Annotated in this window: 55 protein-coding genes and 1 tRNA gene (1 of these 56 running past the window's edge); 23 read left to right on the top strand and 33 right to left on the bottom strand. The window is 53.9% G+C overall.

The features are described from left to right. Positions 1–173: 173 nt before the first annotated feature. Entirely contained in the window at positions 174–1,151 is a 978-nt protein-coding gene (gene epmA / locus B880_RS0110690) for an elongation factor P--(R)-beta-lysine ligase (protein WP_017347403.1), read from the bottom strand. A gap of 133 nt (positions 1,152–1,284) precedes the next feature. On the opposite strand from epmA, the gene B880_RS0110685 reads away from it, so the two are divergent. After that, positions 1,285–1,806 (top strand): lipocalin family protein, encoded by a 522-nt coding sequence (locus B880_RS0110685; RefSeq protein ID WP_017347402.1) that lies wholly within the window; start codon positions 1,285–1,287, stop codon positions 1,804–1,806. A 40-nt stretch (positions 1,807–1,846) separates the two neighbouring features. Here the strand turns inward: B880_RS0110685 and B880_RS0110680 are convergent, their stop codons facing one another. The 3 genes from B880_RS0110680 to efp form a co-directional block, all read right to left on the bottom strand. Beyond that, positions 1,847–1,981, bottom strand: coding sequence for an entericidin A/B family lipoprotein (locus B880_RS0110680; RefSeq protein WP_017347401.1), 135 nt, complete (start codon positions 1,979–1,981; stop codon positions 1,847–1,849). 102 nt (positions 1,982–2,083) lie between these two features. Next, positions 2,084–2,215 carry an entericidin A/B family lipoprotein gene (locus B880_RS0110675; protein WP_017347400.1) on the bottom strand — a complete coding sequence of 44 codons (132 nt, stop codon included), beginning with the start codon at positions 2,213–2,215 and terminating at the stop codon, positions 2,084–2,086. A 71-nt stretch (positions 2,216–2,286) separates the two neighbouring features. Next, positions 2,287–2,853, bottom strand: coding sequence for an elongation factor P (gene efp / locus B880_RS0110670; protein ID WP_017347399.1), 567 nt, complete (start codon positions 2,851–2,853; stop codon positions 2,287–2,289). 41 nt (positions 2,854–2,894) lie between these two features. Between efp and epmB the strand changes: the two genes are divergently transcribed. Continuing rightward, positions 2,895–3,923 carry an EF-P beta-lysylation protein EpmB gene (gene epmB, locus B880_RS0110665; protein WP_026042563.1) on the top strand — a complete coding sequence of 343 codons (1,029 nt, stop codon included), beginning with the start codon at positions 2,895–2,897 and terminating at the stop codon, positions 3,921–3,923. Between the two features lie 30 nt (positions 3,924–3,953). Here epmB and B880_RS0110660 read toward each other — a convergent pair whose 3' ends face one another. From B880_RS0110660 to B880_RS0110645, 4 genes are all read right to left on the bottom strand, one after another. Next, positions 3,954–4,301, bottom strand: coding sequence for a DUF4156 domain-containing protein (locus tag B880_RS0110660; RefSeq protein ID WP_026042562.1), 348 nt, complete (start codon positions 4,299–4,301; stop codon positions 3,954–3,956). A 199-nt stretch (positions 4,302–4,500) separates the two neighbouring features. Then, on the bottom strand, positions 4,501–6,156 hold the full coding sequence (gene groL / locus B880_RS0110655; protein ID WP_017347396.1) for a chaperonin GroEL: 1,656 nt from the start codon (positions 6,154–6,156) through the stop codon (positions 4,501–4,503). A gap of 46 nt (positions 6,157–6,202) precedes the next feature. After that, complete coding sequence (locus B880_RS0110650) at positions 6,203–6,496, bottom strand: co-chaperone GroES (protein ID WP_017347395.1); 294 nt, start codon at positions 6,494–6,496, stop codon at positions 6,203–6,205. Between the two features lie 182 nt (positions 6,497–6,678). Next, complete coding sequence (locus tag B880_RS0110645) at positions 6,679–7,146, bottom strand: FxsA family protein (RefSeq protein ID WP_017347394.1); 468 nt, start codon at positions 7,144–7,146, stop codon at positions 6,679–6,681. Between the two features lie 352 nt (positions 7,147–7,498). On the opposite strand from B880_RS0110645, the gene aspA reads away from it, so the two are divergent. Further along, positions 7,499–8,935, top strand: a complete 1,437-nt coding sequence (gene aspA / locus B880_RS0110640; protein ID WP_026042561.1) for an aspartate ammonia-lyase — start codon at positions 7,499–7,501, stop codon at positions 8,933–8,935. A gap of 107 nt (positions 8,936–9,042) precedes the next feature. On the opposite strand, the gene tnpA is transcribed toward aspA, so the two are convergent. After that, a complete protein-coding gene (gene tnpA, locus B880_RS0110635; protein WP_017347392.1) occupies positions 9,043–9,468 on the bottom strand; it encodes an IS200/IS605 family transposase in 426 nt (141 codons plus the stop codon). Between the two features lie 57 nt (positions 9,469–9,525). Between tnpA and B880_RS0110630 the strand changes: the two genes are divergently transcribed. The 10 genes from B880_RS0110630 to B880_RS0110585 all read left to right on the top strand — a co-directional run bounded on the left by B880_RS0110630 (position 9,526) and on the right by B880_RS0110585 (position 18,929). Continuing rightward, positions 9,526–10,755: an RNA-guided endonuclease TnpB family protein gene (locus tag B880_RS0110630; RefSeq protein WP_017347391.1), complete on the top strand. Its 1,230-nt coding sequence runs from the start codon at positions 9,526–9,528 to the stop codon at positions 10,753–10,755. A 65-nt stretch (positions 10,756–10,820) separates the two neighbouring features. Continuing rightward, on the top strand, positions 10,821–12,527 hold the full coding sequence (locus tag B880_RS0110625; RefSeq protein WP_017347390.1) for a protein-disulfide reductase DsbD: 1,707 nt from the start codon (positions 10,821–10,823) through the stop codon (positions 12,525–12,527). A 65-nt stretch (positions 12,528–12,592) separates the two neighbouring features. Further along, complete coding sequence (gene dicD, locus B880_RS0110620; RefSeq protein WP_017347389.1) at positions 12,593–13,171, top strand: division control transcriptional repressor DicD; 579 nt, start codon at positions 12,593–12,595, stop codon at positions 13,169–13,171. Positions 13,172–13,276: 105 nt separating this feature from the next. Next, a tRNA-Phe gene (locus B880_RS0110615) sits at positions 13,277–13,352 on the top strand. Between the two features lie 450 nt (positions 13,353–13,802). Next, a complete protein-coding gene (locus tag B880_RS0110610) occupies positions 13,803–14,144 on the top strand; it encodes a contact-dependent growth inhibition system immunity protein (protein WP_017347388.1) in 342 nt (113 codons plus the stop codon). Between the two features lies 1 nt (position 14,145). Then, positions 14,146–14,454 (top strand): contact-dependent growth inhibition system immunity protein, encoded by a 309-nt coding sequence (locus tag B880_RS0110605; protein ID WP_017347387.1) that lies wholly within the window; start codon positions 14,146–14,148, stop codon positions 14,452–14,454. Between the two features lie 442 nt (positions 14,455–14,896). Further along, a complete protein-coding gene (locus B880_RS0110600; RefSeq protein ID WP_017347386.1) occupies positions 14,897–15,238 on the top strand; it encodes a hypothetical protein in 342 nt (113 codons plus the stop codon). 12 nt (positions 15,239–15,250) lie between these two features. After that, complete coding sequence (locus B880_RS0110595; RefSeq protein WP_017347385.1) at positions 15,251–15,466, top strand: hypothetical protein; 216 nt, start codon at positions 15,251–15,253, stop codon at positions 15,464–15,466. Positions 15,467–15,546: 80 nt separating this feature from the next. Then, positions 15,547–16,824, top strand: a complete 1,278-nt coding sequence (locus B880_RS0110590; RefSeq protein ID WP_017347384.1) for an HlyD family secretion protein — start codon at positions 15,547–15,549, stop codon at positions 16,822–16,824. Next, positions 16,824–18,929 (top strand): peptidase domain-containing ABC transporter, encoded by a 2,106-nt coding sequence (locus B880_RS0110585; protein ID WP_017347383.1) that lies wholly within the window; start codon positions 16,824–16,826, stop codon positions 18,927–18,929. The genes B880_RS0110590 and B880_RS0110585 overlap by 1 nt, the downstream gene beginning before the upstream one ends. A gap of 73 nt (positions 18,930–19,002) precedes the next feature. On the opposite strand, the gene B880_RS26050 is transcribed toward B880_RS0110585, so the two are convergent. The 8 genes from B880_RS26050 to B880_RS26710 form a co-directional block, all read right to left on the bottom strand. Further along, positions 19,003–19,170: a YlcI/YnfO family protein gene (locus B880_RS26050; RefSeq protein ID WP_017347382.1), complete on the bottom strand. Its 168-nt coding sequence runs from the start codon at positions 19,168–19,170 to the stop codon at positions 19,003–19,005. A 119-nt stretch (positions 19,171–19,289) separates the two neighbouring features. Then, the gene (gene cydC, locus B880_RS0110575) at positions 19,290–20,936 is read right to left on the bottom strand and encodes a thiol reductant ABC exporter subunit CydC (protein ID WP_017347381.1); all 1,647 of its coding nucleotides are present in this window, start codon (positions 20,934–20,936) and stop codon (positions 19,290–19,292) included. Beyond that, positions 20,933–22,693, bottom strand: coding sequence for a thiol reductant ABC exporter subunit CydD (gene cydD / locus B880_RS0110570; RefSeq protein ID WP_026042558.1), 1,761 nt, complete (start codon positions 22,691–22,693; stop codon positions 20,933–20,935). The genes cydC and cydD overlap by 4 nt, the downstream gene beginning before the upstream one ends. Positions 22,694–22,699: 6 nt before the next feature. Further along, positions 22,700–23,749 (bottom strand): cytochrome d ubiquinol oxidase subunit II, encoded by a 1,050-nt coding sequence (locus tag B880_RS0110565; RefSeq protein ID WP_017347379.1) that lies wholly within the window; start codon positions 23,747–23,749, stop codon positions 22,700–22,702. 15 nt (positions 23,750–23,764) lie between these two features. Then, a complete protein-coding gene (locus B880_RS24935) occupies positions 23,765–25,207 on the bottom strand; it encodes a cytochrome ubiquinol oxidase subunit I (RefSeq protein WP_017347378.1) in 1,443 nt (480 codons plus the stop codon). A gap of 1,014 nt (positions 25,208–26,221) precedes the next feature. Next, positions 26,222–27,136, bottom strand: a complete 915-nt coding sequence (gene ppk2 / locus B880_RS0110555) for a polyphosphate kinase 2 (RefSeq protein WP_017347377.1) — start codon at positions 27,134–27,136, stop codon at positions 26,222–26,224. A gap of 27 nt (positions 27,137–27,163) precedes the next feature. Beyond that, a complete protein-coding gene (locus B880_RS0110550; protein ID WP_017347376.1) occupies positions 27,164–28,744 on the bottom strand; it encodes an inorganic phosphate transporter in 1,581 nt (526 codons plus the stop codon). A 185-nt stretch (positions 28,745–28,929) separates the two neighbouring features. Further along, positions 28,930–29,244: a hypothetical protein gene (locus B880_RS26710; RefSeq protein ID WP_157060544.1), complete on the bottom strand. Its 315-nt coding sequence runs from the start codon at positions 29,242–29,244 to the stop codon at positions 28,930–28,932. A gap of 38 nt (positions 29,245–29,282) precedes the next feature. On the opposite strand from B880_RS26710, the gene B880_RS0110545 reads away from it, so the two are divergent. Further along, complete coding sequence (locus tag B880_RS0110545; RefSeq protein WP_017347375.1) at positions 29,283–30,353, top strand: porin OmpC; 1,071 nt, start codon at positions 29,283–29,285, stop codon at positions 30,351–30,353. 38 nt (positions 30,354–30,391) lie between these two features. On the opposite strand, the gene B880_RS0110540 is transcribed toward B880_RS0110545, so the two are convergent. The 7 genes from B880_RS0110540 to hutI form a co-directional block, all read right to left on the bottom strand. Continuing rightward, the gene (locus tag B880_RS0110540; RefSeq protein WP_017347374.1) at positions 30,392–31,642 is read right to left on the bottom strand and encodes an NAD(P)/FAD-dependent oxidoreductase; all 1,251 of its coding nucleotides are present in this window, start codon (positions 31,640–31,642) and stop codon (positions 30,392–30,394) included. Then, complete coding sequence (locus B880_RS0110535; RefSeq protein ID WP_017347373.1) at positions 31,643–31,990, bottom strand: RidA family protein; 348 nt, start codon at positions 31,988–31,990, stop codon at positions 31,643–31,645. 12 nt (positions 31,991–32,002) lie between these two features. Beyond that, positions 32,003–33,502 carry an amidase gene (locus B880_RS0110530; RefSeq protein WP_017347372.1) on the bottom strand — a complete coding sequence of 500 codons (1,500 nt, stop codon included), beginning with the start codon at positions 33,500–33,502 and terminating at the stop codon, positions 32,003–32,005. A 3-nt stretch (positions 33,503–33,505) separates the two neighbouring features. Beyond that, on the bottom strand, positions 33,506–34,732 hold the full coding sequence (locus B880_RS0110525) for an MFS transporter (protein WP_017347371.1): 1,227 nt from the start codon (positions 34,730–34,732) through the stop codon (positions 33,506–33,508). A 190-nt stretch (positions 34,733–34,922) separates the two neighbouring features. After that, a complete protein-coding gene (locus B880_RS0110520) occupies positions 34,923–35,855 on the bottom strand; it encodes a LysR family transcriptional regulator (protein ID WP_026042556.1) in 933 nt (310 codons plus the stop codon). An 85-nt stretch (positions 35,856–35,940) separates the two neighbouring features. Next, positions 35,941–36,723, bottom strand: coding sequence for an N-formylglutamate deformylase (gene hutG / locus B880_RS0110515; RefSeq protein ID WP_017347369.1), 783 nt, complete (start codon positions 36,721–36,723; stop codon positions 35,941–35,943). Then, positions 36,720–37,937, bottom strand: a complete 1,218-nt coding sequence (gene hutI / locus B880_RS0110510) for an imidazolonepropionase (protein WP_017347368.1) — start codon at positions 37,935–37,937, stop codon at positions 36,720–36,722. Before hutI ends, hutG begins: the two co-directional genes overlap by 4 nt. A 72-nt stretch (positions 37,938–38,009) precedes the next feature. Here hutI and B880_RS0110505 point away from each other — a divergent pair, with 72 nt between their 5' ends. Beyond that, the gene (locus B880_RS0110505) at positions 38,010–39,368 is read left to right on the top strand and encodes a formimidoylglutamate deiminase (protein ID WP_017347367.1); all 1,359 of its coding nucleotides are present in this window, start codon (positions 38,010–38,012) and stop codon (positions 39,366–39,368) included. Then, positions 39,365–39,904 (top strand): HutD/Ves family protein, encoded by a 540-nt coding sequence (locus tag B880_RS0110500; protein ID WP_017347366.1) that lies wholly within the window; start codon positions 39,365–39,367, stop codon positions 39,902–39,904. The genes B880_RS0110505 and B880_RS0110500 overlap by 4 nt, the downstream gene beginning before the upstream one ends. Here the strand turns inward: B880_RS0110500 and hutC are convergent. After that, positions 39,895–40,650 (bottom strand): histidine utilization repressor, encoded by a 756-nt coding sequence (gene hutC, locus B880_RS0110495; protein WP_017347365.1) that lies wholly within the window; start codon positions 40,648–40,650, stop codon positions 39,895–39,897. The two genes, B880_RS0110500 and hutC, sit on opposite strands and share 10 nt — an antisense overlap. 269 nt (positions 40,651–40,919) lie before the next feature. On the opposite strand from hutC, the gene hutH reads away from it, so the two are divergent. Continuing rightward, the gene (hutH, locus tag B880_RS0110490; protein ID WP_017347364.1) at positions 40,920–42,473 is read left to right on the top strand and encodes a histidine ammonia-lyase; all 1,554 of its coding nucleotides are present in this window, start codon (positions 40,920–40,922) and stop codon (positions 42,471–42,473) included. After that, positions 42,473–44,155, top strand: coding sequence for a urocanate hydratase (gene hutU / locus B880_RS0110485; RefSeq protein WP_017347363.1), 1,683 nt, complete (start codon positions 42,473–42,475; stop codon positions 44,153–44,155). The genes hutH and hutU overlap by 1 nt, the downstream gene beginning before the upstream one ends. A gap of 98 nt (positions 44,156–44,253) precedes the next feature. On the opposite strand, the gene B880_RS0110480 is transcribed toward hutU, so the two are convergent. The 4 genes from B880_RS0110480 to B880_RS0110465 form a co-directional block, all read right to left on the bottom strand. Continuing rightward, entirely contained in the window at positions 44,254–45,666 is a 1,413-nt protein-coding gene (locus tag B880_RS0110480) for an MFS transporter (protein WP_017347362.1), read from the bottom strand. A 208-nt stretch (positions 45,667–45,874) separates the two neighbouring features. Further along, positions 45,875–47,044, bottom strand: a complete 1,170-nt coding sequence (locus B880_RS0110475; RefSeq protein WP_017347361.1) for a Gfo/Idh/MocA family protein — start codon at positions 47,042–47,044, stop codon at positions 45,875–45,877. Between the two features lie 10 nt (positions 47,045–47,054). After that, complete coding sequence (locus B880_RS26705) at positions 47,055–47,231, bottom strand: hypothetical protein (RefSeq protein WP_017347360.1); 177 nt, start codon at positions 47,229–47,231, stop codon at positions 47,055–47,057. Positions 47,232–47,382: 151 nt separating this feature from the next. Beyond that, positions 47,383–48,411 carry a LacI family DNA-binding transcriptional regulator gene (locus B880_RS0110465; protein WP_017347359.1) on the bottom strand — a complete coding sequence of 343 codons (1,029 nt, stop codon included), beginning with the start codon at positions 48,409–48,411 and terminating at the stop codon, positions 47,383–47,385. A gap of 317 nt (positions 48,412–48,728) precedes the next feature. Here B880_RS0110465 and B880_RS0110460 point away from each other — a divergent pair, with 317 nt between their 5' ends. Together B880_RS0110460 and B880_RS0110455 are read left to right on the top strand one after the other, a co-directional pair. Beyond that, a complete protein-coding gene (locus tag B880_RS0110460) occupies positions 48,729–49,793 on the top strand; it encodes a Gfo/Idh/MocA family protein (protein ID WP_017347358.1) in 1,065 nt (354 codons plus the stop codon). Positions 49,794–49,809: 16 nt separating this feature from the next. Further along, positions 49,810–50,694, top strand: coding sequence for a sugar phosphate isomerase/epimerase family protein (locus B880_RS0110455; protein WP_017347357.1), 885 nt, complete (start codon positions 49,810–49,812; stop codon positions 50,692–50,694). Between the two features lie 44 nt (positions 50,695–50,738). On the opposite strand, the gene B880_RS0110450 is transcribed toward B880_RS0110455, so the two are convergent. After that, positions 50,739–51,743 carry a Gfo/Idh/MocA family oxidoreductase gene (locus B880_RS0110450; protein WP_017347356.1) on the bottom strand — a complete coding sequence of 335 codons (1,005 nt, stop codon included), beginning with the start codon at positions 51,741–51,743 and terminating at the stop codon, positions 50,739–50,741. 256 nt (positions 51,744–51,999) lie between these two features. On the opposite strand from B880_RS0110450, the gene yghU reads away from it, so the two are divergent. Further along, on the top strand, positions 52,000–52,869 hold the full coding sequence (gene yghU / locus B880_RS0110440; RefSeq protein WP_017347354.1) for a glutathione-dependent disulfide-bond oxidoreductase: 870 nt from the start codon (positions 52,000–52,002) through the stop codon (positions 52,867–52,869). A 13-nt stretch (positions 52,870–52,882) separates the two neighbouring features. Next, on the top strand, positions 52,883–53,170 hold the full coding sequence (locus B880_RS0110435) for a DUF1330 domain-containing protein (RefSeq protein WP_017347353.1): 288 nt from the start codon (positions 52,883–52,885) through the stop codon (positions 53,168–53,170). A gap of 45 nt (positions 53,171–53,215) precedes the next feature. Here the strand turns inward: B880_RS0110435 and B880_RS0110430 are convergent, their stop codons facing one another. The 3 genes from B880_RS0110430 to B880_RS0110420 form a co-directional block, all read right to left on the bottom strand. Continuing rightward, positions 53,216–53,521, bottom strand: a complete 306-nt coding sequence (locus B880_RS0110430) for a HigA family addiction module antitoxin (RefSeq protein ID WP_017347352.1) — start codon at positions 53,519–53,521, stop codon at positions 53,216–53,218. Then, positions 53,521–53,799, bottom strand: coding sequence for a type II toxin-antitoxin system RelE/ParE family toxin (locus B880_RS0110425; RefSeq protein WP_017347351.1), 279 nt, complete (start codon positions 53,797–53,799; stop codon positions 53,521–53,523). The genes B880_RS0110430 and B880_RS0110425 overlap by 1 nt, the downstream gene beginning before the upstream one ends. A gap of 121 nt (positions 53,800–53,920) precedes the next feature. Beyond that, positions 53,921–54,835, bottom strand: coding sequence for a LysR family transcriptional regulator (locus B880_RS0110420; RefSeq protein ID WP_017347350.1), 915 nt, complete (start codon positions 54,833–54,835; stop codon positions 53,921–53,923). 85 nt (positions 54,836–54,920) lie between these two features. On the opposite strand from B880_RS0110420, the gene B880_RS0110415 reads away from it, so the two are divergent. Next, positions 54,921–55,158, top strand: the start of a protein-coding gene (locus B880_RS0110415; protein WP_017347349.1) for a tartrate dehydrogenase. It continues 833 nt past the right edge of the window; only the first 238 of its 1,071 coding nucleotides appear in the window; the start codon lies at positions 54,921–54,923; the stop codon falls past the right edge of the window.

The raw sequence follows: 55,158 nt of genomic DNA, 5'->3' as shown, positions 1-55,158 counted from the left end.
AAGCTTTACTCTACTCCCCGCCATCCCCGCCTTCATGTGAGTGAGGTGCGGGACATCGTCCGTGTGATTTGTGGCTGCACAGCTCACAAACCTACCCTGACCCTCTCCCGCGGGCGGGAGAGGGCTGGGGTGAGGGGAAGTCTGCTACAACCCAACACGCAATCACATCACTCTCAGCAGCGATCCACCGGGAAGGCAATCACTTCACTCAGTGATTCGGCTTTCAATGCCAGCATAATCAGACGATCAACCCCTAATGCCACACCTGAACAGGCCGGTAGACCGTGGCTCAGAGCATCCAGTAACAGCGTATCGATGGGATGTTCCGCCAGGCCACGCGCCACGCGACGGCGATTATCCTGCTCAAAGCGCTGACGCTGTTCACGGCTGTCAGTCAGTTCACGGAACCCATTGGCGAGTTCAATGCCCTTGTAATACACCTCAAACCGCTCAGCAACACGGTGGTCTTCGGTACTGATCTCCGCCAATGCTGCCTGACTCGCCGGGAAATGATAAACAAAAGCCGGTTTATCCTGGCCAATCTTGGGTTCCACACCCAGCATAAACAGCAGCATCAACAGCGTATCGCGATCGTCTTCGCGCGCGGCCAGCTCGCCCTCTCCCAGCTTCGCTGCCGCTTCACGCAGTTCGTCTTTGCTGGCAGAAAGGGGATCAAGATTCAGATGGCGTAAAAAAGCCTGCTGATAAGAGAGTGACTCCGCACTGTCGCACTCCAGCACTTGCTGGAGCAGATCGTCCACCTCATTCATCAAACGGTACATATCATAATGCGGACGATACCACTCCAACATGGTGAACTCCGGATTATGGTGGCGCCCCGCTTCCTCATTACGGAAACAGCGCCCCATCTGATAAATCGGCCCACTGCCGGCGGCCAGCAGGCGCTTCATGTGGTATTCAGGGCTGGTCATCAACCATAAATCCTGCCCTTCAGAGACACCAGGACCAACGAAACGGGTCTTGAACGGCACCAGATGCACATCGGTAATGGTCGCCTGACTCATTGCCGGTGTATCGACCTCAAGCACGCCACGATCGGCAAAAAAGCGCCGTACTTCAGCCAAAATAGCGGCACGCTTCAACAAATTGGCCATAGGGGCGCTCGGCTGCCAGTTCGCCGTTTCGCTCATGATTGGTGACTCCTCAGAAAATAAGGGGTGGAAGTCTACCTGCATTGCAGGTGGCAAACAATCGCGGTAGCGGCGTAAACAGCAGAGCCCTGGCGTTCTATACTTAAGGGGAGAAAAATCACAAGGAAACCCTATGTCACCGTGGAAAATGCTGATCGCCAGCCTCGGCGCTCTACTCTCCGTCTCGTGTAGCACCACGCCACCAAAAAATGTCACCGTTATTGAAGGCTTTGACAGCCAACGCTACCTCGGCCAGTGGTATGAAATTGCGCGTCTCGATCACAGTTTCGAAAGCGGTCTGGAACAGGTCACGGCCACCTACAGCCCACGTGAAGATGGCGGCATCAAAGTGGTCAACCGGGGTTACAACCCGAATAAACAGCGCTGGCAGGAGAGCGTGGGCAAAGCCTACTTCACCGGGAGCCACTCACGAGCCGCACTCAAGGTCTCGTTTTTTGGCCCCTTCTATGGCGGATACAACGTGATTGCACTCGACAAAGATTATCAACATGCGCTGATCTGCGGACCCAACCGCCACTACTTATGGATACTCTCGCGCACACCAAAGTTGGATGAAGCCGTGAAGCAGAAGCTGGTCGCCCAGGCACAAGCGGCAGGATTCCCGGTCAATGAGTTGGTTTGGGTAAAACAGTAAGGAAATAGGTACGAAGCGGGCGCTTCGTACCGGTCTTTAACTACTGAGCGCTGCGCTGAATGGCGTGACCACCGGCTGAAATATCCTCACCGACACCACGCGTGGTGTTGCAAGCAGTCAGCACAGAAGAGAGCACCAGAACGGAAAAAATCGCGATAATACTTTTTTTCAACATGGCAACATCCTTTTGGTTTGCAGAAAACAGACAACGCTTTAAGCATAGCCCGTGGCACAAAAAGTGCGCGTGACAAACATCAAAAAGAGGCAGCCTGAAGCGCTATTCCGCCGCGTGCTCAATATCTCCGCCCAGGTGAGACACATCCTCACCAAAACCATGGAAGGTGTTGCAGCCGCTGAGTGCAGAGGAGACCAGGAGGGCAAACGCCAACCACTTAAACACTTTTTTCATCTATCCGTACCTGTATGAGCTGACGCCAGACAAAAAAAAGGCGCATCCGCAGATACGCCTTCTTCCTACTCTTACTTAACGCGAGAAACGTATTCGCCAGAGCGGGTGTCAACTTTTACCACTTCGCCAATCTGTACGAACAGTGGCACTTTGATCACAGCACCAGTAGACAGAGTTGCTGGTTTGCCGCCGGTACCTGCGGTGTCACCTTTCAGGCCTGGGTCGGTTTCAGTCACTTCTGCTTCGATGAAGTTTGGTGGCTGAACAGCGATTGCTTTATCGTTCCACAGGGTAACGATACAATCTGCGTTGTCCTGCAGCCATTTGGTCACGTCATCCAGCACTTTAGATTCGATCTGATACTGCTCGAAAGACTCTGGGTGCATGAAGTAGTAGAAATCGCCGTCGTTGTAAGAGTACTGCAGCGTCATATCACGAACGTCTGCGCCTTCGGCAGAGTCGGTAGATTTGAAGGTCTTCTCAACGCGAGAACCGGTCAGCAGACGACGCATTTTAACGCGTGCAAATGCCTGGCCTTTACCCGGTTTGACGAACTCACTGGCTTCGATGGCATATGGCTCGCCTTCGAACATGATTTTAAGACCGGGACGGAAATCGTTGCTAAGATAAGTCGCCATAAAGGCCCTCTGTAAATATTGAACTGGTAATAGCCAAAAAAATGGCACACATTGTAACCCTAAATCCCCCTTCCAGAGAAGATTGGTTGCAGCAACTTGCTGATGTTGTCACCGATCCTGTTGAATTATTGCAACTTTTAGCGCTTGAAGAGTGCTCAGAATTGCACAATGGCATTGATGCCAGGCGTCTTTTCGCCTTGCGCGTGCCACGATCCTTCATTCAACGTATGCAACCAGGCGATCCGCAGGACCCCCTGCTGTTGCAGGTGATCACCAGCCAGCAGGAATTTACCGATGCGCCAGGCTACAGCACCGATCCGCTGGATGAGCAGAGCAGTGTGGTGCCAGGATTACTGCATAAGTATAGAAACCGGGCGCTGTTATTGGTGAAAGGCGGCTGTGCCGTCAACTGCCGCTACTGCTTCCGTCGCCACTTCCCCTATCAGGATAACCAGGGCAACAAACGTAACTGGCAAAGTGCACTGGACTACATTGCAGAGCATCCTGAACTGGATGAGATTATCTTCTCTGGTGGCGATCCCCTGATGGCGAAAGACCACGAGCTACAGTGGCTGATTCAGGCGCTGGAGAATATCCCGCATATTAAACGTCTGCGTATTCATAGCCGCCTGCCGGTGGTGATCCCGGCACGTATTACCACCGGGTTGTGTCAAATGCTGGCGCAAACGCGTCTTCAGGTGCTGATGGTCAGTCACATTAACCATGCACAGGAGATCAATGCTGAACTGGCCGCAGCAATGCAGCAGTTAAAACGGGCGGGCGTTACGCTACTGAACCAAAGTGTCCTGTTGCGCGGCGTGAATGATAATGCTCAGACGCTGGCAGACCTCAGCAATGCGCTGTTCGATGCGGGAATTTTGCCCTACTACCTGCATGTGCTGGACAAAGTACAAGGTGCGGCGCACTTCTTTGTCTCAGATGAAGAAGCCCGTGGGCTGGTACGCGAACTGCTTACCAAAGTGTCCGGTTATATGGTGCCCAAACTGGCACGCGAGATTGGCGGCGAGCCAAGTAAAACGCCGCTCGACCTGCAACTCAGGCAGGAATAAAAAAAGGCCGGATATCCGGCCTTTTCGCTGTCAGGGGCACTTATACACCTGACCACTCATTTTGCTGTCGAGCGGTGCAAAAGCAGACAGTAAATTCTGCGTTGGGCTGGTGGCACCGTAAATCACATTGCCGCCCATTTCTGCTGCGCGGTTACGCAAGTCGTTGGCTGCACCACGCAGAGAGCTGCCTTCGCCGCCTGAGCCACTGAGCCAGTTACTTTGAGAACCGGTCACATTACCCAACAGTTGGCACTTGCTGCCTGGCTGCTCATCGGTAAACTTCACGTTCTCACCGTTAGAACTCAATTGTGTGGAGCTGCTGCATCCTGCAAGCAGGAACGCACCCGCTACCAGTCCGGGCAAGAGGTTAATACGCATTGTCATCCCCATTTTTCTTATCATCAGAGTCGGGAAGCAGCGTAGCAGAAAAATAAAACATTTTTCTGAACATTCATTGCCCTGGTCCCGTTTTAGCGTATTAAAACGCCTTTAATTTATACCCTGTTCGCCACCAAAAGAAAAACCCCCGAGCGTTGCCGCTCAGGGGTTCTTTTCTGTGCATAAGCGCAGGGGCTGATTACATCATGCCGCCCATTCCGCCCATACCACCCATGCCGCCAGCGCCAGCACCTAAATCAGGAGCATCGCTTTTTGGCAGGTCAGTTACCATCGCTTCGGTGGTGATCATCAGACCAGCAACAGAAGACGCGTACTGCAGCGCAGAACGGGTTACTTTGGTTGGGTCCAGGATACCGAAGTCGATCATGTTGCCGTATTCTTCAGTCTGAGCGTTGTAACCGTAGTTGCCGTCGCCTGCTTTCACGTTGTTAGCAACAACAGATGGCTCTTCACCGGCGTTAGAAACGATCTGACGCAGTGGAGCTTCCATTGCGCGCAGCGCAACTTTGATACCCACGTTCTGATCTTCGTTCTGACCTTTCAGGCCAGAAGCAGCGATCTTAGCTGCAACGCGAACCAGTGCAACACCACCACCAGCAACCACGCCTTCTTCTACCGCAGCACGGGTAGCGTGCAGGGCATCTTCAACGCGTGCTTTCTTCTCTTTCATTTCAACTTCAGTGGCTGCACCCACTTTCAGAACGGCTACGCCGCCTGCCAGTTTCGCTACGCGCTCCTGCAGTTTTTCTTTGTCGTAATCAGAAGTTGCTTCTTCGATCTGCTGACGGATCTGAGTAACACGGCCAGAGATTGCACCCTGATCGCCCACACCATCGATGATGGTAGAAGTATCTTTGTTGATCACAACACGCTTAGCCTGACCCAGATCTTCCAGGGTTGCTTTTTCCAGCTCCATACCGATCTCTTCAGAGATTACGGTACCGCCGGTCAGGATTGCGATATCCTGCAGCATTGCTTTACGACGGTCGCCGAAGCCAGGTGCTTTAACAGCAGCCACTTTCACGATACCGCGCATGGTGTTAACGACCAGCGTTGCCAGTGCTTCGCCTTCAACATCTTCAGCGATGATCAGCAGAGGTTTACCGGCTTTCGCAACCGCTTCCAGTACTGGCAGCAGTTCACGGATGTTAGAGATCTTCTTGTCAGCCAACAGGATAAACGGTGCATCCAGTTCGATTGCGCCGGTTTCTGGCTTGTTGATGAAGTAAGGAGACAGGTAGCCACGGTCGAACTGCATACCTTCAACGACGTCCAGCTCGTCTTGCAGGCCGGTGCCTTCTTCAACGGTGATAACACCTTCTTTGCCTACTTTATCCATCGCTTTAGCAATCAGGGTACCGACTGACTCATCAGAGTTAGCAGAGATGGTACCAACCTGAGCAATCGCTTTGGTATCCTGGCAAGGAACAGACAGCGCTTTCAGCTCTTCAACAGCAGCGACAACTGCTTTGTCGATGCCGCGCTTCAGGTCCATTGGGTTCATGCCAGCAGCAACAGCTTTCAGGCCTTCGTTTACGATAGCCTGTGCCAGTACGGTAGCAGTAGTAGTACCGTCACCCGCAGCGTCGTTTGCTTTAGAGGCAACTTCTTTCACCATCTGAGCACCCATGTTTTCGAACTTGTCTTCCAGCTCGATTTCACGTGCTACAGAAACGCCATCTTTGGTGATGGTCGGTGCACCAAAAGATTTATCCAGAACCACGTTACGGCCTTTCGGGCCCAGGGTAACTTTTACTGCATCTGCCAGTACGTTAACGCCACGCAGCATTTTTACGCGTGCGTCATTACCGAATTTTACGTCTTTAGCTGCCATTTCAAATATCCCTTAAATTCGTTTGTTCAGTGAAGTACGCGTAAAATTACGCTTCAACAATCGCCAGAATGTCGTTTTCGGAGATGATCAGCACTTCTTCGTTGTCGATTTTTTCAACTTTCGCGCCGTAGCCTTCATTGAAGATAACCAGATCGCCAACTTTCACATCCAGTGGCTTCACTTCGCCATTTTCCAGGATGCGGCCATTGCCTACAGCCAGGACTTCAGCACGTGAAGATTTACCTGCCGCAGAGCCGGTCAGAACGATGCCGCCAGCTGATTTTGCTTCAACTTCTTTACGCTTGACGATAACGCGATCGTGCAATGGACGAATTTTCATGTGGTCGCTCTCCTTCAGGAAATCCAATCATTCGGTTTTAGGGTTGAACGCCGGGTTGCTGGGCAACCGGCCTCGTGCAGGAAGAGATAGGGGCGGAAAAAAAGCTTTCAAGGGGGGATAAACAAATTTTTTACTTTAAGGCGATAAGTGATGAATTATTCACCACTTATCGCGGCAGAAGCTTAACGATCGTCGCGATCTTTCCGCTCATCATGATGCTCAATCACATCATGATTTTTGCGCTCAAACTCGCCATCCATGGTGTAGCCCGCATCGTTGCTTGCTCCACCACGCCAGACGCGCAGGTGCGGCATCAGCTTCAACGTCAGATGTTTTTGGATCGGTGGCAGCAGCAATAGCAGGCCCAGCATATCGGTAAAGAAACCGGGCAGCAGCAGCAGGAAGCCAGCGATAATCAGTGAAACACTTTTCACCATCTCAGCCGCCGGGCTCTCGTTGCGTGCCATCTTCTCCTGCATCAGCATGAAGTTTTTCACGCCCTGATTTTTTACCAGCGAAACGCCGATGCATGAGGTAAAGATGACCAGCAGCATGGTCAGTAATACGCCAAGAACATGAGCCACTTTGATAAACAAGGTGATCTCAATCCAGGCCAAAACAAAGAAAACGATAAACGGTAGCCAGCGCACTGGTCTCTCCTGTAGTTGCGGCCATCCGGCCAAAAGCGCCAGACAGCAGAATGGGTTACTCCAGCGGAGTACAAAAACAGAGATTGGCACTCTGAAGCCCAATTTCAACCGATCGTGTCAAATTTCTTCATGGGGGTTAATTTTGTGTTCAACTTCACATATCGTTAATTCTGTGGCAGTCGAAGCGGTATGTGAGTGAACACCATGCGTACTTTTCATCTGCAACAGCATATGATCGGGCTCGCCAGTGAGCAGAGAGTCTTAACTGTTGTCACTGGCACTCCACGACAAATTAAACACATCACCTGTGATGGAAAAGCCGAAACAAAGCGGCAATAAAAAGAAGGTTATCATGGCGAACAACATTCGTATCGAAGAAGACCTGCTGGGTATGCGCGAAGTACCCGCAGAGGCTTACTACGGAGTGCATACTCTGCGTGCGATTGAGAACTTCTACATCAGTAACAGTAAAATCAGCGACATACCCGAATTCGTCCGGGGTATGGTGATGGTAAAAAAGGCAGCTGCACTCGCCAACAAAGAACTAAAAACCATTCCACGCAATATCGCGAACACCATCATTCAGGCCTGCGATGAGGTGCTGAACCACGGTAAATGCATGGATCAGTTCCCGGTAGATGTCTACCAGGGGGGCGCAGGCACCTCAGTGAACATGAACACCAACGAAGTGCTGGCAAACATCGGGCTTGAGCTGATGGGTCACCAGAAAGGGGAATATCAGTACCTTAACCCGAACGATCATGTGAACAAGTGTCAGTCCACCAACGATGCCTACCCAACCGGTTTCCGCATTGCCGTTTACGCTTCCATCCTCAAACTTATCGACGCGATTGGCCAACTGAGCGAAGGCTTTGAGCGTAAGTCGAAAGAGTTCGCCAGCATTCTGAAAATGGGCCGCACCCAGTTACAAGATGCCGTTCCTATGACGCTGGGCCAGGAGTTCCATGCGTTTAACGTCCTGCTGAATGAAGAGACCCGTAGCATTCTGCGTACCGCTGAACTGCTGCTGGAGGTGAACCTCGGCGCAACGGCTATCGGAACCCGCCTGAACACGCCGGATGGCTATCAGCAGTTGGCAGTACAGCATCTGGCAGCGGTGAGTAACCTGCCGGTGGTGCCAGCGGAAGACCTGATCGAGGCAACTTCAGACTGCGGCGCCTACGTTATGGTGCACTCATCACTGAAGCGCCTGGCAGTGAAACTCTCCAAAATCTGTAACGACCTGCGCCTGCTCTCCTCCGGCCCACGCGCGGGCTTAAATGAAATTAACCTGCCAGAGTTGCAGGCGGGTTCCTCCATTATGCCCGCCAAGGTCAACCCGGTGGTGCCAGAAGTGGTGAATCAGGTGTGCTTTAAAGTGATCGGTAACGACACGACCCTGACCATGGCGGCAGAAGCAGGCCAACTCCAGCTAAACGTGATGGAACCGGTGATCGGCCAGGCGCTGTTTGAATCGATCAGCATCCTGACCAACGCCTGCTATAACCTGCTGGAAAAATGCGTGGATGGCATCACGGCTAACAAAGCCGTGTGTGAAGCTTACGTCTTCAACTCCATCGGGATTGTCACCTATCTGAACCCGTACATTGGTCACCACAATGGTGACATCGTCGGTAAGATCTGTGCTGAAACCGGTAAGAGCGTACGTGAAGTGGTGCTGGAGCGCGGCCTGCTCACCGAAGCAGAGCTGGACGATATCTTCTCTGTGCAGAACCTGATGTACCCGGCGTATAAAGCGAAACGTTATCTGGACGAAAACGAACAGTAAGCGGTAATACGCCAAACCAGCCTGTTACCGCAGGCTGGTTTTTTTCTGTCTGAATTAACGATCGCCCCGTAAATCCTCTCCCAATGCGGGCGGGGATATAAGGGGAGCTATTCAGGGGTTCCCTGCGATCTAACATACGCTTTTAGCGTTTCGATTGTTGCGCCACCAGCACTACAGGCGAAATAGGAGCGTGACCAGAGCCCCCCGCTATTACTTTGCTTTCTTAGGTGTGTATTCAACTGCCGCACATAGCGGCTGCTGATCGACTTTAGGTTATTCACCAGTACGCTAACCGGCAGTTTAGGTGGGTACGCAACCAGTACGTGCACGTGATCTGCCTCGCCGTCCACTTCCATAATTTCCACTTCCAACCGTTCGGCGGCAGATAAAAACGATTCGCGGATTTGCGCAATCATCGGGCCGTCTAACAGCTTGCGGCGGTACTTTGTCACAAAAATAAGATGCACCACTAGCTTGCTAACGGAGTGCCTCCGGCGCAAGTAATCATTCAATAGTTCGTTATGTACACCCATTTGCTATATCGCCATATGTACCATATATTACAGCAATTCTAATCATGAGCACCCATTATGTACAGAGCCACAAAGGTACGCATATATCCAAACAAAGAACAAGCTGAATTGCTGGACAGGCAATTTGGGGCTGTTCGGTTTGTGTACAATAAAGCCCTGCATATTCGTTCTCACTGGTATAAGCGTTACGGCGTTTCTTTAGGAAACATAAAGCACATACAGCCATTGCTACCTATAGCGAAAAAATCGCGCAAATATGACTGGTTGAAAAACGCTGACTCGAACTCGCTGCAAGTTGCATTGCAGAACCTGGATTTAGCTTTCAAGAATTTCTTTGAGAAACGAGCTAAATACCCGAAATTCAAACGCAAGAATGGAACGCAATCTAGCTATCACTGTTCAAATCTGAAAGTGACCTGCGATAGCATAAAAATACCGAAGATCCCCTCAATCAAAGCCAATATTCATAGAGAACTTACAGGCAAGGTGAAAAGCATAACCATCACCAGAGCGCCGACAGGGAAATACTATGCTTCCATTCTTTGTGATGATGGCCTTGAGGCAGCAGTTAAGCCAACACTTATAACGTCAGTAACAGGCTGCGACATTGGCCTGGCGGATTATCTTATTCGTGATGACGGTAAAAAAACTGCCAACCCTCGCTATCTGGTCAATGCTTATCGTCGTCTACGCCGTGACAGTAAAAACCTGTCTCGAAAGAAGCCAGGAAGCAGCAATCGCAAGAAAGCAAGAATCAAACTAGCAGCGCAACATGAGCGCGTTGCTAATGCCCGAGCAGATTTCCAACATAAACTTTCACGTTCAATTATTGACGAAAACCAAGCGGTAATAGTGGAAACGTTGAAGTCTGCAAACATGATGAAAAATCGCCGCCTTGCCCGTCATATCGGGGATGCTGCGTGGAATGGCTTTGTCACAAAACTGGCTTACAAAGCAGAACAGGCAGGTGTTCATCTGGTCAAAATAGACCAATGGTACGCCAGTTCAAAAACATGCCATTGTTGCGGTCACAAGATGGCAGAAATGCCACTAAAAGTTCGCGAATGGCAATGCCCTTCCTGTCTCGCTGATCATGATCGCGATATAAACGCTGCGATCAATATCAAGCAAAAGGGCATAACCGATTTAATGGCGGCAGGACTTGTCGTCAAAGCCCACGGAGGCTTGCGTAAGTCTGGCTCAGAGCCAGTTGCAGCCTGGGAAGTGGGAAGCCTCGCCGTTTACGGCGGGGAGCAGTCACCCCTCTGTGTGCTATTTACACACTGAAACCTGGCGGTCCGCCTTGCCGTGCTATGATGGCGTTTTACCGAACAGTACAGTGAAATCAGGTCATGGCTGCACGCTTTATTCGCTTAGCTGGCGTCTTGCTGGCACTTCTTTTCTGCCTACAGGCGGAGGCGTCGATTTTCTCCTCCAGTAACAATCATTTTGTCACGGTGAATCAGGCCTTTGGGTTTGATTTTAACCAGCAAGACCATAAAGTGACGCTGAGCTGGCACGTTAAACCCGGCTATTACCTCTATCGTCAGCAAATCGATATTACCGCACAGCAGGCCAGCCTGGTGCCTCTGGTGTTGCCGCCAGGCCAGCCACATGAAGATGAGTTTTTCGGTAAAACCCAGATTTACCCGCAAGATGTCACCATTCCGGTGACGTTACAGCAGGCCAGTGATGGCGCAACGCTGACCGTGACCTACCAGGGCTGTGCTGCCGCAGGCTTCTGCTATCCGCCAGAAACCCGCGTCATTCCGCTGAATGCGGCTGCGCGACACAGCGCTGAGCCGAGTGCTCCAGCTCCAGCAGTCACTGCGCCACCGGCCACCACATTGCCTTTCTCACCGCTGTGGGCGCTGCTTATTGGTATCGGTGTGGCTTTCACACCCTGCGTACTGCCAATGTACCCCCTGATTTCCGGCATCATTCTGGGCGGACAGCGTAATTACACGCTGCCGCGTCTGTTTGCTCTGGCGCTGACCTATGTCATGGGGATGGCGTTGACCTACACCCTGTTAGGGATCGTCGTCGCGGCGGCGGGGCTGCGTTTTCAGGCTGCGCTGCAAAGCCCAGCGATACTGATCGCGCTGTCTGTGCTGTTTGGCATACTGGCGCTTTCGATGTTTGGCCTGTTTAGCCTGCAATTACCGGCCAGCGTGCAGACGCGTTTGACGCTGTGGAGTAACAAACAACAAGGCGGCTCACTGCCTGGCGTGTTCATGATGGGCGCACTCGCCGGGCTGATCTGCTCCCCCTGCACCACCGCACCGTTAAGTGCCATCCTGTTGTATATCGCCCAGAGCGGAAATATGTTGGCGGGCGCAGGAACGCTATGGCTGTATGCGTTTGGTATGGGACTGCCGCTGATTATCGTCACCCTGTTTGGTAATAAGCTACTGCCAAAAAATGGCCCGTGGATGCAAACGGTGAAAGAGGGGTTTGGCTTCGTGATCCTTGCGTTGCCGGTCTTTTTACTGGAGCGAATCTACGGTGATGTCTGGGGCCTACGCTTGTGGAGCCTGCTGGGCGTCGCGTTTTTTGCCTGGGCTTTCAGCGTGACGCTGCGCGGCAACCAAGGGGGCTGGCGCGTAGTACAGGTCCTGATGCTGATTGCCGCGCTGGTTGCCGCGCGTCCGCTACAGGACTGGGCCTTTGGCAGCACCGCGACACCGCAGAGCGTCGCGCATCTTCCGTTTCAGACCATTCGCAGCACCCACGATCTGGATCAGGCGTTACAGCAGTCGCAGGGTAAAATCACCATGGTCGATCTCTATGCTGACTGGTGTGTCGCGTGCAAAGAATTTGAGAAATATACCTTCAGCGACAGCAGCGTGCGCAGCACTTTGGCTTCCGTACAGCTGTTGCAGGCCAATGTAACGGCGAACAGCCCAGCGGATAACGCACTGCTCCAGCATTTACAGGTGCTGGGTTTGCCGACGATTTTGTTCTTCGATAGTACGGGGCATGAGATCCCGAACTCGCGCATTACCGGTTTCCTTGATGCCCGCGCGTTTAATGCGCATTTGCACAATTTGCCGCGGTAAACGACACTGATTGCACACAGATACTGCCGCTCCGGCGGCAGCTATTGCAGCAGAGGAGAGTTCACTTGCAACGAGAAGAGATACTCGAGCATGCATTAAATGTGCTTGAACAAAATGGCCTTGCCGCCACCACCTCACTGGAACAACTTGCCGGCGACAGCGGGCTAAGTCAGCAGCAGCTACAGCAGTTCTGGCCCGATCGTGATGCCCTGCTCTATGACGCATTGCGTTTTCACGCCCAGCAGATCGATGCCTGGCGGCGACAAATCACCCTCGATAAACATCTCAACGCCGAACAGAAGCTGCTCGCACGCTACCACGTTCTGACTGAATATGTGCGTAAAGGCCGCTTCCCCGGGTGTCTGTTTATTGCCGCCTGTAGCTTTTACCCTCAGCCTGACCAGCCAATACATCAATTAGCGGAACAACAAAAGCAGTCCTCATGGCGCTTTACGCATGAAATTCTGGTGGCACTGGAGTTGGATAACCCACCGATGGTGGCCGATCAGCTCGAACTGATCCTTGAAGGCTGCCTCAGCCGTCTGTTGGTCAAACGCAATCTGGTTGACGTCACCACCGCCCAGCGCCTGGCGGAAGATGTGTTAGGCATCGCGTTGTGCCGTAAACATGGCGCGCTGGCATAAAAAATCGCCACCTTGCACGGAAAGCAGGCAGTCAGCACGGATTTTAAGGTTTTTTGACAAAAGCCGTTGACGCGATTCGGCCTTTAAGGTTTAATGCGCCCCGTTGCCCGAATAGCTCAGTCGGTAGAGCAGGGGATTGAAAATCCCCGTGTCCCTGGTTCGATTCCGGGTTCGGGCACCAAAATTCAGAAAACCCAGCTTATGGCTGGGTTTTTGCTTTTCTGCGTCTGCAAAATGATGTGCTGCGCCATGAAGCACCGCTCGCCAACCTTCCCCTCCGTATACACTCAATGGACGCTACCGCCCTGGCATAAAGCCATCGCCGACAGTGCCGACTCTGTGTGATTAGCTATTCGTGTAAATCATCGGATAAATATCGGTGATGTGCTGCTAATCAAAAGTGATTGCGATTACTGACGCAAAGAAAAATCCCCCCCTCCTTCCATTTGAATTCCCTTAATAAATCCACCACGCCCTCGCGCTATTAGTCGTTCTACTATTTTTATTCCTCTTTTAACCCGATAAATTTTATTACGCATTTTACTTCTCAACATCAAATGAACTTAAGTCTGGCTTTCAAGACCTATGCATTTTTGCTGTTGATAAAAAACCGCACTTCTGGGGAAAGTTAATGATGGAAAATACTGACGGCATAAACATGAAACGATTAAACCTTAACGAACTGGGATGTTTCATTACCCTCTATTTTGGTCAAGATTACGACCTCATTGATGAAAGTGATGACATTGATCCGAAAATAGAGGCTTTCATACGCGACTCACACCGCGCCAATATGTATGGCCTACTTGCGGATATCACCTTATTGACTGAAGAAAGTGAAGATTTGACTCACGAGTTCATGGAACGTTATGGCGATGAGTTTGATCCTCAACTCTGGGGTACTACACCAGCTGACTTTCTCAAACAGATAAGAGATAAAGTCAGTGAAGCACTACAGGGACAGGATCGCTGAATTGAAAGCAATTAGCATTAGTGAGCTTGATGACCTTATCAAAATCTACTTCGGTCAAGATCACGATCTCATCGTTGCAGGTACTGACATTATTCCGAAGATTGATGCCTATATTGCATCCACTCACAAAGGCCAAAAACATGCGTTGATAGATGATATCGACCTGTTCCGGTCTGAGTGTGATGATCTGGAAAAAGATTTTGAGCAACGCTATGAATATGATTTTGGACCCGAACTCTGGGGCACTACCGCCACTGCATTCCTGACGCTGGTGCGGGAGAAGGTCTCCTGTGCCCTTGCTATGCCCTAATCTCTGCCAAACTGTGCCCGCTCGTCGGGCCTTGCCTTTGATGCTTCAACACCCGTTAGATTAAGCGTTCTACTAATATTCAGCCGTAAAATGACTTTCTGGGACGAAAGTTAAACCTGCCCACGGCGCAACAGCCATTTAATATCAGATCCGCATCACATTTACTTTAATCCACGCGAAAAAATACCGACATCAAGCAAAAATAAAAACCCTGGAAAATAACATTAAAATGAAAAAAACCGACAAATCTTTAAACTTCCCACCTCATTTTTCAGATGCAGATCGTAGTATTTTTTATTTAGCCACCAAAATTCAATCTCAACGGCAACATTTACCCCCTCCTGCACACCTACTGTTACCCGTTCTACTATTTTTTCTCTCTCTCGGTTTATTTATATTCTCTCCGCCCGATGGATGGGCTTAAAAACAGGAAACCAGAGAGATGAAAACATTAAATTTAGCAGAAATGGAAACGGTCTCAGGCGCAGGTAATTTTGCGGATAAATCCTCCGGCGGCACCGTGAGCAAGGATTCGCGCGGTGGACGTCGAGGCGGGAAAGGCGGCGCGCCGCAGAGCTGCAACAACAACGTCGGTGCCGGAGCGATCATTGGTGCTATCGGTGGCGCTTTAATGGGCCCGGTTGGCATGGGCGCGGTCGCTGTTGGCGCAGTCACCGGCGGCCTGGGTGCCAGCCTTTCCTGTAATAACAGCCCCTACGGTGGAAACGGTGGCAACAACCGTAATACCGGCTCAAACAACTACGGCGCTCAGTGCCGCTGGTAACAAGGAATCACCATGAAACTTTTCGGCCGTGGCTCAGCATCACGGAGACTCGCAATTAACTCCGCGTGGATATTTACAGTATTTCCGGTGGTTAAGCTCATTTATCCCTGTACGCAAGTCAGCGTTGGTGGACTGCTGGGGATAATGTCGGTGCTGTTTATGCTGATTGGTATCTATGCGTTCTACGCCGGACTGTTTCGCTTATACGACTGGTATAACGGTGATTAAGCCCCGGGCTTCCCCTGCGTTAGGGAAGCCCGGTTTTACCGAGGCAGCAGATCACCAAGACCACACGAGATCACCGCGAAATGGGAAATCTGTTCAGGGATGAAGCCCTACAAGCAGCAACGGCACCATTAGGGGTTTTGCTGGATGTAAAGAGCATCCGAAGGCGCACCGTTGCACTGATTGCCGTGACCCTTTTTAGCCTGGTCACTGCGTTACTGATTTTTGGTACTTACACCCGCCGCAGCACGGTGACAGGTGAAATCACTGCCGCCATCAGACCCGTGAATGTCCTTTCCCAACATCAGGGCTACATCTCCGAAATGGGGGTGAAAGTTGGCGATGAAGTGCAGCCGGGGCAGAAACTGTTTCGCATCACGACCGGCAGAACCACCACCAGCGGTGAAGTCGGGGCGCGTAGCATTGCTGCCATTCAGCGCCAGGAAGAGAAGGTGAAAGCGATCATTCAGGGCCTGCGCACGACCGAAGCGCGAGTCGTATCCAGCCTGGAGCAACAACACGCGCGCTATGCCGCGCTGTATGAAAAATCCAGCCGCTTGCTCAGCAAAGCAGAAGAAGGTGTACGCACCTTTGAAGCCACATTGCAGAACTACGCCAACTATCAAAAACAGGGGCTGATCACGCGCGATCAGTACATTTACCAGCTCAATAATTACTACCAGCAGCAAAGCATGCTCAATGGCATTAGCGCGCAGAACGCGCAGGAGCAGATGCAAATGATCACCATGGCGGCGGATATCGATACGCGCCGCATCGAATACCAAAATCAGATGCTGGAGAATGAAATGCGCCTGCGCGAGCTGGAAAGACAGCGCTCTGCCATTGAAGCCGAGAGCGATGTCTTTGTGATTGCGCCGCTGCATGCCCGGCTGGAGAGCATCAATACCAGCATTGGGCAGTACGTCTCCTACAATGACAGCCTCGCCCAACTGCTACCCGGCGGCAGCCATCGGTTTCAACTGACACTATGGGTGCCCGATCGCAACCTGCCCTACCTCAAAGTCGGTGCGCCGGTCGGCATTCGCTATGATGCTTTTGCCTGGGAGAAATTCGGGCAGTTTCGCGGCCAGATTGCCGAAATATCTTCCGTACCCGCCTCCTTACAGGAGATGTCACTCTGGCGCAGCGCCCCGCGTGAGGAGTTGGTACGCACCGGCGGCAATTTTTACCGCGTGACCTGCTCGCTGGATGAAGAGAGCTTTCGCTACCTCGACACCCACATTCCGCTCACCCATGGTCTCACGGCTAACGTCACCCTCTATCTTGAAAAACGACCACTGTGGCAGTGGCTGATATCACCGCTGTATGAGGTGCGACAAAGCATCAAGGAACCTCACTAATGCGCGTCGGCCTGAACTTACACTGGCACAAACGGGTGCCGGTGATCCTGCAAACCGAATCAGCCGAATGCGGGCTCATCTCACTATTAATGGTGATGAACCATTACGGAGCCCAGCAAGATTGCCGATCAATCCGTAGTCGACATCACCTTTCATCACGAGGATTAAATCTTGCCAGCCTGAATCAGATTGCCGTGCATGAAGGGTTCGATACCCATGCGGTCTCGATTGAGCTGGATGAACTGCCTGCGTTGAAACTGCCCTGTATTCTGCACTGGGATATGACCCACTTCGTGGTACTGGTCGGCCGCCGCCGCAGCCAGTGGGTGATTCACGACCCCGCTATCGGGCGCAGAACAATCTCACAAAAGCAGCTTTCCCGTCATTTCACCGGCATTGCACTGCAAATCCAGCCTGGCAGCGACTTTACGGCAGTGCCCACTGCCACGCCTAAAATTGGTATCAGGCCACTTTTCAACCGTGTCAGCGGGTTGAAAGGCGCGTTGCTCAAACTCTTCTGCCTGTCGCTGGTGGTGGAGCTGTTCTCATTGCTGATGCCGCTGGGTAATCAGTTCATCATGGATCACGTCCTACCGGCCCAGGATCACGGGCTGTTAACGCTGATCTGCCTCGCCATGCTGCTGATGGTGATCACGCAAACCACCATTTCGTTACTGCGTGCCTGGCTGGCAATGGTGACGGGGATGCAGATACAGCTGCAATGGCGGCGCGGCCTGTTTGCCCATCTGCTACGCCTGCCTGTGCTGTGGTTTGAGAAGCGAAAAATGGGCGATATTGCCTCCCGCTTTGGATCACTGGACACCCTGCGTGAAACCTTTACCACCAATGTGGTACAGCTGATTCTTGATCTCATCATGCTGGTTGGGGCCTCCGGCATGATGCTGCTGTATGCTCCCACCTTGTTTGCCGTGGTGGTGGCTTTCACCTCGCTTTACACCCTGATCCGCCTGGCGACCTATCGGTACATGCGGCAGATAACGGAAGAGCAGATTGTGCATGCTGCACGCCAGCACTCGCATTTTATGGAGTCGCTCTACTGCATTGGCACCATTAAAAGCATGAACATGCAGGCTCAGCGCGCTAACGGCTGGCATCAACTCAGCGTTAATGAGCTTAATGCGGATATCAAAAATGCCCGGTTCGGCCTGCTTTACCTCACGCTGGAAACCTTTCTCAGCGCTATCGATAACATTATCGTCCTGTGGCTGGGCGCACAGGCCGTGATCGGCGGAACGCTCTCCCTCGGCATGTTGCTGGCCTTTGTCGCCTATCGCTCGCAATTCTCGTCTCGTGCCAGCGGTATCATCACTGCGCTACTGGAAATCAAAATGACCAGCCTGCATCGGGAAAGGATCTCAGACGTGTTGCTTACCACTCCGGAAATCGCAGCGCCTGCACCCCTGGTCACTGCACGCCAAGCCGATACCGGCGCGGCCCTGAGCTGCGAATCACTGAGCTTTCGCTACGATGGTTTTAGCCCGCCAGTACTGAACAATGTCTCGTTGCAGGTCCCCGCAGGGGGCAGTTTAGCCATTACCGGCGTTTCTGGCTGTGGCAAAACAACGTTGCTCAGAATTCTCGCGGGGTTGATCGCGCCACAGCAGGGCAAAGTGCGCATCGACGGCTGTGAGGTCGAGCAATATGGGCTGGCACGCTACCGCGATCGTATTGCTTGTGTGTTACAGGATGATCGGCTGCTGTCGGGTAGCATTGCGGAAAATATCTGTGGTTTCTCGTCCGAACCCGATGCCGCACGGATAGCGCACTGCGCCCGCGCGGCCTGCATTCATGAAGATATCATCGCATTGCCGATGGGCTATAACACCCATCTGAGCGAGCTCAATGGTTCACTTTCCGGTGGGCAAAAACAGCGTGTCATGATTGCCCGCGCGTTATACCGCAGGCCTGCACTGCTGTTTCTCGATGAATCCACCAGCAATCTGGATGAGGTGAATGAGGCCAGAATCAATCAGACCATTGCCGCACTTAACATTACCCGGGTGATTGTGGCGCATCGGCAAAGCACCATAGACTCAGCTGATGCGGTGTTTCATTTGGACAAGTGGGGAGATCGGGAGGAATAGCGTGGCAGGAAGGCGATTTCCCGCAGGCCGCTCCCGGCGATGGGACGCGACCAAACGGGAAATCGTATCACGACTACTTTTTAGCGTTCGCTTCCTGGGCCTTGAGGCGGCAAGCCTCAACCACCCATGCTGAGAAGTTCTGGCTGTTTTCGACTTTCATACTCTCTTCAATCTGATCGATCAGCATATGAGGAAAGCGGATATGTTTTCGTCGGGTTTTCGAGTTGGTCATTTTATCCATGTCTTTACCTGGTCAGTTGTCTCACGAGTTCTGTTTTTATAATTAGAATCATACAAATAAGTGCTCGGGTTGCCCCGAGCAAAAAGAAAAGCGTTGTGACCTGGGTGGGAAATCAGCCTTTAGTTGATATCGAGCTGAAGTCGGCTGTTCGCTAACACCAGCGGTTGAATCTGATGGGTCACCAGCAGCGTGGTTTTGCCCTTGATCAGATCTTTTAAACAGTTCAGTACCAGATCGGTGTTCACCGCATCCAGCCCTTCCGTTGGCTCATCCAGCAGAATGATTGGCGCATCAGACAGGTAAGCGCGTGCAATCGCAATCCTGCGCGCCTGGCCGCCAGAAAGACGCGCACCTAACTCACCGACCAGCGTATCCAGGCCTTGTGGGAAAGTACGAACTTCGTCTGCCAGAGCGGCTCGGCTCAGCGCCTCCCATAACTGCTCATCGGCAGCATCCGGCGCGACCAGGCGCAGGTTGTCGCGAATCGAAGCGTTAAAGAGGTAGGTCTTCTGCCCCACCACAGAAATCAGCTGTCGCAACACCTCATCAGATAAGGTTTTGACCTGCTGACCACCAATTTTGACTTCGCCTGCCGTGCAATCCCAGAATCCCTGAACCAGATTGAGAATGGTGGTTTTCCCCGCCCCGCTTGGGCCGAGAATCGCGAGACACTCTCCTGCTGGAACATCGAAGCTCAGCTGATCTAACACCTCAGGGGCTTCAGGGGCATAACGCATGGTGACCGCGGAAAATGCCAGTTCAAAGCTTTCTGGCTTACGGCTACTGGCAGGGAGCACCACGGCGGGTTCGATTTCCGCCATTGAGAACAGGCGACGTGCCGCCTCACGCGTCGTGCCAAGGGCAGCAAATGCCGCAGGTAATCCCGCCACAGCTTCAGTGCTGGCGAGCACCGTGAACAGCAGCATGACAATTTCGCTGGCGGTAATATGGCCTGCGTACCCGGCACGGAACAGGAAGAGAAAGGCAACAAACATGCCCAGTTGGCCCATCAGCGCTGAAAGCGAACCACCCAGCGCTGCCAGCCACGCCTGACGACGCTGCGCACCAATCAACTGCTGTGACAGCTGACGCAGGTGATCGGTCTGACGCGTCACCGCGCCCACCACCTGCAACTCACCCAGACCACGCACCAGATCGGTTGAGGCGGCCTGAAGCGCCGCGCGCAGCCTGGCAATCTGATTGCCACTGGCGTGGGTCGCGGAGGCGATCAACAGCGGGATAACGATCCCGGCTAACACCAGCACCACCGTATTAATCACCGCCACCGCAGGTGAGAACCAGAACAGCGCAGCAAGGATAATCACGGAGGAGATAAGACCAGCGATAGCCGGTGTCAGAATCCGCAGATAGAAGTTATCCAGGCTATCAATGTCTGCCCGTAAGCGGGCCAGCACGTCACCATCACGGAAATCCTGCAAGCGTGCAGGTGCCAGCGGTGCCAACTGCTGATAGAACCAGACGCGCAGCACGGACAGCAGGCGCAGCGTGGCATCATGCGTCACCAGGCGTTCAAGATAGCGCGCGAAAGTACGCAACACCGCCAGACCACGAATGGCCGCAGCCGGGGTAAAGAACTCCAGCACCAGAGAACCAGCGCCTGCCAGTGCCATCGAGGTAATAAACCATCCAGACAACGCCAGCAAAGCGACGTTAGACAGAATAACCGTCACTGAAAGCAGGATGCCCAGCGTCATGCGCAACGCCCAGGGACGCGCCAGGCGTAACAGATGCAGCAGATCACTCATGCGATAGCTCCTTTCTGCAAACGCTCCAGCTCAGCAAATACACCACCTTTAAGCAGTAACTCCTGAGGCGTACCCGACTCAATCACCTTTCCACGCTCCAGAATCAGCACCCGGTCTGCTGTCGCAGCGATTTCGGTATCGTGGGTGATCAGTAAACGGGCCGTATCTGGCAACTGTTCGGCTAGCGCAGTTATCATCTGTTTGGCCGTGGTGTTATCTAAAGCCACGGTTGGCTCATCCAGAATCAGTACCGCCGGGGCGGTTAATACGGCGCGTGCCATGGCGATACGTTGAATTTGCCCGCCAGACAGCCCCTGACCACCATCACCTAACTGATAGTCATAACCACCAGGTAACGTGCTGATAAACGTCTCAGCCTGAGCCAGCTGTGCCGCAGCCTGCACTGCACTGTGGCTGATATCCGGCCGCGAAAGCACGATGTTGTCACTGACAGAACCGGCAAACAGCGTAGGTCGCTGCGGTAGCCAGCCAATCTGACGTTGCCATTGTGCAAGATCCCGAGTGGTTAAATCGTTGCCATCCAGCAGAATTTCACCGCTTGCCGGGGTGATAAACCCGAGCAGCAGGCGCGCCAGGGTGGTTTTACCCGCGCCGCTGGTGCCGACAATCGCCAGGCTCTCACCACGGCGCAGTGTGAAGGAGATGTCTTCCACACCTTCGCCTTCGGCATGGCGGTAGCTGACGCCGCGCACTTCAATCTCTTGCGGGCCAGCCTCAGCGATCGCGCCACCCTGCGGACGCTCTGGCACCTCGGCGTTTAAAATAGCCAGCAGGCCTTCGGTCGCACCAATCGCATCCATACGGGCATGATAGTGTGCACCCAGATCGCGTAATGGGCGGAAGAACTCCGGCGCCAACAGCAGGGCAAACAGGCCAGGCAGGAAGGCCATCTCACCGTAATAGAGGCGGAAGCCAACGTAGACCGCCACCATTGCGGTACTGATGGTGGCAAAGAATTCCAGCACCAGAGAAGAAAGAAAGGCGAGACGCAGCACTTTCATGGTGGTCAGACGGTAACTGTCAGAAATTGCGGCAATGATCTGGGTCTGGCGACGCGCAGCATTGGTCTGGCGCAGCGTGGTCAACCCGGAGATCACATCGAAAAAGTGGGCGCTCATCAGACTGAGCTTATGCCACTGCCGCAGACTCATTTTCTCTGCGCCCTTACCAACAACGATCATAAATAACGGAACCAGCGGTGCCGTTACCAGCATAATCAGGCCGGAAACCCAGTCAAAAGGAAACAGCGCAACGAGGATCGCTAACGGCACAATGCCGATGATCATTTTCTGTGGAAGAAAGCCGGAAAAATAAGCCTCAATCGCTTCGACACCCTCACCCAGCGAGTTGGCGATACTACCGGTGCGTTGGTTCTGGCTCCATGAAGGCCCCAGTGCCGCAATACGTTCCAGTAACATTCCGCGCAGCCCCTGGCGAATGCGTGCAGCGCTTTCAAAAGCAAAGCCCTGGCGCAAAATATCCAGCCCGGTGCGCAGTAGCATCACTACCGGCAGCAGCCAGAGATAAGGCATCATTTGAGAGAAGGTTTTAGCACTGAGGACAGCCTGGCTAATCAGCCAGGCCAGCAGCCAGCACTGTGCAATCATCAGTACAGCGCTAAGTGCCGCCATACTGATAGAGAGGGAAAATAACCCGCCCGCCTGGCGACGCAGGCTTGAGAGCCAACGTTCAGCCAGACGAGCAGCCATTCCACTTGGAGGAGGGCTAGCAGACATAATGTCTTAGTGATCTCCGTGGCCAACCAGTTTAGAGATACGGCCACGGAATACCCAAATCTGATACCAGTTATACATCAACATCACTGGAACAAAACCGCCCATGGTCATGGTGAAGGTAATCATAGAAACCTGAGGACTCGCGCCGGCCCAGATGGTCCATGTGCCTGGAACAATCCATGGGAACATGGTCAGCAACATACCGAAGCCCAGAATAACCGCCGCGCCGTTAAACCACATTACCGCAGCAAAGTCTTTGTCCTTCAAGGTGTCACGACGAACCTGCTCAATACAGAATAGCGCAATCAGACCAAACAGGCCCCAGATCCAGAAGTGAGGACCAAACCATTTCGCACGCGCCCAGTCAAACAGCACCGCACTCCAGATCCAGGTGATAACCACGGCAGCAATCGCTAACCAGAAGATCACCGCAGTCCAGCGCGCCGCATCCTGACGGATAGGCTCATCTTTTTCAAAGCGAGCACGCACGAACAGCACACCGGCCAGGGTCATGGCAATACAAGAAGCCACACCGGTCCAGATAGAGAATGGAGAGATGAAGTTAAATGCACCGCCCACGTAAGTTGGCACGCCCTGCGCTGGATTATCCAGCTGGAAGCCTTGCAGCAAGGCACCCACGCTCATACCACCAAAGAAGGTCACGGCCAGGCTGGCAACACCGAAAATGCCGTCAGAGAACTTCTGCCAGAACGGCGAAGCCAGGTGACGGAACTCCAGCGCTACCGCACGGGACATAATGCCCCACAGCACCAGTGCCATTGGCACCATCAGGTAGCTAAATGCCGAACCGTAAACAAACGGGAAAGTACCAAACATGATACCACCCGCGACGATCAGCCAGGTTTCGTTGGCATCCCAGGTCCCGGCCATCGCTGACATGATGGCACCGCGCTCATCATGGTCACGTACGAAGAGCGAGAAGATCCCTGCGCCCAGGTCTGCGCCATCTAGCGCGATATACAGAAGAACACTGACACCAAACGCTAACCACCAGGCGATGATCAGGAAGTGCTGAGTCGAATTAAGCATGTCCATGGATTTATTCTCCCATCAAACCGGACGGATATATTCAGGATGGTCAGCATGGCCACTGGCAGGCATATCGAGGTGCCCCAGATGATCATGCCCTTCGCCCGGAAGTTTGCTGGTCAAATCAGGTCCCATACGCACCACTTTAGCCAGGAACCAAATGGTGCCTGCAACTACAGCGGTTTCGAAGATGGCGAAACCAACCAGCCAGAAGATAGACAGGCCCAGGGTCATCGGACTCATACCGTCTTCAGTACGCATCAAACCGTAAACAATCCACGGCTGACGACCAATCTCACGCGTCCACCAACCCGCAATCACCGCGATGTAAGGCAGAACAACCATCGCTGCTGCCAACGCCAGGAACCACTTGTGACGTGGAGCCAGCTCAACGGTCATACGACGACGTGCGATCAACCAGGCACCCCACAGGCTCACCAGCAGAATCGCACCGGCTGCACCAGACATGGCGCGGAAAGCGTAGAACGGCAGCACAACTGGCGGCTGTTCATCTTTCGGGAAGCTGTTCAGGCCTTTTACCGGACCGTTCCAGGTTTTGGTTTCAATCAGGCTCAGACCGTGTGGAATGTCGAGAGACCATGCCAGACCGGTGCCTTCTTTGTTCGGCCAACCCAGGATGTGCCAGGCGCTGTTCACATTGCCAGCTGCATCATAGGTATCGTAGTGACCTTCCATTGCTGCCAGAGCCGCAGGTTTGTGTTCCAGGGTCGCTTCACCCAGCACGTCACCCATGTAGATCTGTACTGCGGCAACCACGGCCAGTGCAGCCAGTGAATACTTCAGCGGTTTCAGGAAGAGTTCGACGTGACGCTGTTTCAACACGTACCAGGCACAGGTGGCAACCACAAAGCACAGAGACAGCTCGAAGCTTGCCAGCAGCATGTGCGGGAAGGCGCTCAGCGCATTCGGGTTCAGGATCGCGCCGAGCCAGTCGGTAACAACGAAGATGCCGTTATGCAGCTCAACACCGGTTGGCGTCTGCATCCAGGAGTTAGCCACAAGGATCCACATCGCAGAAAGCGTAGAAGAGAGTGCAACGTTAAAGGTTGCAAACAGATGCATCCCTTTACTGATCTTGCCCCAGCCAAAAATCATCAGCCCGATAAAGCCGGCTTCATACATAAAGGCGGTAATGGTCTCATAGCCAAGAACCTGACCAAAGAACGGTCCGGCAGCCTGAGAGAAACGGCCATAAAGGATACCAAAGGCCATTTCCATGGTGACGCCAGTAGCAACACCAGCACCAAAGTTCACGATGAACAGCTTTTCGAAAAAGCGGCACAGGCGATACCACTGTTCGTCTTGCTTGCGTACCCACATCAGTTCAGAGATGAACAGAAGTGCAGCCAGACCAATGGTTAATGGCGGGAAAATGATGTGTATGGATGAGATTAGCGCGAAGTCGATACGCGTGATCAGCGATGTAAGATCGTTACTTAACATGACTATCTTCTTTTAAATGAGTGACCGTGTTAGTTAACGGCAACAAAGCGCCGTTTCTCTTGCCAGGGAGGTGAAATGGTAAAGCTCAGATATAACAAGTAGAAACTGGTGCCGCACTGTCGTCTTCCTCTTAGCATCGGGCAACAACCAATAGTATATTTTTCAGATTAAATGTGTCTGAAAAATACAATATTCACAGTGGTGATAATCTTTATTTACATTTTGGTTACGCAACCGTAATAGCTGACGGATTGCCTGCCAGTAAAACTTAGCGAAATAATGATTCAGGTCATGCCCACGATAAGAAAACTTCTGTAAATTATTTTATATTTTCACCAGAGCAAAGGCACTGCAATTATAGGGCGAATTTGTAACAAAAAGAAAATGACTGTTTAATGAATCGAATATTTAATCCCGCACAAATAAACAAATTCAACAAAAAACAATAAATAAAATTACACACCAACCCATTAAAATCATATAGTTAAATGAAACACAGTGCATTGTGTAGCCATGCGAATTAATAAATACAAAGCAAGTAAGGGATAAAAGCGCTAATATCTTACTATTCAGCTGTGTTACAAATTATGGAAATCAACGATTAACAAATGACGCACAATAAGTTAACAATCCCAGATAACGCCCTTTTATTTAACATTTAAAACCCCACGAATTAACACCGGTAACATTGCTGCCTCAGGCCGGTCATTTACAATTAAACCGCGCCAAATTGAATTATCGACCACAAGGTTACTTTTATATTAAATAAAGCAACAACTGTGCGCACATCATGATAACAAATGCGGTTTTAATACAAATCAGCCTGACTATTTACACCTTACCCGGTATTGAGAAGTCATCTGGCAATTAGCTGCATTGAAAATCTGAATCTGACCCGTCACAAGACAGGCAGTGTCTCAATGAGTAAAGGAAGAGAAGAGAAGAGAAGAGAAGAGAAGAGAAGAGAAGAGAAGAGAAGTCCAGATTAGCAGCCACATCCTTGTGGCAACGCTATCAGTAGCAATCGGGGACAATCATGCTGGCAGGCACCGGCTGGCGGGCATAGTCTTCACGATGAATGCGCTCTGGCAGCGTAATACGGCTGCTTTCGCAGCTCTCATACGGCACTTGCTGTAGCAGGTGGGAAATGCAGTTAAGGCGCGCTTTTTTCTTATCAACACCCTGAACAATCCACCACGGCGCTTCTTCTATATTTGTCCGGGCCAGCATCACCTCTTTGGCTTCGGTGTAATCTTCCCAGCGACGGCGGCTCTCCAGATCCATTGGGCTGAGTTTCCACTGTTTAAGCGGATCGTGAATGCGGCTGAGGAAACGTAGTTCCTGCTCTTCATCGGTAATAGAGAACCAGTACTTCACGATCTGAATGCCGCTGCGCGTCAGCATACGTTCGAACTCCGGTACGCTACGGAAGAACTCTTCATACTCCGTTTCGTTACAGAAGCCCATTACCCGCTCCACCCCGGCGCGATTGTACCAGCTGCGGTCAAACAGGACGATTTCGCCCGCTGCAGGCAGATGAGAAACATAGCGCTGGAAATACCACTGGGTTTTCTCGCGATCGTTGGGCGCGGGCAGCGCGGCCACACGGCAGCTACGCGGATTGAGGCGTTGCGTGATGCGCTTGATGACGCCCCCCTTCCCCGCCGCATCGCGTCCTTCAAAGATGATCACCATACGGTGCCCGGTACGCATCACCCACTCTTGCATTTTCACCAGCTCGCCCTGTAAGTGCAGCAGCTCGCGGAAATAGCGTCTGCGCCAGTGTTTTTCTTCACTGCTTTCACTGCTGGCCAACTCTGAGTGACTCTCTTCCAGTTCCAGCTCCAGCGCTTCGTCGTAGCTGTCATAGAATTCTTGCAAAAGGCGCGCGCTGAACATTTCGTTGTAATTAATTTCGTGAGTAGACATCGCTTGTTATCCCTGTCGCAGAAAGAGTTACAGTGTTTCCAGAAGCCAGTACAACGCGGCAGAGAGGATTGCCGCAGCCGGTAATGTCAGTACCCACGCCAGCACCATATTGCGCAACGTCTGCATCTGTAAGCCTGAGCGGTTAGCGGCCATGGTACCGGCAATGCCTGATGAGAGAACGTGGGTGGTAGAGACCGGCAAACCAAACATATCCGCCGCACCAATGGTGCCCATGGCAACCAACTCAGCGCTGGCCCCCTGTGCATAGTTAAGATGGCTCTTGCCAATCTTTTCGCCCAGCGTGGCAACAATGCGACGCCAGCCCACCATCGTTCCCAGTCCGAGCGCCATCGCCACTACGATTTTGACCCAATCAGGAATGAACTGCGTGGTGGTGGTAAGTGCCGATTTCAGTGCGAGCAGGTCTGGCGATAGCATCACTGACTTGTCACTCTGCAAACGTTTGATCGACTCAGAGGTGAGGAACATTGCATTGCGTAAAGCGGTCACGCGTTCCGCTGGCACGTTATCCAGTGAACCCGCCAGGCGCACTTCATTACCCACCATTCCTGCAACCTGGCCGATGGCAGGCAGCACATCAGCAGTACGCATACCGTTACGCAGATAGGTGGTGAGCACGGCTTCGGGCTGCTGCACAGCAGAGGCCGTTTGTAGCTGGGTGCTGACGCGCAGTGCTAGCTGCGGCAGATCCGTGTCCGGCTGAGCACGGTTCAGTGAGTAAGTAACGGGCAGTGTCGCGACTAAAATCAGCATGATCAGCCCCATCCCTTTTTGCCCGTCATTGGAACCGTGGGCAAAAGAGACACCGGTGCAGGTGAGAATCATCAGCCCACGTATCCAAACTGGTGGAGGGGTATTCCCGGTAGGCGTCTGGTGCAGTTTTTTGTTTTTAATGAATTTTTTCACCAGCAGCAGCAGCACGGCCGCACAGACAAAGCCCACCACCGGTGAGACGATCAGTGAATAACCAATGTTCATCGCCTGGCCCCAGTTCACCCCACTGGCCGCACTTCTCCCGTGTAACATCGCATTGGCAACGCCCACGCCAATGATTGAGCCAATCAGCGTATGTGAAGACGAGGCGGGCAAGCCGAGCCACCAGGTGCCGAGGTTCCACAGAATCGCTGAGAACAGCAGCGCATAGATCATGGCAAAACTGTTGCTACTTCCCGCTTGCAGAATCAGTTCGACCGGCAGCAGCGAGATGATGCCAAACGCAACCGCACCACTGGAGAGCAGTACGCCAAGAAAATTGAACACCCCAGACCAGACCACCGCGACGGTAGGCGGTAAAGAGTGGGTATAAATAACCGTTGCAACTGCATTGGCGGTGTCATGAAAACCATTAACAAACTCAAAGCCTAAAGCCACGAGTAGCGCAACGCCTAACAGCACAAACGGCACGTAACTGGTGAACTCAGCGCCGCTGTTGCTAACGTCGTTTAATACGCTGAATCCTGCATAGATGCACCCGGCGAGTAGCAGGGTAATAAACAGCACCAGCATACGTTTGCGGCCTGGGGCGGTGGGTGTATCAAGCGGGGAAGCATTCAGTGGCAAGGGTTGAGTGGAGATGTAATCGCTCATCAGGGAATTTCCTATAAACCTCAAAAGCAGCATTAAGCACAACGATTTGTGTTACCAAACTATAAAAGTTTTATGTCAGTTATATGACAGCAAGAAGAAAAACCACTCTTTGCCAAAATCGGATTTACACCATAACTCCATGAGATAACAGTATTTAGCACTCCTTAATCAGCTTAAATCAGTGGTTATAATCCAAAAGAATTACTTATGGATAACAAGCCACTGATTTTCTGCTGTCTTTTTACTGTCACAAAACCTTCTTTCTGCCTTAACTTTGTGCAGATCGCACTAAAAACACACACCCCTCTCTCCCCGATACTTAAACGGTATTTTTTGGTGCAACCGCTCAAACCCTGGCCCTGATTTGCACCAGCGTAGCCTTGCCTTTTTAACAAAGCTTCGCCGTTAAAATTGAAATTATCAAAGCCGCTGATTCCTGATAATAAATAGGCAGGCGATAAAACTTTTACTCCAACGCCAATTCGCAAACATAACAACATATCTGCAACATCGCAGACTTTTCCGGACGAGGGAAATAATGAAAAAAGCAGTGGTGATCGCTGCGCTGGCGCTGTTATCCGAAGGCGCTAATGCGGCAACTATTTATAATACCGATGGCAACAAACTTGATTTATACGGCAGTATTCGTGGCCGTCACTACTTCAGCCAGAAAGCCAGCCAGGATGGTGATTTCACCTATATGCGCTTCGGTTTTAAGGGACAAACCAAAATTAATGATGCGATCACCGGCTATGGCCAGTGGGAATATCAGGCTCAGGCCAATAAAGCGGAGTCCGAAGGCAATAGCTCGGACCGAACCCGTCTTGGCTTTGCGGGCCTGAATTTTGGCCGCTGGGGATCGATTGATTATGGTCGAAACTACGGTGTCTATTACGATTTGGCCGCCATTACCGATCTGGCCCCCATTTATGACATCCTCACCGACAGCAACGTGGATAATTTCCTGACTGGCCGTGGCAATAACCTGCTGACTTATCGCAACAAAAACGGTTTTGGCCTGAGCGACAAAGTGATTGTTGCGTTGCAGTATCAGGGGGCTAACGGCGTGGGCGAAAATAACAGTAGCCGCAGTGCTTATGCCGCCAACGGCGACGGTTATGGTGCTAGCCTGGAGTGGGATGTTACCGATGATTTCGCCTTACTGGCGGCCGGGGCCAGCTCCAAACGCACCGCCCAGCAAAATGCGTTAGCCCTGGGTGATGGCCAGCGGGCAGATATCTGGGGCGTAGGCTTTAAATACACACCGGGGGCATTTTATCTTGCGGCCAAATATGCTCAGGCCAGTAACATGACGCTGATCAGTGGTTATGGATTCGCCAATAAAACGCAGAATTTTGAGATCTATAGCCAATACTCGTTTGCCAATGGCATCGTGCCGTCACTTGGCTATTTCGTGTCGAAGGGACAGGATATTGAAGGCTATGGCGATGTTGATCTGTTGAAATATGTGGATGCATCTCTGCGCTACTATTTCAATAAAAACATGTCAGTGTACAGTGATTATCGCATCAACCTACTGGATAAAAATACGCCGTTTGGCATCCTGACGGACGATACGGTTGGTTTGGGTATCACCTATCAGTTCTGATAAAACAGCAGCGGCGCACTTTGCGCCGCTGTGTTCGTTTAGAAACGTCGCGCCGGGCTAAACGGAGCCATTTCTATGGCACTGCGTTCACCCGTCATCAGCTGTGCCAATAACATCCCGGTCGCTGGCCCCAGGGTAAAGCCCTGATGCCCGTGACCAAAGGCACACCACATCCCCGGCTTACCCGGCACTGCACCGATTAACGGCTTCATATCCGGCAGGCAAGGACGTGCGCCTTTCCACGGCTGCGGCTCGACGGCTGAGCCTAAAGAGACCAGCGAGCGAGCGATCGGCTCAACGGCAGACAGCTGGGTCGGCGTTGCGGGTGCATCAATATGCGTCAGCTCTGCGCCGGTAGTAATACGCACACCACGCGCCATCGGTGCCAGCAGATAACCGCGCTCTTCATCCAACATCCAGTGCTGCAACGGATGCGGTGAATCATCACGGAAATGCTGATGATAGCCACGCTTCACAAACAGCGGCGGGCGGAAACCAAAATCGCCCGTCAACTGTGTACTCCACGGTCCAAGCGCTACCACCACCTGACGCGCAGAAACCCACTCACCGCTGGCCGTCTGGACTTGCCAGCCGCCATCAGGCAACGGGCGCAACGTGGTAGCATCACCCCGTAATTCGGTGGCGCCACGCTGGAACAACAGCCTGGCATACGCTTTCACTAAATCACCGGGATCGCGTACGGTCAGAGGATCGGTCCAGTGAATGGCCCCGCTCAACCGCTCACGCAATGCAGGCTCTTGCGCCTGGAGCTGTGCGCCATCCAGCTTACGGTGGTTAACCCCTAACGCGGTGAGCTTATCGGCATCGGCAAACGCTTCATCACGGCGCTTATCGCTGCGGAACAGCATCAGCCAGCCCCGCTTACCCAGCAGATGCTGTGCATTGGCGTCGGCTAACAGGCTTTCGTGAGTTTCCAGAGACAAAGCAATCAGTGAGGCATAAGCGGCCGCAATCGGTTGATACGCGGCGTCTGCAGAGTTGCGGTAGTAACGCAGCAGCGGCGACAGTAGCGCAGGCACCGCTCGCGCATGGTAACGCACATCCAGCCGCAGGTTGCCCGCAACACTCAACAACGTACTCAATTCACGCGGAAAACGATAAGGATGTACCGCTTCACGCTGAATAATCCCGGCATTACCGTAGGAGGTCTCTTCGCCAGGATTGCGTCGATCCAGCAGCGCGACATCCAGCCCGCGCTGCTGCAAATGCAGCGCACAGCTCACGCCCACCATGCCAGCACCTAATACCAACACATCGTGCTTCATCATTTACTCCGCTGCGGGCTTCTGAGCCACGACGGTAATCTCTAACAACGCATCCGGTAAGACCAGACCCGCCAACACCGTTGTACGCACCGGCAAAGGTGCGCTAAACCACTTCGCATAGGCCTCATTGAACGGAGCAAATTGCGCTGCATCAGTCAGATAAACGGTACAGGAGATAACATCCGCCAGCGTACAACCTTCCCCGGCAAGCGTAGCCTGTACGCGTTGCAGAATGCGGTCGGTCTGATGGGTGATATCAGGCACCAGGCTGCCATCCTCTTCAAAGCCAATCTCGCCGGAAAGCCACACCAGTGAACCTGACTCACGTACTTTGGCAAAAGGTAAATTCATGTCTTAACTCGCTTATTGTCCGAGGGGGAGATAAAAATCGGGCATGGTGGCGATCGGCTGCGCACCACGTAACATCGCCATGTCGGGCACAGGCCGTGCCAACTCCGGCTCTTGCTTAAGTTTCTGTTCCAGCGCTTTCGCCACGCGCAGGACACCTGCGTCATCGCCGCGTTTGCCGATGATCTGTAAACCAAACGGCATCCCGTTGTGGTCACGTCCCACGGGCAGTGACAGTGAAGGTAATCCCCCCAACGACGTCACGTAGGCCAGCGCCAGCCAGTGATAATAGGTGCGCGTCGCCTGACCATTGATCTCTTTAGGATAGAGTTCCGTCCAGGGGCGCGGCGAAATGGTCACTGCCGGTGAAACCATATAATCGAAGTCATTGAAGAACGCAGCCCAGCGGCGGAACAGTTGCGTCTGTAAATCCAGCCCGCGTGCGATATCCTGCGCGCTGTACCGCAGGCCTTCTTCAACATTCATCCGGACATTTTCACCCACCTGCTGCGGATCTTGTTGATACAACTCGCGCGTGGCAGTGAGGAACATCAGTGAACGCAGCGTCTCAAACGCTTCGTTGCAGCCGGTACAATCTGGCGTAGCCTGTTCAGCGGAGGCAAACAGCGGCGCAATATGTTGCATCTTATGCTGGAAGCTGTCGGCCACGGCGGTTTCGGTCGGTGCAAAGCCAAAATCACTGCTGTAAGCAAGGCGCAGTGAAGAGAGATCGCTGCCTGCCAGCGGGAAAAACTCTTCCGGCTGACGTAACTGGCGGCCCGGCACCACGTGGGAGAGCGGATCGCGCGCATCTTCCCCCGCCATGACGCTGAACATCAGTGCTGCATCATCTACCGTGCGCCCCATTGGGCCAAGCGTAGAGATCTGCAACCAGGCACAACCACGTTTTTCCGCCGGAATCATCCCTGGTGTTGGACGAAAACCTACGATGCCATTGAAGGCTGCGGGATTACGCAGCGAACCGCCAGTATCAGAACCTGTTGCCAGTGAAACCATTCCGCAGGCCAGTGCCGCCGCAGAGCCCCCGGAGGAGCCAGCAGCAGAGCGGGTGGTATCAAAGGGGTTCCCGGTGGTGCCATATACCGCATTGCGCGAGTTACCGCCCGCACCCCATTCAGGCACGTTGGTCTTCCCGACAATGTTAGCGCCAGCAGCACGCAGCACCGCCACCAGCCGTTCATCTTTGCCTGCCAGATTATCGCGTTTGGCAATACTGCCGAAGGTGGTAGGCAGTCCAGCTGCGTCGATCATATCTTTCACACCCAGCGGCAGCCCATGCAGCGGGCCAAGCGGCTCTCCCCGCAACACAGCTTTATCCTGCTCTGCCGCCGCTGCGCGTGCGGCGCTGAAATCGCAGGCGACCATCGCGTTAACCGCGGGGTTCACAGCCTCAATCCGGGTAATACAGCTCTCCAGTAACTCACTGGGAGCAATACTTTTTTCGCCAATCAGCCGCCGGGCTTCCGTTGCAGAGAGGTCGCATAAGCTATTCATATCTCATCCTTCTTTGTTTAGTGACGTCAGCGTGACAGGCTCATGTACCGTCTTTGAGGTGCGAATGGTCAGGCTAATCACACTGGAGAACGCAGCCGCCCCCATCAAGAACAGGAATGCGGAACCGAAACTGAAGTACTGCACCATCAGACCAATCCCCAGCGGGGCGATAAAGCCCGCCGCCTGGCCACCAAAGTTGATGATGCCAATCCCGGTGCCAATCATGCGTGGTGCCAAAATTTTGGTGGGCAGCGCAACCGCAACCGCCAGCACAAAGGATTTAAAGAAATAGGTGAATGACTGCGCCACAATAAGCCCCGTCAGGCTTTCAGCGCGATACATGCAGCCGATGGAAATCGCGGTAAATAGTGCGCTGAACAGCAACATCATATTCTCGCGGCCATTGAAGAACTTCACCATCACCCAACCGCCAATCGCAGTGGCAATGCCTGCCATCAGATAGGGGATCGGCAGAAGCACACCCACGGCTTTCAGGTCGAGGTGACGCTCCTTCATCAGATACACCGGCATCCAGGAATCCAGGCCTTTATTAATTAAGCTCAGACCAAACCAGGCGGCAGCAATCTTCCACAACAGCGGATGCTTCAATACCTCGCGCATGTCTTTAAAATTGATACGCTCCCTGCTGCTGGCGCTGTTTACCGCGGTATTGCGCACCGTCAGGCTATATATCAGAACAAACACCAGCCCCAAAATCCCAATTAGCATAAAGCTATGACGCCACTGGAAATTCAACAGCAGTGGCGCAATCAGCAAGGGAGCAATCATGCTGCCGACATAGTTTGAGGAGACCAGCAGAGAGGTAATTTTCGGTTTTTGCGTGGCAGGATAGTTCTCTGCGGCATTCTTAATCGCCGCCGAAGGGAAGGCGCCCTCACCAAGACCAAACAGTAAGCGGATCAGTATCAGCGAAGCCAGCGAACCGGCAAAACCGGTCAACATAGTGAACAGCGACCATAATCCAATTGCCATGATCACGACATACTTAGCACCGAAGCGATCCGCCAGCCAGCCACCAGGCAGCTGCATCAGCCAGAAGCCAAAATAGAAGACACTCAGTACCAGGCCTAACTCAGACGGCGAGAGGTTTAGCTCAGCGGTGATGGCTGGCGCACCCATACTTAATACAACACGGTCAATAAAGGCGATACACCAGGCTACATACAATAAAAACAGGACCCAGTGTTTATAATGAGATGAAGGCCGCATGGAGATTCCTCGATACCGGAGAGAAACAGGATAATTTCATCCTATCCCCGCGGCATCTTTATCACCAATTCAACTTTTACACGATATCGATATCAAAAAAGCAAAGATAACCCCATGATAAGTCATTATTATCTTTAGCCCGAAATAACAGCGAAAAATATCCCATCCACTGCGATAAAATAAGAAAAAGTTATGGCAATGCGGCAACCATTATTCTGTCCTGTTCCATTTCCCGCATAAAATGATCGATAAACACATTCACCGCTTTCGGTAAACTGCGCCCGGCCAGGGTGTTGAGCTCAATATTGATGCCATTAAGATCCTGGCCAATCAGCGGCACGGCTTTGAGTTGGTGATAGCGCACATGTTCACGTACCGTCAGTTCCGAAGCGACCACCACGCCCTGCTCATAGCGGGCAAAAGCCAGCAGTGCGCTGATCGAGTTGGTTTCAAACACCGGCGCAAAATGAAGCCCCTGACGGCTGCAACAGGCATCAATCAAACGCCGCATCATAATCGGCCTTTCAGGCAACCCCAGAGGATACCCAGCCAGCTGCGAGAGTTGCAGCATGTGACGCTGAGCCAGTACGTGATCCGGCTGCATCACCGCCACCAGCCGTGACTGCATACGCCAGGCAACGTGAATATTCTCTTCCGGCTTTTGGCTAAACGTCAGGCCAATATCACTCTCCCCTTCACGCAAACGGCGCACGATATCTTCAGCATGGGTGACGTGTAAACGGAACTGAATATCAGGATAGTGGTGACGAAAAGAGGCGATCATCTGCGGCAGCAGATCAACGCTAAACCCCGCAGAGCTATCGATGCGCACTTCACCTTTACGTAATCCCCCGAGTTCCGCCAACTCATGCAGCACCTTTTCGCTCTCTAACTGGCTGCGAATCGCCCAGGCCGCAAGCAATTCACCGGCGGCCGTCGGGATCATGCCCTCTTTGCGCCGCTCAAACAGCACTTCTCCTAACCTGTCTTCCAGACCGCTGATTTGCCGACTGATGGCCGAGGCCGCAACGTTCAGCTTCTGTGCCGCAAGGCTGAGTGAACCACTGCGCACCACTTCGAGAAAGTAGCGCACCGCATTATCCTGGAGATAGCGAGCTTTCAAGGTCAGTTACCGATAATTCAGGGGGGAAGGCAGTGATAACACAGAAAAACCGCCGCAGGCAATCGCGGCGGCAAGTCAGTCCCGGCTACGCTTGCGCTAACATCGCCTGCAACAGCTGTTTCAGCACACGCTTTAATTCCGCCGCGCGCTCCGCGCGGTAGGTGAAGGGTGGAGTTTCATCCATATAGTTCAGCTGGGCCAGTTCAATCTGCACTGCCTGCTGCTGCTGGGCTGGCGAGCCATGGTGGCGGGTGATGTGTCCACCTTTGAAGCGCCCATTCAGCACCCAGCTAAACGCGTTCTGTTCACCGCACACTGCACACATCGCCGCACTGATCGCCGGATCGCAGCTACGGCCATCGTTAGTCCCGATATTAATATCCGGCAGCGGCCCGTCAAACAAACGGGGAATAACCGAAGCGATCGAGTGCGCATCATATAAAAATGCCTGACCGTGCAAGGCTTTCAGGCGGGACAATTCACTGGCGATTTGCTGGTGATAAGGCTGCCAAATCTGTTCGATATAGCGCTGGCGGGTAGCGCTATCCGGTGCCTGGCCGGGATGGAATACGGGTCGACCATCAAACAACGTCTCTGGAAACAGCCCAGTCGTGGCGGTGGTATACAGCGGGGTATCATCCGCTGGGCGATTCAGATCAACTACGAAACGCGAATAGTTAGCCACCAGCAAGCTGGCTCCCAGCTCCTCGGCAAAGTCATATAACAGAGGCAGATGCCAGTCGGTATCGGGTAATACAGCGGCTTCCGCCGTTAAACCACGCTCAACCTCCGGCGTTAGCTGGGTACCGGCATGGGGAATGCTCACCAACAGGGGCTGCGTGCCTTGTTTAAAATAAAACGGTTTCATCGGATCACTCCTCGATAAACGGTGCGACAAGGCAGCGTACCACCCAGCCAGTAAGCCAGTTCCGCCGGATGCGCCAGCGGCCAGTGGACGAAGTTGGCGATTTTTCCCACCTCCAGCGAACCCAGACTCTGCGCTAAACCCAGCGCCTGAGCAGCATGGATCGTGACCCCTGCCAGCGCCTCTTCCGGCGTCAGACCAAACAGCGTACAGCCCATATTAAGCATCAGTCGCAGAGAAAGTGCGGGCGAGGTTCCGGGGTTACTGTCGCTGGCCAGTGCCATTGGCACGCCATAACGGCGGAACATCGCCACAGGCGGCGACTGCTTTTCTCGCAGCAGATAAAACGCCCCCGGCAGCAACACCGCCACCGTGCCGCTGGCGGCCATCGCTGCGACATCCGCTTCGGTGGCATATTCCAGATGATCGGCAGAGAGTGCGGCATAACGCGCCGCGAGGCTGCTTCCGCCCAGGGCCGAAAGTTGTTCCGCGTGAAGTTTCACCGGCAGCCCCAGCCGCTGCGCGGCTTGAAAAACCTGTTCCACCTGTACGGGTGAAAACGCCAGATGCTCGCAAAAGGCATCCACCGCATCAATCAGGCCGAGTGCCTGCGCCTGGGGCAGAATTTGCTCACAAATCAGCGTAATCCAACCCTCTGGATTATCGCGAAACTCCGGTGGGACGGCATGGGCGGCCAGGCAGGTGGTCACCACATCGATCCTCTCCCGCTCACCAAGCTCCCTGGCCGCCAGTAACATGCGCAGTTCCGCGTCAAGGCTCAGACCATAGCCCGATTTTATCTCTACGGTGGTCACCCCTTCGGCCAGCAGATGCGCCAGACGCTGGCGGGCGCTGCTCACCAGTTCAGCGACGCTGGCATTACGGGTCGCCTGCACCGTGGAGAGAATACCGCCGCCCTGGGCCGCGATTTCGCTGTAACTCACCCCATTCAGGCGCTGCTCAAACTCCGCACTGCGATCGCCACCGTAGATCAGATGGGTATGACAGTCGATCAACCCCGGCGTCACGATCCCGCCCGCCAGTTGATGCGTGGTTGCTGCCTGGAGAGTAACGGCTTCGGCCTGCGGCCCGATCGCCACGATCTTATCGCCCGTTACGGCGATAAATCCTTGTTTTATCGTGTGATAGCGCCCGGCACGCAGGGTCACGATATCGGCGCCGATCCACAGGCTGTCACAGTGCTGTTGCGCTGCCATAACACCTCTTGATTTACAGAATTCGTCAAAGTATGTATATGTATATACAAGCACGCTCACCAAGGATCAACCATGTTACGCTTTTTTATTGCCCAGGCGCTGCTGGGGGAAAAATGGCAACACAACGTCACGCTTGAGGTTAACGATCGGGGTGTGATCGCCGCGATCATCCCGGATAGCGAACCTGGGGATGCCACCCAGCTTAATGGGGCGATGATCCCCGCCATGACCAATGTGCATTCGCACGCTTTCCAGCGCGCGATGGCCGGGCTAACGGAAATTGCCGGTGATCCACAGGACAGTTTCTGGACCTGGCGTGAGCAGATGTACCGGCTGGTGGGCCGCCTGACGCCGGAGCAAGTGGGCGTCATTGCCCGTCATCTCTACTGTGACCTGTTGCGCGGTGGCTATACGCAAGTGGCGGAATTTCACTATCTGCATCACGATCTTTCAGGCCTTCCTTACGCGCAAGATGAGATGCTGCAACAGCTGCTGGCAGCCGCTGTAGATAGTGGGATCGGGCAGACACTGCTGCCGGTCCTCTACAGCTATGCCGGATTTGGCGCACAACCGCCGCAACCGGCACAGCGGCGTTTTATCCAGAGCAGCGATCAGTATCTGGCGCAGCAAGATCGTCTGGCGCATCTTATTACCCCCCACCCGTTAATCAATCGCGGACTCTGTTTCCACTCACTGCGCGCCGTCAGCGAAAGTCAGATCGCTCAGGTGCTCAGCGCCAGTGCAGCCGATCTTCCGGTCCATATTCACGTCGCTGAGCAGCAAAAAGAGGTGGATGACTGCCTCGCCTGGAGCGGACAGCGCCCGGTGGAGTGGCTGCTGGACCACGTAGACGTGGATGCTCGCTGGTGCCTGATTCACGCGACCCATATGACACCGCCAGAGATTGAGCGTCTGGCGCGAAGCCAGGCGGTCGCTGGGCTGTGCCCCACCACGGAAGCCAACCTTGGCGACGGTATTTTTCCCGCCACGGCGTATCTCGCCGCCCAAGGCCGCTGGGGTATTGGTTCCGACAGTCACGTTTCACTGAGTGCGCTGGAAGAGTTACGCTGGCTGGAGTACGCCCAGCGCCTACGTGATTGTCGCCGTAACCGTCTGACGAGCAGCGCTACACCCGGCGTGGGTAACTTACTGTGGCAGCAAGCCGCACAGGGCGGCGCGCAGGCCTGTGGTCTGGCACTGGGTAAGTTGGCGGTGGGTTATCGTGCTGACTGGCTGCTGTTAGATGACGCCGCCTGGTTTAGTGACTGCTCCGATGAACAGCGGTTAAATCGCTGGCTGTTCGCCGGAGATAGCCGCCAGATTCGCGATGTTTTCGTGGCGGGTAAGCAGGTCATTCATCAAGGCCAACACCGGAATGATGAACAGAATGCACAGCAACTCCGCACGGTGATGCAGGCATTAAACTCATGAAAAAGCGCTATAGCGTCAATAGCCTGCCAGTAACACCGTGGAAAAACGGCGGCGGCGAAACCCGTGAAATTATCGCGATTCCCAGCCCCCAGGCAGAGTTTAGCTGGCGAGCCAGCATCGCCACGCTTAGCCAGAGTGGCCCTTTTTCCTCTTTTCCCGGTGTGGATCGCACCATTACGTTACTGAGCGGCAGCGAAGTCACGCTGGAGATTGACCAGCAACCACGGCGTTTACGCCAGTGGCAGCCCGTGGCGTTTGCAGGTGAGCAAAGCGTGTTTTGCCACGTCGGCACTGAGCCCAGCCAGGATTTTAATATTATGGTGGCGCGGGCTGAATACCGCGCAGAGGTCAGCGTCACTGCCGCTGCGGCTACAGCGACGGAAGGGGTTTGTCTGGTACTCAGGGGGCGCTGGCGAGCAGGAGATGACCAGCTAGCGCCCGCAGAGGGGATCTACTGGCGCGGCCAGCGGGTGACGCTGGAGCCTGATTCAGAGCAGGCAATGCTGCTTTTCGTCGCCTTAATTCCTCAACCGTGACCGCGAAATTTACCCAAAAGCTTATAGCGCGTTCCCGGATAGAGCAGACGGGCGTAGGTCACCACCTTGCCGTCGCTCCACGTCTGACGGCGGATCAGCAAACACGGCTCGCGATCGTCAATCATCAGCGCTTTTTGCTGCTGGCGATCGGGCATCACCGCTTCAACCACATGTTCACCCGCCGACAACGGAGCAACGTTCATCAGATAGGTATACGGCGTTTCCTGCTCATAATCATGTTGCAGGTACTCCGGTGCCATTAGTGGGTTCACCAGTCGATCTTCCAGCTGTACCGGCACATCATTCTCATAATGCACAATCACCGAGTGAAAAGCTTTCTGCCCGCTGGTGAGCCCTAACAGCGCTGCCTCTTCGGGGTCCGCTTTCACTTCGACCAGGCGCAGGACTTTACTGCTGTGTTTGTGTCCGCGTGAGCGAATTTCTTCAGCGATATTATGCACTTCCAGCATGGCGGTATAGCCTTTGCTTTCGGCGACAAACGTTCCTACCCCCTGCATGCGCATCAAAAAGCCTTCGCTGGTCAGTTCACGCAGCGCACGGTTGATGGTCATGCGGCTCACGCCCAGCTCATTCACCAACTCACTCTCTGACGGTACGCGCTGATGGGCTTTCCACACCCCCTGGCGAATCTGACTGATGATCGCCTGCTTAACACGCAGATAAATGGGCGCAGGCTGATCGCCCATGGCGGCGGCTAACTGAGAAACGGCGGACGGCCCGGTCATAGAGGGTTCCTTCTGTGAATGAAGCGCTAGTGTACCCACTGGCCGAATAGCTGTATAGACGAGCCAGCATCGGTTGAACGGCTTTTTCATCTGCCAGTGCCCGTGTGATTGTGCTTCCAGAATACGCGCTGATCTTTGCCTGACACCTCACTTGTATAGACAAGCACGTACACTTATGCTTCACTGCATGCATACCTCGATTGCTACGATCCTTCATCGCCTGCCGATCGCGCGATGATCATCACCACCTTGTCTATACAGGAGTATTTATGTCATCCACAGCGCACGACTGCTGTCTGACACCAGGTGAAGTTGACCTGGCGACATTGAAAGCCATCTACCACGGGCACGTTAAGCTGCGCCTCAATGACGAGGCGCGCCAACGGGTGAGTGCAGCACGACAAACGGTGGAGACCATTCTGGACTCTGGCGAGGTGGTGTACGGGATTAACACTGGCTTTGGTAAGCTGGCACAAACCACCATTCCTGCCGATCATCTGGCGGAGCTGCAACGTAATTTGATCCTGTCACACAGCGTTGGGCTGGGCGATCTACTGCCGGACAACGTGGTGCGTCTGGTGATGGCGACCAAAATCATTAGCCTGGGCCGTGGTCATTCCGGCATACGCCTGGAACTGATTGATGCGCTTATCACGCTGTATAACGCCGGTATCATGCCCTGCATCCCCGAGAAAGGATCTGTCGGTGCATCCGGCGATTTAGCGCCATTGGCGCACCTTTCACTGATGCTGCTGGGCGAGGGGCAAGTTCGGGTTGAAGGACAGCTCGTCCCTGCGCTGCAAGCGCTCGCCAGCGTCGGCCTTGCGCCTTTTGAGCCAGCCCCCAAAGAGGGACTGGCGCTGCTGAATGGCACTCAGGTCTCAACAGCACTGGCGCTGCGCGGTCTGTTTGAAGCTGAAAATGTGTTTGCTGCCGGGTTGATTGCCGGCGCATTTTCGCTGGAAGCCATCAAAGGTTCGGTGAAACCCTTTGATGCCCGCATTCATCAGGCTCGCGGCCAACAAGGGCAGATCGCAGTAGCGGCAGCGGTTTCCACTCTGCTCAACGGCAGTGAAATCCTCAGTTCCCATCTCCACTGCGGTCGCGTGCAGGACCCGTACTCGATCCGCTGTGTTCCACAGGTCATGGGAGCCTGCCTCGATAACCTGCACTACGCGGCGCGTATCCTGCAAATCGAAGCCAACGCGGCTTCTGATAATCCCCTGGTGTTTACCGATACCGGCGAGGTGATTTCCGGCGGTAACTTCCACGCGGAGCCGGTTGCCTTTGCCGCCGATATTATCGCCCTGGCCGTCGCCGAGATTGGTGCCATTTCTGAACGCCGTCTGGCGCTGCTACTGGATAGCGGCTTGTCTGGCCTGCCGCCTTTCCTGGTGCAGAATGGCGGCGTCAATTCCGGGTTTATGATCGCTCAGGTGACGGCTGCGGCGCTGGCCTCGGAAAATAAATCCCTGGCCCACCCTGGCAGTGTCGATAGCCTGCCCACGTCGGCCAATCAGGAAGACCACGTTTCAATGGCGACCTACGCTGCTCGCCGCCTCGGCGCGATGTGTTTCAACACCGCTGCGGTAGTGGGTATTGAAGCGATGGCCGCCGCGCAGGGCATGGAGTTTCATCGCCCGCTGCAAAGTTCACCGCTGATGGAGCCACTGTTCGGCGAGATACGCAACCGTGTCGCTTTCCTCGATAAAGATCGCCTGCTGGCTCCCGATATTGACGCCATGCGCCTGTGGGCCAGCCGCTCTGACTGGCCGGAAGCCGTGAGCCAGTTGTTGCCCAGCCACCCGAAAGGAGAAGTTTGATGACTGATTCACTGCGAACGGCTATTGCCCGCGAAGTACGCGCACCGCACGGCAGCGAACTGCACTGCGCGAACTGGCTGATTGAAGCGGCCTGGCGCATGATCCAGAACAACCTCGATCCCGATGTCGCCGAGCGGCCAGAAGATCTGGTGGTGTATGGTGGTATTGGCAAAGCGGCCCGCAACTGGGAGAGCTTCGAGCAGATCCTGCGTTCCTTACAGGCACTCCAGCCCGACGAAACCCTGTTGGTGCAGTCAGGCAAACCGGTCGGGGTGTTTCGTACCCATGCCGATGCGCCACGCGTGCTGATCGCCAACTCAAATCTGGTGCCGCATTGGGCAAACTGGGACCACTTCCACCAGTTGGATCAAGCTGGCCTGATGATGTACGGCCAGATGACCGCAGGTTCGTGGATTTATATTGGCGCGCAGGGCATTGTGCAAGGCACTTATGAAACCTTAGCCGAGGCGGGTCGCCAGCACTATGGCGGCGATCTCGGTGGACGCTGGATCCTGACCGCCGGGCTGGGCGGCATGGGCGGCGCACAGCCGCTGGCGGGCGTGTTAGCTGGGGCTTGCGTGCTGGCGATTGAGTGCCAGGAGTCACGCATCGATTTTCGTTTGCGCACCCGTTATCTCGATCATAAAGCCCATACGCTGGATGAGGCGCTAACGCTGATTGAAACGGCTACCGCAGCGGGCAAAGCGATTTCGGTCGGCCTACTGGGTAACGCGGCTGAGATCCTGCCTCAGTTAGTGGATCGTGCCCGCAGCGGCGGCCTGCGTCCGGATATCGTGACCGATCAGACCTCCGCACACGATCCCATTAACGGCTATTTGCCGCTTGGCTGGACGGTTGAGCAGTGGCAAGAGCAGCGTCAGCTGAATCCGAAAGCGGTGGAGAAAGCCGCGCGGGCGTCTATGGCACGCCACGTACAAGCCATGTTGGATTTTCATCATTTGGGGATTCCAACTGTGGATTACGGCAACAATATCCGTCAGGTGGCGTTTGAAGAAGGTGTGAGTAACGCCTTTGATTTCCCTGGTTTTGTGCCTGCCTATATCCGTCCGCTGTTTTGTGAAGGCAAAGGCCCATTCCGTTGGGTGGCGCTGTCGGGTGATCCCGAAGATATCCGTAAAACCGATGAGAAGTTAAAACAGCTGTTCCCGGATAATGCCCGCTTACACCGCTGGCTGGATATGGCGCAGGAGCGTATCGCGTTTCAGGGTTTGCCAGCCCGCATCTGCTGGCTGGGTCTGGGAGAGCGCCATCTGGCCGGGCTAGCGTTCAATGAGATGGTGCGCAATGGCGAGCTAAAAGCGCCGATTGTGATTGGCCGCGATCATCTGGATTGCGGCTCCGTTGCCTCCCCTAACCGGGAAACGGAGGCGATGTTAGATGGTTCCGATGCGGTGTCTGACTGGCCGTTGCTGAATGCGTTGTTGAATACAGCGGGCGGTGCGACCTGGGTCAGTTTGCACCATGGCGGCGGGGTTGGAATGGGCTTTTCACAACATGCTGGCGTGGTCATCGTGTGTGATGGCACGCCGGAAGCCGATGCTCGTCTTGGTCGGGTACTGTGGAACGATCCCGCCACGGGCGTGATGCGCCATGCTGATGCTGGCTATGAAAGCGCGAAAGTCTGTGCGCAGCAGCACCAGCTAAACTTACCGATGGTGTAACCAACGCGGATTGTAAGATGCGTGGCTCAATGAGTCATTCGCAGAGGGCCAACTCCCTCTCCCGCTGCTGCGGGAGAGGGTGAACTGCTCCCTTAAACCTACCCCTTAGCCAGTACAGAAGCGCCCGCGTGTTTCTCCATGCGGAAGACATCGACCAGCGAAAACACCACCAGCAGTGCAATACCCGCGAAGGCGATGTTGATGTCGCTGTGTTCTGGCGTACTGTGCTGTTGCCACTCCATCGACAGGCGCAATAACAGCGCAGAAATGGCAATACCCGCACTCATACTGAACTGGAAGAGGATGCTGAAAATAATCGAGGCATCGCCCATCTTCGCCTGGGGTACATCCGCAAAGCCAAGGCTGTTATAACAGCTAAACTGCATGGAACGTGTCAGGCCACCAATAAACAGAATCGCGGCGATAGTATAGTGCCCCAGCGACTCGCTCAGCAGTAAACACGCCAACAGCGCCAGTAAACTCAGCACGCCATTCACAATCAGCAAGCGACGGAAACCCCAGCGCTGCATCAGCCAGGTCGTGGCGGGTTTCATCGCCAGATTCCCGGCAAACACCCACAACACCATGGCCCCGGCCTGCGCGGCACTCCAGCCAAAACAGAGCTGGAATAACAGCGGCAGTAAAAATGGCGTCGCGTTAATTGACGCGCGGAAACAGGAACCCCCGACCACCGCCCGGCGGAAAGTATCGATCTTCATCACAGAAAACGGCAGCAGCGGCGTAGGGTGACGCTGACCATGACGCACCGCCAGCCAGGCGCAGAGTAACCCCGCGACTAACAACACCAGCCCCTGGGAAATATGCATCTGCCCCAGCCACTCCAGCGCCATAATCAAACTGGCACAGGCCGCTGCGGTTAACACGAAGCCCCAGCCATCAAACGGGCGATGTACATCGGAAATACGTTTAGGCACCAGCCACAGCGTCGCCAGCAACGCCAAAATACCCAGCGGGATATTCAGCCAGAAAATCCAGGGCCAGTGGCCGTAGCTCACCAGCAAGCCACCCAGCGGCGGCCCTAAAACCGGCGCAATCAAACCCGGCCAGGTAATAAAAGCAATCATCTGCACAATCTGGCGCTTTTCGGCCACGCGCATCACTACCATGCGCCCTACCGGCACCATCAGCGCGCCCCCTATCCCTTGCAGCACACGAGCCGCAATAAACAGTGGCAACGTCTCACTGGCACCGCACAACCATGAGGCGAAGGTAAACAGCACGATGGCCCCGGCAAACACCCGGCGAGCGCCAAAACGTTCGGCCAGCCAGCCACTGAGCGGAATGCCAATCGCCACCGCCAGCAAATAGGCACTGATGCCGATATTCAGTGCAACCGGGCCAACACTAAACACCTGCGCCATTGTGGGAATGGCGGTGGTAATCACCGTAGCATCAAGATTTTCCATAAAAAACGTGACCGCCACTAACAGCGCCAGCCATATGACTTTATTCGGGTGAGAAGATGAAATTTGCGCTTCCTTGTTCAACATTGCGTCCTCAAAAAAAGAAACTCTTCACGTTTTAACATGAATACAACATGAGGGGCGTTGAGAAATTTTCAGGTCAGAGGAGAGCACCGCGCAAGGCATGGCGGTTTCCCTTCAGCCTGGCGCGATGAGTCACGTCACCAGGCTTGAGGAAAACAGATTTAAAAGCGGAAAAATGCGGCGATATGCATCAATCAGTACAAGATCTGGTTTAGCAATCGACCCACACTGCGCCAGCATCAGCGGAGGCTACACACTTCTCCACCCACCGCACACCTGCCAGTCCGGCATGCACGCCGGGATACCAAAAGTCCTGTAGAAATGCGCTATCACGTCTGTCGGTGGCATCCATTGCCTGGGCGAAACGTCGATACAAATTCGACCACGCCTCAAACAACCCCTCAGGGTGTCCGCCACCGATGCGGTCATCCGCCAGCGCGCTCGCGGCCAAATACCCCATGCCTCGCTCAAGAATCCGCACCGGTTCGCCCTGCACTTCATAGCGCAGCTGATTGGGTTGCTCATCCCACCACTCCAGGCTGGCCTTCGAACCAATCACACGCACCTTCTGTCCATGCATCGAACCGCAGTTCACCGCTGAAGCCCACATCGTGCCAACCGCGCCGTTGTTGTACTCCATCAACACAAACGCATTGTCCTCCAACGGAGCCCGGCTCTGGACAAAGCTCTGCCGTGAGCACAGCAGACGTGTTACCTGCAAATCCGGCACCATGGTCTCGGCAATAAACAGAGGATGCGTGGCTAAATCGCCCAGCACATAGCTTGGCCCGACAAAACGCGGGTCCACGCGCCAACGGGTGCTGGCATTCTCCAGCTCTACCGCCTCGTGATGAAAACCGTGGGCAAACTGCATATTGATAATGCGAATGTCGCCTAGCTGCCCGGCGGCAATCATCTCCCGGGCCTGATGAATCAGCTGATGTCCGGCATAACCATATGTCACGCCAATCACCTTATTTTTCTCTGCGCACAGCTGTTCCAGCTCATCGGCTTCGGCGGTGGTGAAGCACAGCGGCTTTTCGCACACCACATGCAGCCCCGCATTCAAGGCTGCCTGACAGATGGGAAAGTGGGTGTTGTTGGGGGTGGCGATGGAGACCACTTCAATGCCATCTTCTCGCTGGGCTTCAGCGGCAAACATCGTCTCGTAATCGCTGTAGCAGCGATCGGCCGCGACACCAATCGACTGACCAAAAGCGCGGCCACGCTCGGCATCAATGTCAAAAGCCCCCGCCAGAAGGGTAAAGTTACTGTCGCGCAATGCCGCCGAACGATGAATATAACCAATCTGACTGGTGCCACCGCCGCCAACCATGCCCCAACGCAGAGAACGATTCAGTGCTTTCATCCCGTTAATCATCTGCGTCTCCTTAAAAACCAGTGGACTGCAAATGATGCAGGCGGATAGCAGCATGACGCGGATATTGCGCCTGCTGGCGTGCGATCTCTTGATGAGCATGTGCCTGAGTGGCACCACTCAGGACTTTTGCCACGGCGGGATAGTGTGCGCCCCGGCAGCAGGGCGCGTTAGCGATAGGGTTCGTCATGATCTGTCCTTGCGATGTGTGAGGCGGACAGTATCAAATAAATATTTCATCTATCACAATAATGAACATTTCATTTTTTGATAGAGATCATAATATTTTAATATCATAAAAATGATAGTTAGATATCATTTTCGACCAACAACCTGACAAATCAGAGATTTTCACGCGTCACCACATCGAAAGGCAGCACCACTTTAATAAAGTGCTGGCTGTCGCTGAGGTGCTGCAACTGTAGTGTGCTGGCAATGGTCTCGGCTAAATTATCGATGCGATGGCGTAACATCACGCTGATAGTGCCATCAATCAGGGCTAAATCGCCCTCTTTCACCGGACCGTGGGAGATCACCGCAACCTTGCGCTCTGGCTGGCTACGCAAAGCACGAATCACCCCTTCAATGCCGCCACAAGGCGCAAAAATCAGCGCCAGATCGGGATAATCCCGCAGCAATTGCAGCGTCGCCTGATAGCCTCCCTCAATACTCTCATGGGTTTTTAACGGCTCCAGCACCTGGCGAGAAGCGTCATGCTCACGCAGATAGGAGCGGAAGCTGATTTCACTACTCTCCTGGCAGGTAAAACGGTGATCGCCAACCAGCACCGCAAACGGCCCTGGCGGTAGCGCCAGATGATGGGCAAACCAGCCCGCAGTGCGTCCTCCTTTCTGGTTATCAATGCCGAAATAGCCTGCATGGCCGCAGGGAGAGAAGTCGGAGAACAGCGCATACACCTTCACCCCGGAGCGCGATATGGCTTCAATGGCATGACGGATCAGCGGGTGATCCAGTGCGACCAGCGCAATCGCATCCACCGCTGCGGCCAGCGCATGGAGCGAAGCGGCAACACCCTCGACATCATTAAGGTCGTGGTAACGAAACTGAGGTTCCACGCCAACAGGGTGAAACTCTTGCGTCTCTCGGGCCAGCGCTTCACTCAGGGTGGCGTAAAAAGAATAGGTAGGCGGCAAGAGGATAAACCCCATCGACAGCGGATTCTGCTGTGGCGGTTTTCCCTGCGTCAGTAGCTGGGACTGCCCCATGCGATAACCCAGGCGGCTGGCAGCACTCAGTACTTTGTGTTCAGTTTCGGCTCGCACTGGCGCGCGGCGATTGAGTACCCGGTCCACTGTTGCCACGCCAACGCCCGCGGCTTCTGCAATGGCGGTCATGGTAATTTTGCTCATAGTACGTCGTCCTGGAATGATAAAAAAACATCAGAAAACATCGAGACTATACCTCTTAAGTGGCAAAAAAATCCCCTGACGATCAAGATTACTGTCTATTTTTGATAGCTTTTCTCTCATAAATTTGATCACCTTCGCAAAAATAGAATTATACATTTCATTATAATGTTATTTGGAATGAATGTTTGATATTAATTTGCCAGCAAATTCAGCGCACGGCCTGATGGCTTCACATCAGCAAAGCACTAGAGCGGCAAAAGCAATCCTACCTATATTGTTAACCAATACCTTACGTATAAATAACAAATGGAGATGATATGTTCCCTTCGACCTTACCTGTACCCCGCCGTCCCGTAGCCAGTGACATTCCTGTATTACGCTGGGGCATTGTCGGACCAGGCTGGATTGCCGATCATTTTGCCAATGCACTGCGCCACCACACGCAACAACAGCTGGTTGCGGTCTCTTCACGCAGTCAGGCCAAGGCGCAGGAATTTGCCACCAAATGGGACATCCCACACGCCTGTGAAGGCATTGATGCCTTACTGAGCCGCGATGATATAGATGTGGTGTATATCGCCACCCCGCACAACCATCACTATCCGGATGGTCTGCACACGCTACAGGCTGGCAAACATGTGTTGATCGAAAAGCCCCTCGCGCTGAATGCCGTGCAGGCCGCTGAACTGCAACAGGTGGCGCGCCAGCAGAACCGGCTGTGCGTAGAGGCGATGTGGTGCGATTTTGCGCCTAAATATGATGTGATTCGCCAACTGCTGGAAGATGGCGTATTGGGCGATATTCATACCCTTATTGCCGATCATGGTGAATATTTCTCTCCCGAACACCGCATTTTCAATGCTGATTTAGCCGGCGGTCCGATGCTGGATTTAGGGAGCTACCTGATTGGCTTCAGCGTATTGGTGGGCGGAGCCCCGGACAGCATCGTGGCCCGTGGGCAATCTGCAGCGCACTATGTCAGCCATCTCCCACGTGAGAAGCAGGTAAATGGCCAAATTTCCATGCTGCTGACCCATGCACAAGGCATGCATTCAGTACTCAATACCACCTTGTTCAGCAATACACCCGGTGGAGCGGTGATTGCCGGACGTGACGCCACACTGGTGCTGGATGGCCAATTCTATGCGCCAGGTAATTTCCGCCTCACCTCCAGTGATAACCGCCACACCCTGCTCTGGCAGGAACCGAACAATCGCTATCACCAGCTCTCACATGAAATTGAGCACACCGCCTGGTGTATTGGTCAAAACCTGACTGACTCACCGGTTCGCTCGCTTGCCACCTCCATCAGCACGCTTAAGGCGATGGATGAGGTCAGAAGGCAGATAGGCGTGGTCTTTAATGAAGAGCGCCAGTCTTAACGCGCAGGAGAAAAGAATGAAAATCGCTTTTGATGTGGATGTAATTCGCCATCTGGGTATTACCCGCATGGTGCACCAGGTGGCTGAATGGGGCTATAAATACATCGAGCAATCGCCACATCCACAGATCAACCCGTTTTATAAACACCCGAAAGCCAGCCGCGAAATTATCCGCGAGTATAAAAATGCGCTGAACGCCACTGGGGTAGAAATCTCTTCCTTTATCACGGTTTATCGCTGGTCAGGCCCGGAAGAAGCTCGTCGTCAGGCGGCGGTGAAGAACTGGAAGCGCATGATTGAAATCGCCGTTGAGATGGGTGTTCAGGTCATTAACACCGAGTTGTCAGGCAATCCGAACGAGCCGGAGATCTGCGAAGAGATGTTCTATCGTTCGATGGAGGAGCTGCTGCCCATCTTCGAACGTGAAGGCATCCGCGTGGAAATTCAGGCTCACCCGTGGGACTTCTGCGAAGAGAGTAACGAAACCGCCGATATGGTGAAGTCGTTCCGCAGTGAGAACGTGAAGTACATCTACAGTGCACCACACACCTTCTACTACGACAAAGGCAAAGGTGATGTGAAAACCATGCTGGAGTATGCCGGTGATGACCTGTCGCATATGTTGATCGCCGATACCATGAACCACACCAAGCACTGCCGTTACATCGTCAACCCACCGGGCGTCGATGCCACTATCCACCAGCATGTGGGGGTGGGTGAAGGGGAAGTGGACTTCCCCACGCTGTTTAAGACGCTGCGTGAGATGAATTTCGCCAATCGTAGCTTCAAGGTGGGCGGCGAGCCGATTATTGCCGCGGCGCTGTTTGGCTATCCGGAGAAAATGCCGGTGCAGGCAGTGGAAACCCGCGAGCTGATTGAACGCGAGCTGTTGGGACAATAATGTCTGCCAACGCCGCACGGACCTGAAGCCGTGCGGCGTTGTGGTTAAATCTGCTCGACGTGAACGAACTCACCACGCGTCAAAGAGAGCTGTGCGGCTTCGGCAATCGCCTGTGCACGTAGGCCATCAATCAGTCCCGGTAATCCCTGCACCTCTTCACCATTAATATGGCGTACAAAAGCATCAAGATGGGTGTAGTAGGTTTCCCGTACCCGGCTGAACCAGTCCGCATACAGCCCCGGTTGGGTAATATTTTGCCCCTGCCAGAGTGTTGCGCCCCGCACGGCCTGGCTATCTGAAGCCAGCATGCCTTCACTTCCCATAATACTGATGCGCTCATCGTAGCCGTAGGCGGTGCGGCGCGTATTATCCAGCTGCGCCAGCGCCCCCTGCCTCAGGCGCATGATCAACACCGAAGTGTCCACATCAAACGCTTTGATCTCGGGCATCGCTAACGCCGCGCCCATGGCCCCTACGGTTTCCACTTCATCTTCAGTCAGCCAGCGCAGCAGATCGAAAAAGTGAATCGCCTGATCGCGCATCTGCCCGCCAGAAGATTGCAAATAGCTGAGCGGTGGCAGCTCTGAGGCGCGGCACACCATTTGAATCAGCTCAGCCTGACCAATCACCCCCGCTTTAAAACGCGCTTTTAACTGCTGATGGCTGTGATCAAAGCGGCGATTAAAGCCCACCGTGACAGGCACCGACAGCGGAGAAATGCGACTAACCACATCGCGCGCACGTTCCAGTGACAAATCGATAGGTTTTTCACAATACACCGCTTTTCCGGCACGTACGGCCTGCTCCAGCAGATCGGCATGGGTTGGGGTCGCGGTGGCAATCAGAACCGCATCAATGGCATCACTGCGTAGCGCCTGTTCGACGCTGCCCGCCTGCGCACCGCACTGTTGTGCCACCTGCTCCGCGCGGGTCGGATCAAGGTCACACACCAGGTCGAAGCTGATTCCAGGGTGTGCTGCGAGGTTTGCCGCATGCACCTGGCCAATAAAACCGCTACCCAGCAAAGCAAAACGTTGTACTGACGCCATTTTTTTCTCCATTGTCTGCACGGTATGTGAGTGACTTTGGCTGTCAAAATAGCGGCTTATTATGGGTGGGTAACACCCCTATTTTGAGGGGAATCACTCAATTTTCTGCCGCTGGGATCACCGCGACGTTATGCGTTTTGTGCGGAAATCCTATGCGGAATACGACTTTGCAGGTTTCAGCCAGCGCGGTTAAATGCATAACGTTGCCCCCTGCTAGACTCAACCCCAATTAACCGCAAACACAAGGCGAACCCCTATGTCGGAAAATCAGTATCAGCCCGCGAAAGTCTGGACCTGGGATCCGGAAGCTAAAGGTAACGGCGCGAAGACCAATCGCCCGACCGCAGGTGCCACCCATGAAAAAACGCTGCCAGTGGGTAAACATCCGCTGCAGCTCTACTCTTTAGGCACACCTAACGGCCAGAAAGTCACGATTCTGCTGGAAGAGCTGCTGGCGTTGGGGATTAAAGAGGCGGAGTACGATGCCTGGCTGATCCGCATTGGTGATGGCGACCAGTTCTCCAGCGGCTTTGTTGAAGTAAACCCGAACTCTAAGATCCCAGCACTGCGTGACCACTCCGTCACACCACCACAGCGGGTGTTTGAGTCCGGCAATATTCTGCTCTATCTGGCAGAGAAATTTGGTCACTTCCTGCCGCAAGATCTGGCAACCCGTACCGAAGCGTTAAACTGGTTGTTCTGGCTGCAAGGTTCTGCGCCTTATCTGGGCGGTGGTTTTGGTCACTTCTATTTCTACGCCCCAGAGAAGATTGAGTACGCCGTAAACCGCTTCACGCTGGAAGCCAAACGTCAGTTAGACGTGCTGGATCGCCAGTTGGCAAACCACACTTACCTGGCTGGCGAAGAGTACACCATCGCCGATATCGCCACCTGGCCGTGGTACGGCAGTCTGGTGCTGTACAACCAGTACAACGGTGCCGAATTCCTGGATGTGTCCTCTTATAAAAACGTGCAGCGCTGGGCGAAAGCCATCGCTGAACGCCCAGCAGTACAGCGTGGCCGCAAAGTGAATCGCCTGGTTGGCGAACCCCAGGACCAGCTGCATGAGCGTCACGACGCGAGTGATTTTGACACCAATACCGAAGATAAGCGTCAGGCACGATAACCGGAGATTTTGAATGAGCGCATACGTTATTTTTATTCGTGACAACACCACGGACCAGAATGAGTTAGATACCTACGCGAGCCTGGCCGATAAAGCCCGTGGCACTCACCCAATCACCCCCCTGGCGTTTTACGGTGAGTTAGAAGTGCTGGAAGGTGCCGACGCCGAAGGTGTGGTGGTCATCCAGTTCCCGGACAAAGCCGCTGCCCACGCCTGGTATGACAGCCCAGCCTATCAGGAAGCCAAAGCCCATCGCCTGAAAGGCGCGAACTATCGCGTGCTGCTGGTCGAAGGTATTTAAGATCCCACGAGCGCGATCTCAGCCGATCCTTGCGATCGGCTTTTTTTACGAAAGCGCCAGCCGCCCGTCACTGTCGATCAGGCGGGTGAGCTGTGAGACATCCACCGTGCGCTGCGCCACGCTCAGGCTGTAAGACGTTTGCAGCCGCATCCACATTTCCGCCGTGCTGCCGAGTACTTTGGCCAGCTTCACGGCCATTTCGGGGGTCAAAGCCGCCTGCCCGGTGAGTAAACGCGATACGGTTGAAGGAGACATCTGCAGCGCGCGCGCCAGATCCCGAACGCCCAGGTTCGACTCCTCCAGAATACCGGCAATAATCTCACCGACGTGCGGGGGATTGTGCATATTCATCAGTGGTAATCCTCGTAGTTCAACAGATGTACTTCGCCATCCGCAAAAGCAAAAGTGAGCCGCCAATTGCCACTCACGGTCATTGACCAAATCCCTTTACGATCGCCTTTCAGTGGATGAAGCCGAAAACCCACCACATTCATCTCTTCAATCGAAGTGGCAATGTCAATGACCCGCAGGCGAAGACGTAGTCTTTCCGAATGGTGCGGCATAATGCCGCGGGTAGAACCGGTCAGAAAAAAGGTTTTCAACCCTTCGTGCTTCCATGATTTAATCATAACCAATCGTTCCTCGTTGCGCAACGAGGAACATTTTGCGGTTTTTTTATTTGCAGGCAATCCGCAGTCTATTCTTTCCAGAGCCGGATTCCATTAAATCCTCTGTTGTGGCCGTTTTATCCTACCCCTGCGCCAGATGCTGCTGGAGAAAATCCACAAATGCGGCGATGCGTGCGGGCTGCTGGCGCTGCCCTGGCCAGACGGCAAAAATATCACCGTCTGGCGCGTGCCATTCCGGCAATACGTGTAGCAGCTCCCCACTCTCAACGCTGTGCTGCGCATCCCACCAGGAACGCAGCAAAATCCCATGTCCGTCCAGCGCCATTCGCATAGCAACTTCACCGTCGTTGGTAATCAGCGAACCGCGCACCTTCTGACTGGCCTGCTCGTCACCACGGGTAAAACGCCACAAGGCAAAATCACTGTCGTGCTGGCGGAGCAGAATACAGTTATGTCGTGCCAGTTCGGTAATCGAACCCGGCAACCCTTCGCGGGCCGCATAGCCCGGTGAGCAACAGAGAATACGTGGATTGGTGCGCAGCTTGCGGGCTACCAGCCGCGAGTCAGGTGGCTCTCCCACGCGAATATCAATATCGATATGCGCATCAAGGAAGCTCAGCGGCTGGCTGCTGAGCTGGAGTGAAAGCGACAACTGTGGATGCAGCGCCGCAAATGCTGAGACGCACGGGGCCACATGCCGACGTCCAAAACCAAACGAGGCATTGATGTTTAAACTGCCGCGCAGATGCGCAGTCTCGCCACTCACCGCCTCTTCCAGCTCCGCCAGTTGATCAAGTAGTGGGCGAGCGCCCGCAAGATAGCGTTTCCCTTCAGCACTCAGTTCCAACCGCCGGGTGGTGCGCTTGATCAGCAGCACGCCCAGTTTCTGCTCCAGCAAGCTGAGACGCTTACTGACCGCCGCCAGTGACAACCCCAGCTCATGGGCCGCCGCCGTTAAGCTGCTGGCGCTGGCCAGCCGGACAAAAAAAGCCAGGTCATCACTGGAGGTGCGAGATTCTCTACTTTGATTCAACACTGGTTTAAATCCTGGGCTGATTATTTACTTCTGACGCAAAGTTATACTGCCAGCAGAACATCCACCGCAAGTAGCGAGAACCCTCATGACAGACAAAATTCATAAGATCGCGGTAATTCCGGGCGACGGTATTGGTAAAGAAGTGATGCCAGAAGGCATTCGTGTGTTGGAAAAAGCCGCTGAGAAGTTTGGTATCAAACTGGAGTGGGAGTGGTTCGACTTCGCCAGTGCAGAATACTGGCAGGAGCACGGCAAAATGCTGCCTGACGACTGGTTCCCACGCCTGAAAGCGTTTGATGCCATTTACTTCGGTGCCGTTGGCT

It is taken from the genome of Pantoea sp. A4 (genome assembly GCF_000295955.2).
Classification (GTDB): Bacteria; Pseudomonadota; Gammaproteobacteria; order Enterobacterales; family Enterobacteriaceae; genus Pantoea; species Pantoea multigeneris.
Note: the sequence above shows the minus strand (reverse complement) of the source record. Positions and strands in the feature narration are given on the sequence as shown.

What these genes read in the sequence shown, in the direction of transcription:
- B880_RS0110530 (WP_017347372.1), bottom strand. Translation starts at nt 33,502, where the DNA reads ATGAATAGCTTATGCGACCTCTCTGCAACGGAAGCCCGGCGGCTGATT.
- B880_RS0110475 (WP_017347361.1), bottom strand. Translation starts at nt 47,044, where the DNA reads ATGATTAACGGGATGAAAGCACTGAATCGTTCTCTGCGTTGGGGCATG.
- B880_RS0110595 (WP_017347385.1), top strand. Translation starts at nt 15,251, where the DNA reads ATGAAACTTTTCGGCCGTGGCTCAGCATCACGGAGACTCGCAATTAAC.
- B880_RS0110630 (WP_017347391.1), top strand. Translation starts at nt 9,526, where the DNA reads ATGTACAGAGCCACAAAGGTACGCATATATCCAAACAAAGAACAAGCT.
- B880_RS0110650 (WP_017347395.1), bottom strand. Translation starts at nt 6,496, where the DNA reads ATGAAAATTCGTCCATTGCACGATCGCGTTATCGTCAAGCGTAAAGAA.
- B880_RS0110465 (WP_017347359.1), bottom strand. Translation starts at nt 48,411, where the DNA reads ATGAGCAAAATTACCATGACCGCCATTGCAGAAGCCGCGGGCGTTGGC.
- groL (WP_017347396.1), bottom strand. Translation starts at nt 6,156, where the DNA reads ATGGCAGCTAAAGACGTAAAATTCGGTAATGACGCACGCGTAAAAATG.
- B880_RS0110435 (WP_017347353.1), top strand. Translation starts at nt 52,883, where the DNA reads ATGAGCGCATACGTTATTTTTATTCGTGACAACACCACGGACCAGAAT.
- B880_RS0110610 (WP_017347388.1), top strand. Translation starts at nt 13,803, where the DNA reads ATGATGGAAAATACTGACGGCATAAACATGAAACGATTAAACCTTAAC.
- cydD (WP_026042558.1), bottom strand. Translation starts at nt 22,693, where the DNA reads ATGTCTGCTAGCCCTCCTCCAAGTGGAATGGCTGCTCGTCTGGCTGAA.
- B880_RS0110585 (WP_017347383.1), top strand. Translation starts at nt 16,824, where the DNA reads ATGCGCGTCGGCCTGAACTTACACTGGCACAAACGGGTGCCGGTGATC.
- B880_RS26050 (WP_017347382.1), bottom strand. Translation starts at nt 19,170, where the DNA reads ATGGATAAAATGACCAACTCGAAAACCCGACGAAAACATATCCGCTTT.
- B880_RS0110550 (WP_017347376.1), bottom strand. Translation starts at nt 28,744, where the DNA reads ATGAGCGATTACATCTCCACTCAACCCTTGCCACTGAATGCTTCCCCG.
- B880_RS0110450 (WP_017347356.1), bottom strand. Translation starts at nt 51,743, where the DNA reads ATGGCGTCAGTACAACGTTTTGCTTTGCTGGGTAGCGGTTTTATTGGC.
- efp (WP_017347399.1), bottom strand. Translation starts at nt 2,853, where the DNA reads ATGGCGACTTATCTTAGCAACGATTTCCGTCCCGGTCTTAAAATCATG.
- B880_RS0110675 (WP_017347400.1), bottom strand. Translation starts at nt 2,215, where the DNA reads ATGAAAAAAGTGTTTAAGTGGTTGGCGTTTGCCCTCCTGGTCTCCTCT.
- B880_RS0110455 (WP_017347357.1), top strand. Translation starts at nt 49,810, where the DNA reads ATGAAAATCGCTTTTGATGTGGATGTAATTCGCCATCTGGGTATTACC.
- tnpA (WP_017347392.1), bottom strand. Translation starts at nt 9,468, where the DNA reads ATGGGTGTACATAACGAACTATTGAATGATTACTTGCGCCGGAGGCAC.
- B880_RS26710 (WP_157060544.1), bottom strand. Translation starts at nt 29,244, where the DNA reads ATGTTGTTATGTTTGCGAATTGGCGTTGGAGTAAAAGTTTTATCGCCT.
- B880_RS24935 (WP_017347378.1), bottom strand. Translation starts at nt 25,207, where the DNA reads ATGTTAAGTAACGATCTTACATCGCTGATCACGCGTATCGACTTCGCG.
- ppk2 (WP_017347377.1), bottom strand. Translation starts at nt 27,136, where the DNA reads ATGTCTACTCACGAAATTAATTACAACGAAATGTTCAGCGCGCGCCTT.
- B880_RS0110425 (WP_017347351.1), bottom strand. Translation starts at nt 53,799, where the DNA reads ATGATTAAATCATGGAAGCACGAAGGGTTGAAAACCTTTTTTCTGACC.
- B880_RS0110600 (WP_017347386.1), top strand. Translation starts at nt 14,897, where the DNA reads ATGAAAACATTAAATTTAGCAGAAATGGAAACGGTCTCAGGCGCAGGT.
- hutI (WP_017347368.1), bottom strand. Translation starts at nt 37,937, where the DNA reads ATGGCAGCGCAACAGCACTGTGACAGCCTGTGGATCGGCGCCGATATC.
- yghU (WP_017347354.1), top strand. Translation starts at nt 52,000, where the DNA reads ATGTCGGAAAATCAGTATCAGCCCGCGAAAGTCTGGACCTGGGATCCG.
- B880_RS0110525 (WP_017347371.1), bottom strand. Translation starts at nt 34,732, where the DNA reads ATGCGGCCTTCATCTCATTATAAACACTGGGTCCTGTTTTTATTGTAT.
- B880_RS0110680 (WP_017347401.1), bottom strand. Translation starts at nt 1,981, where the DNA reads ATGTTGAAAAAAAGTATTATCGCGATTTTTTCCGTTCTGGTGCTCTCT.
- B880_RS0110545 (WP_017347375.1), top strand. Translation starts at nt 29,283, where the DNA reads ATGAAAAAAGCAGTGGTGATCGCTGCGCTGGCGCTGTTATCCGAAGGC.
- hutU (WP_017347363.1), top strand. Translation starts at nt 42,473, where the DNA reads ATGACTGATTCACTGCGAACGGCTATTGCCCGCGAAGTACGCGCACCG.
- hutH (WP_017347364.1), top strand. Translation starts at nt 40,920, where the DNA reads ATGTCATCCACAGCGCACGACTGCTGTCTGACACCAGGTGAAGTTGAC.
- aspA (WP_026042561.1), top strand. Translation starts at nt 7,499, where the DNA reads ATGGCGAACAACATTCGTATCGAAGAAGACCTGCTGGGTATGCGCGAA.
- B880_RS0110540 (WP_017347374.1), bottom strand. Translation starts at nt 31,642, where the DNA reads ATGATGAAGCACGATGTGTTGGTATTAGGTGCTGGCATGGTGGGCGTG.
- B880_RS0110535 (WP_017347373.1), bottom strand. Translation starts at nt 31,990, where the DNA reads ATGAATTTACCTTTTGCCAAAGTACGTGAGTCAGGTTCACTGGTGTGG.
- hutG (WP_017347369.1), bottom strand. Translation starts at nt 36,723, where the DNA reads ATGAAACCGTTTTATTTTAAACAAGGCACGCAGCCCCTGTTGGTGAGC.
- B880_RS0110590 (WP_017347384.1), top strand. Translation starts at nt 15,547, where the DNA reads ATGGGAAATCTGTTCAGGGATGAAGCCCTACAAGCAGCAACGGCACCA.
- B880_RS0110505 (WP_017347367.1), top strand. Translation starts at nt 38,010, where the DNA reads ATGTTACGCTTTTTTATTGCCCAGGCGCTGCTGGGGGAAAAATGGCAA.
- epmA (WP_017347403.1), bottom strand. Translation starts at nt 1,151, where the DNA reads ATGAGCGAAACGGCGAACTGGCAGCCGAGCGCCCCTATGGCCAATTTG.
- B880_RS0110625 (WP_017347390.1), top strand. Translation starts at nt 10,821, where the DNA reads ATGGCTGCACGCTTTATTCGCTTAGCTGGCGTCTTGCTGGCACTTCTT.
- B880_RS0110480 (WP_017347362.1), bottom strand. Translation starts at nt 45,666, where the DNA reads ATGTTGAACAAGGAAGCGCAAATTTCATCTTCTCACCCGAATAAAGTC.
- hutC (WP_017347365.1), bottom strand. Translation starts at nt 40,650, where the DNA reads ATGACCGGGCCGTCCGCCGTTTCTCAGTTAGCCGCCGCCATGGGCGAT.
- epmB (WP_026042563.1), top strand. Translation starts at nt 2,895, where the DNA reads ATGGCACACATTGTAACCCTAAATCCCCCTTCCAGAGAAGATTGGTTG.
- B880_RS26705 (WP_017347360.1), bottom strand. Translation starts at nt 47,231, where the DNA reads ATGACGAACCCTATCGCTAACGCGCCCTGCTGCCGGGGCGCACACTAT.
- cydC (WP_017347381.1), bottom strand. Translation starts at nt 20,936, where the DNA reads ATGAGTGATCTGCTGCATCTGTTACGCCTGGCGCGTCCCTGGGCGTTG.
- B880_RS0110500 (WP_017347366.1), top strand. Translation starts at nt 39,365, where the DNA reads ATGAAAAAGCGCTATAGCGTCAATAGCCTGCCAGTAACACCGTGGAAA.
- B880_RS0110660 (WP_026042562.1), bottom strand. Translation starts at nt 4,301, where the DNA reads ATGCGTATTAACCTCTTGCCCGGACTGGTAGCGGGTGCGTTCCTGCTT.
- B880_RS0110685 (WP_017347402.1), top strand. Translation starts at nt 1,285, where the DNA reads ATGTCACCGTGGAAAATGCTGATCGCCAGCCTCGGCGCTCTACTCTCC.
- B880_RS0110460 (WP_017347358.1), top strand. Translation starts at nt 48,729, where the DNA reads ATGTTCCCTTCGACCTTACCTGTACCCCGCCGTCCCGTAGCCAGTGAC.
- B880_RS0110565 (WP_017347379.1), bottom strand. Translation starts at nt 23,749, where the DNA reads ATGGACATGCTTAATTCGACTCAGCACTTCCTGATCATCGCCTGGTGG.
- B880_RS0110430 (WP_017347352.1), bottom strand. Translation starts at nt 53,521, where the DNA reads ATGAATATGCACAATCCCCCGCACGTCGGTGAGATTATTGCCGGTATT.